This window comes from Gillisia lutea, assembly GCF_021568705.1.
GTDB lineage: Bacteria > Bacteroidota > Bacteroidia > Flavobacteriales > Flavobacteriaceae > Gillisia > Gillisia lutea.
In genome coordinates this window covers 461,373-519,043 of sequence record NZ_JAKGTH010000007.1, presented here as the reverse complement: position 1 = coordinate 519,043, position 57,671 = coordinate 461,373, and the positions used below count along the sequence as shown (strand labels likewise).

At 35.8% G+C, this 57,671-nt stretch carries 54 protein-coding genes (2 of these 54 cut by a window edge); 33 read left to right on the top strand and 21 right to left on the bottom strand.

Translation table 11 applies throughout. The features are described 5' to 3' along the window. On the top strand, nucleotides 1-1,395 hold the 3' portion of the coding sequence (locus tag L1I30_RS06670; RefSeq protein WP_236133489.1) for a DUF349 domain-containing protein. 732 nt of this gene lie to the left of the window's left edge; the window shows 1,395 of its 2,127 coding nt (coding positions 733-2,127); its start codon lies off the left edge, out of view; its stop codon occupies nucleotides 1,393-1,395. A 55-nt stretch (nucleotides 1,396-1,450) separates the two neighbouring features. Here the strand turns inward: L1I30_RS06670 and mazG are convergent, their stop codons facing one another. The 4 genes from mazG to ruvX all read right to left on the bottom strand — a co-directional run bounded on the left by mazG (nucleotide 1,451) and on the right by ruvX (nucleotide 3,901). Next, nucleotides 1,451-2,227 (bottom strand): nucleoside triphosphate pyrophosphohydrolase, encoded by a 777-nt coding sequence (mazG, locus tag L1I30_RS06665; RefSeq protein WP_236133488.1) that lies wholly within the window; start codon nucleotides 2,225-2,227, stop codon nucleotides 1,451-1,453. A 113-nt stretch (nucleotides 2,228-2,340) separates the two neighbouring features. After that, the gene (locus tag L1I30_RS06660) at nucleotides 2,341-2,766 is read right to left on the bottom strand and encodes a DUF5606 family protein (protein WP_236133487.1); all 426 of its coding nucleotides are present in this window, start codon (nucleotides 2,764-2,766) and stop codon (nucleotides 2,341-2,343) included. Between the two features lie 59 nt (nucleotides 2,767-2,825). Beyond that, a complete protein-coding gene (def, locus tag L1I30_RS06655) occupies nucleotides 2,826-3,416 on the bottom strand; it encodes a peptide deformylase (RefSeq protein ID WP_236133486.1) in 591 nt (196 codons plus the stop codon). A gap of 77 nt (nucleotides 3,417-3,493) precedes the next feature. Then, complete coding sequence (gene ruvX, locus L1I30_RS06650; protein WP_236133485.1) at nucleotides 3,494-3,901, bottom strand: Holliday junction resolvase RuvX; 408 nt, start codon at nucleotides 3,899-3,901, stop codon at nucleotides 3,494-3,496. Between the two features lie 85 nt (nucleotides 3,902-3,986). Between ruvX and L1I30_RS06645 the strand changes: the two genes are divergently transcribed. From L1I30_RS06645 to L1I30_RS06635, 3 genes are read left to right on the top strand one after another with little or no spacing between them, the layout of a single operon-like run. Beyond that, complete coding sequence (locus L1I30_RS06645) at nucleotides 3,987-4,802, top strand: 2,3,4,5-tetrahydropyridine-2,6-dicarboxylate N-succinyltransferase (RefSeq protein ID WP_236133484.1); 816 nt, start codon at nucleotides 3,987-3,989, stop codon at nucleotides 4,800-4,802. A gap of 50 nt (nucleotides 4,803-4,852) precedes the next feature. Continuing rightward, the gene (locus tag L1I30_RS06640) at nucleotides 4,853-5,914 is read left to right on the top strand and encodes a glycosyltransferase family 9 protein (protein ID WP_236133483.1); all 1,062 of its coding nucleotides are present in this window, start codon (nucleotides 4,853-4,855) and stop codon (nucleotides 5,912-5,914) included. Beyond that, entirely contained in the window at nucleotides 5,914-6,981 is a 1,068-nt protein-coding gene (locus L1I30_RS06635; protein ID WP_236133482.1) for a CDP-glycerol glycerophosphotransferase family protein, read from the top strand. Before L1I30_RS06640 ends, L1I30_RS06635 begins: the two co-directional genes overlap by 1 nt. Before the next feature lie 5 nt (nucleotides 6,982-6,986). Here L1I30_RS06635 and L1I30_RS06630 read toward each other — a convergent pair whose 3' ends face one another. Continuing rightward, a complete protein-coding gene (locus tag L1I30_RS06630; protein ID WP_236133481.1) occupies nucleotides 6,987-7,745 on the bottom strand; it encodes a lipopolysaccharide kinase InaA family protein in 759 nt (252 codons plus the stop codon). Between the two features lie 145 nt (nucleotides 7,746-7,890). Between L1I30_RS06630 and L1I30_RS06625 the strand changes: the two genes are divergently transcribed. From L1I30_RS06625 to L1I30_RS06595, 7 genes are all read left to right on the top strand, one after another. Beyond that, complete coding sequence (locus tag L1I30_RS06625) at nucleotides 7,891-8,976, top strand: glycosyltransferase family 4 protein (RefSeq protein WP_236133480.1); 1,086 nt, start codon at nucleotides 7,891-7,893, stop codon at nucleotides 8,974-8,976. 18 nt (nucleotides 8,977-8,994) lie between these two features. Next, nucleotides 8,995-10,107, top strand: coding sequence for a glycosyltransferase family 4 protein (locus L1I30_RS06620; protein WP_236133479.1), 1,113 nt, complete (start codon nucleotides 8,995-8,997; stop codon nucleotides 10,105-10,107). Beyond that, nucleotides 10,094-10,663 carry an L-threonylcarbamoyladenylate synthase gene (locus L1I30_RS06615; RefSeq protein ID WP_236133478.1) on the top strand — a complete coding sequence of 190 codons (570 nt, stop codon included), beginning with the start codon at nucleotides 10,094-10,096 and terminating at the stop codon, nucleotides 10,661-10,663. The genes L1I30_RS06620 and L1I30_RS06615 overlap by 14 nt, the downstream gene beginning before the upstream one ends. 3 nt (nucleotides 10,664-10,666) lie before the next feature. After that, complete coding sequence (locus tag L1I30_RS06610) at nucleotides 10,667-12,103, top strand: CCA tRNA nucleotidyltransferase (RefSeq protein ID WP_236133477.1); 1,437 nt, start codon at nucleotides 10,667-10,669, stop codon at nucleotides 12,101-12,103. A gap of 3 nt (nucleotides 12,104-12,106) precedes the next feature. After that, the gene (locus L1I30_RS06605; protein ID WP_236133476.1) at nucleotides 12,107-13,132 is read left to right on the top strand and encodes a COX15/CtaA family protein; all 1,026 of its coding nucleotides are present in this window, start codon (nucleotides 12,107-12,109) and stop codon (nucleotides 13,130-13,132) included. Nucleotides 13,133-13,156: 24 nt separating this feature from the next. Beyond that, on the top strand, nucleotides 13,157-13,666 hold the full coding sequence (locus L1I30_RS06600) for an IS1096 element passenger TnpR family protein (RefSeq protein WP_236133475.1): 510 nt from the start codon (nucleotides 13,157-13,159) through the stop codon (nucleotides 13,664-13,666). 87 nt (nucleotides 13,667-13,753) lie between these two features. Continuing rightward, entirely contained in the window at nucleotides 13,754-14,812 is a 1,059-nt protein-coding gene (locus L1I30_RS06595) for a nucleoid-associated protein (RefSeq protein WP_236133474.1), read from the top strand. 1 nt (nucleotide 14,813) lies between these two features. On the opposite strand, the gene L1I30_RS06590 is transcribed toward L1I30_RS06595, so the two are convergent. Continuing rightward, nucleotides 14,814-15,875: a hypothetical protein gene (locus L1I30_RS06590; protein WP_236133473.1), complete on the bottom strand. Its 1,062-nt coding sequence runs from the start codon at nucleotides 15,873-15,875 to the stop codon at nucleotides 14,814-14,816. Between the two features lie 92 nt (nucleotides 15,876-15,967). Here L1I30_RS06590 and L1I30_RS06585 point away from each other — a divergent pair, with 92 nt between their 5' ends. From L1I30_RS06585 to L1I30_RS06565, 5 genes are all read left to right on the top strand, one after another. After that, complete coding sequence (locus L1I30_RS06585) at nucleotides 15,968-16,870, top strand: ABC transporter ATP-binding protein (RefSeq protein WP_236133472.1); 903 nt, start codon at nucleotides 15,968-15,970, stop codon at nucleotides 16,868-16,870. Next, nucleotides 16,871-17,707: an ABC transporter permease gene (locus L1I30_RS06580; RefSeq protein ID WP_236133471.1), complete on the top strand. Its 837-nt coding sequence runs from the start codon at nucleotides 16,871-16,873 to the stop codon at nucleotides 17,705-17,707. A gap of 22 nt (nucleotides 17,708-17,729) precedes the next feature. After that, entirely contained in the window at nucleotides 17,730-20,498 is a 2,769-nt protein-coding gene (locus L1I30_RS06575) for a T9SS type B sorting domain-containing protein (RefSeq protein WP_236133470.1), read from the top strand. Between the two features lie 70 nt (nucleotides 20,499-20,568). Next, on the top strand, nucleotides 20,569-22,572 hold the full coding sequence (gene uvrB, locus L1I30_RS06570; protein ID WP_236133469.1) for an excinuclease ABC subunit UvrB: 2,004 nt from the start codon (nucleotides 20,569-20,571) through the stop codon (nucleotides 22,570-22,572). Between the two features lie 144 nt (nucleotides 22,573-22,716). Next, nucleotides 22,717-23,931 carry a phage tail-like protein gene (locus tag L1I30_RS06565; protein ID WP_236133468.1) on the top strand — a complete coding sequence of 405 codons (1,215 nt, stop codon included), beginning with the start codon at nucleotides 22,717-22,719 and terminating at the stop codon, nucleotides 23,929-23,931. A 47-nt stretch (nucleotides 23,932-23,978) separates the two neighbouring features. Here L1I30_RS06565 and L1I30_RS06560 read toward each other — a convergent pair whose 3' ends face one another. Beyond that, nucleotides 23,979-24,422 carry an Hsp20/alpha crystallin family protein gene (locus L1I30_RS06560; RefSeq protein ID WP_236133467.1) on the bottom strand — a complete coding sequence of 148 codons (444 nt, stop codon included), beginning with the start codon at nucleotides 24,420-24,422 and terminating at the stop codon, nucleotides 23,979-23,981. A 200-nt stretch (nucleotides 24,423-24,622) separates the two neighbouring features. Here L1I30_RS06560 and L1I30_RS06555 point away from each other — a divergent pair, with 200 nt between their 5' ends. Both L1I30_RS06555 and L1I30_RS06550 read left to right on the top strand, forming a co-directional pair. Then, nucleotides 24,623-25,927 carry a DUF2254 domain-containing protein gene (locus tag L1I30_RS06555; protein ID WP_236133466.1) on the top strand — a complete coding sequence of 435 codons (1,305 nt, stop codon included), beginning with the start codon at nucleotides 24,623-24,625 and terminating at the stop codon, nucleotides 25,925-25,927. A gap of 21 nt (nucleotides 25,928-25,948) precedes the next feature. Further along, nucleotides 25,949-26,755 carry an alpha/beta hydrolase gene (locus L1I30_RS06550; RefSeq protein WP_236133465.1) on the top strand — a complete coding sequence of 269 codons (807 nt, stop codon included), beginning with the start codon at nucleotides 25,949-25,951 and terminating at the stop codon, nucleotides 26,753-26,755. Between the two features lie 17 nt (nucleotides 26,756-26,772). Here L1I30_RS06550 and L1I30_RS06545 read toward each other — a convergent pair whose 3' ends face one another. The 6 genes from L1I30_RS06545 to L1I30_RS06520 all read right to left on the bottom strand — a co-directional run bounded on the left by L1I30_RS06545 (nucleotide 26,773) and on the right by L1I30_RS06520 (nucleotide 35,748). Beyond that, entirely contained in the window at nucleotides 26,773-28,599 is a 1,827-nt protein-coding gene (locus L1I30_RS06545; RefSeq protein ID WP_236133464.1) for a DUF885 domain-containing protein, read from the bottom strand. A 5-nt stretch (nucleotides 28,600-28,604) separates the two neighbouring features. Further along, entirely contained in the window at nucleotides 28,605-30,458 is a 1,854-nt protein-coding gene (locus tag L1I30_RS06540) for a CocE/NonD family hydrolase (protein WP_236133463.1), read from the bottom strand. Nucleotides 30,459-30,532: 74 nt separating this feature from the next. Further along, nucleotides 30,533-32,530: a protein-disulfide reductase DsbD family protein gene (locus L1I30_RS06535; RefSeq protein WP_236133462.1), complete on the bottom strand. Its 1,998-nt coding sequence runs from the start codon at nucleotides 32,528-32,530 to the stop codon at nucleotides 30,533-30,535. Beyond that, complete coding sequence (gene tilS, locus L1I30_RS06530; protein ID WP_236133461.1) at nucleotides 32,527-33,840, bottom strand: tRNA lysidine(34) synthetase TilS; 1,314 nt, start codon at nucleotides 33,838-33,840, stop codon at nucleotides 32,527-32,529. Before tilS ends, L1I30_RS06535 begins: the two co-directional genes overlap by 4 nt. Nucleotides 33,841-33,896: 56 nt before the next feature. Further along, the gene (gene pabB, locus L1I30_RS06525) at nucleotides 33,897-35,207 is read right to left on the bottom strand and encodes an aminodeoxychorismate synthase component I (protein ID WP_236133460.1); all 1,311 of its coding nucleotides are present in this window, start codon (nucleotides 35,205-35,207) and stop codon (nucleotides 33,897-33,899) included. Between the two features lie 4 nt (nucleotides 35,208-35,211). Continuing rightward, entirely contained in the window at nucleotides 35,212-35,748 is a 537-nt protein-coding gene (locus tag L1I30_RS06520) for an NADPH-dependent FMN reductase (protein WP_236133459.1), read from the bottom strand. 207 nt (nucleotides 35,749-35,955) lie between these two features. Here L1I30_RS06520 and L1I30_RS06515 point away from each other — a divergent pair, with 207 nt between their 5' ends. Next, complete coding sequence (locus tag L1I30_RS06515; RefSeq protein ID WP_236133458.1) at nucleotides 35,956-37,308, top strand: DEAD/DEAH box helicase; 1,353 nt, start codon at nucleotides 35,956-35,958, stop codon at nucleotides 37,306-37,308. 25 nt (nucleotides 37,309-37,333) lie between these two features. Beyond that, nucleotides 37,334-38,212: an aldose 1-epimerase family protein gene (locus L1I30_RS06510; RefSeq protein ID WP_236133457.1), complete on the top strand. Its 879-nt coding sequence runs from the start codon at nucleotides 37,334-37,336 to the stop codon at nucleotides 38,210-38,212. Nucleotides 38,213-38,486: 274 nt separating this feature from the next. Here L1I30_RS06510 and lpdA read toward each other — a convergent pair whose 3' ends face one another. Together lpdA and L1I30_RS06500 are read right to left on the bottom strand one after the other, a co-directional pair. Beyond that, nucleotides 38,487-39,890 carry a dihydrolipoyl dehydrogenase gene (lpdA, locus tag L1I30_RS06505; protein ID WP_236133456.1) on the bottom strand — a complete coding sequence of 468 codons (1,404 nt, stop codon included), beginning with the start codon at nucleotides 39,888-39,890 and terminating at the stop codon, nucleotides 38,487-38,489. 97 nt (nucleotides 39,891-39,987) lie between these two features. Continuing rightward, nucleotides 39,988-40,446: an Lrp/AsnC family transcriptional regulator gene (locus tag L1I30_RS06500; RefSeq protein WP_236133455.1), complete on the bottom strand. Its 459-nt coding sequence runs from the start codon at nucleotides 40,444-40,446 to the stop codon at nucleotides 39,988-39,990. A gap of 162 nt (nucleotides 40,447-40,608) precedes the next feature. Between L1I30_RS06500 and L1I30_RS06495 the strand changes: the two genes are divergently transcribed. From L1I30_RS06495 to L1I30_RS06465, 7 genes are all read left to right on the top strand, one after another. Beyond that, nucleotides 40,609-41,811: an aminotransferase class I/II-fold pyridoxal phosphate-dependent enzyme gene (locus L1I30_RS06495; RefSeq protein WP_236133454.1), complete on the top strand. Its 1,203-nt coding sequence runs from the start codon at nucleotides 40,609-40,611 to the stop codon at nucleotides 41,809-41,811. Between the two features lie 262 nt (nucleotides 41,812-42,073). Then, nucleotides 42,074-43,552 (top strand): Na+/H+ antiporter NhaC, encoded by a 1,479-nt coding sequence (gene nhaC, locus L1I30_RS06490; protein ID WP_236133453.1) that lies wholly within the window; start codon nucleotides 42,074-42,076, stop codon nucleotides 43,550-43,552. Nucleotides 43,553-43,731: 179 nt separating this feature from the next. Next, entirely contained in the window at nucleotides 43,732-44,370 is a 639-nt protein-coding gene (locus L1I30_RS06485; RefSeq protein WP_236133452.1) for a peroxiredoxin, read from the top strand. Between the two features lie 13 nt (nucleotides 44,371-44,383). Next, entirely contained in the window at nucleotides 44,384-44,698 is a 315-nt protein-coding gene (locus L1I30_RS06480; RefSeq protein WP_236133451.1) for a thioredoxin family protein, read from the top strand. Next, on the top strand, nucleotides 44,679-44,927 hold the full coding sequence (locus L1I30_RS06475; protein WP_236133450.1) for a DUF6952 family protein: 249 nt from the start codon (nucleotides 44,679-44,681) through the stop codon (nucleotides 44,925-44,927). The genes L1I30_RS06480 and L1I30_RS06475 overlap by 20 nt, the downstream gene beginning before the upstream one ends. A gap of 133 nt (nucleotides 44,928-45,060) precedes the next feature. Continuing rightward, nucleotides 45,061-45,561: a thiol peroxidase gene (gene tpx / locus L1I30_RS06470; RefSeq protein WP_236133449.1), complete on the top strand. Its 501-nt coding sequence runs from the start codon at nucleotides 45,061-45,063 to the stop codon at nucleotides 45,559-45,561. Further along, entirely contained in the window at nucleotides 45,561-45,938 is a 378-nt protein-coding gene (locus L1I30_RS06465) for a diacylglycerol kinase (RefSeq protein ID WP_236133448.1), read from the top strand. Before tpx ends, L1I30_RS06465 begins: the two co-directional genes overlap by 1 nt. Before the next feature lie 66 nt (nucleotides 45,939-46,004). Here L1I30_RS06465 and gloA2 read toward each other — a convergent pair whose 3' ends face one another. Genes gloA2 through L1I30_RS06450 form a run of 3 tightly spaced genes read right to left on the bottom strand, consistent with a single transcriptional unit; the run spans nucleotide 46,005 to nucleotide 47,286 of the window. Next, nucleotides 46,005-46,394, bottom strand: coding sequence for an SMU1112c/YaeR family gloxylase I-like metalloprotein (gene gloA2 / locus L1I30_RS06460; RefSeq protein WP_236133588.1), 390 nt, complete (start codon nucleotides 46,392-46,394; stop codon nucleotides 46,005-46,007). 13 nt (nucleotides 46,395-46,407) lie between these two features. Further along, nucleotides 46,408-46,860: a GNAT family N-acetyltransferase gene (locus L1I30_RS06455; RefSeq protein WP_236133447.1), complete on the bottom strand. Its 453-nt coding sequence runs from the start codon at nucleotides 46,858-46,860 to the stop codon at nucleotides 46,408-46,410. A gap of 15 nt (nucleotides 46,861-46,875) precedes the next feature. Beyond that, nucleotides 46,876-47,286 carry a hypothetical protein gene (locus L1I30_RS06450; RefSeq protein ID WP_236133446.1) on the bottom strand — a complete coding sequence of 137 codons (411 nt, stop codon included), beginning with the start codon at nucleotides 47,284-47,286 and terminating at the stop codon, nucleotides 46,876-46,878. Between the two features lie 490 nt (nucleotides 47,287-47,776). On the opposite strand from L1I30_RS06450, the gene L1I30_RS06445 reads away from it, so the two are divergent. Genes L1I30_RS06445 through ribB form a run of 4 tightly spaced genes read left to right on the top strand, consistent with a single transcriptional unit; the run spans nucleotide 47,777 to nucleotide 53,452 of the window. Beyond that, nucleotides 47,777-50,155 carry a DNA translocase FtsK gene (locus L1I30_RS06445; protein ID WP_236133445.1) on the top strand — a complete coding sequence of 793 codons (2,379 nt, stop codon included), beginning with the start codon at nucleotides 47,777-47,779 and terminating at the stop codon, nucleotides 50,153-50,155. Between the two features lie 21 nt (nucleotides 50,156-50,176). Continuing rightward, a complete protein-coding gene (lolA1, locus tag L1I30_RS06440; protein WP_236133444.1) occupies nucleotides 50,177-50,821 on the top strand; it encodes an outer membrane lipoprotein periplasmic chaperone LolA1 in 645 nt (214 codons plus the stop codon). Nucleotide 50,822: 1 nt separating this feature from the next. Continuing rightward, entirely contained in the window at nucleotides 50,823-52,265 is a 1,443-nt protein-coding gene (locus L1I30_RS06435) for an LptF/LptG family permease (protein WP_236133443.1), read from the top strand. Between the two features lie 38 nt (nucleotides 52,266-52,303). Then, nucleotides 52,304-53,452: a 3,4-dihydroxy-2-butanone-4-phosphate synthase gene (ribB, locus tag L1I30_RS06430; protein ID WP_236133442.1), complete on the top strand. Its 1,149-nt coding sequence runs from the start codon at nucleotides 52,304-52,306 to the stop codon at nucleotides 53,450-53,452. An 81-nt stretch (nucleotides 53,453-53,533) separates the two neighbouring features. Here the strand turns inward: ribB and L1I30_RS06425 are convergent, their stop codons facing one another. Then, nucleotides 53,534-54,169 carry an NAD(P)H-dependent oxidoreductase gene (locus L1I30_RS06425; RefSeq protein ID WP_236133441.1) on the bottom strand — a complete coding sequence of 212 codons (636 nt, stop codon included), beginning with the start codon at nucleotides 54,167-54,169 and terminating at the stop codon, nucleotides 53,534-53,536. 177 nt (nucleotides 54,170-54,346) lie between these two features. On the opposite strand from L1I30_RS06425, the gene L1I30_RS06420 reads away from it, so the two are divergent. Further along, nucleotides 54,347-54,946, top strand: a complete 600-nt coding sequence (locus L1I30_RS06420) for a SanA/YdcF family protein (RefSeq protein ID WP_236133440.1) — start codon at nucleotides 54,347-54,349, stop codon at nucleotides 54,944-54,946. 119 nt (nucleotides 54,947-55,065) lie between these two features. After that, nucleotides 55,066-55,425 carry a phage holin family protein gene (locus tag L1I30_RS06415; protein ID WP_236133439.1) on the top strand — a complete coding sequence of 120 codons (360 nt, stop codon included), beginning with the start codon at nucleotides 55,066-55,068 and terminating at the stop codon, nucleotides 55,423-55,425. 78 nt (nucleotides 55,426-55,503) lie between these two features. Here L1I30_RS06415 and L1I30_RS06410 read toward each other — a convergent pair whose 3' ends face one another. Then, a complete protein-coding gene (locus L1I30_RS06410; RefSeq protein ID WP_236133438.1) occupies nucleotides 55,504-56,628 on the bottom strand; it encodes a PepSY-associated TM helix domain-containing protein in 1,125 nt (374 codons plus the stop codon). 63 nt (nucleotides 56,629-56,691) lie between these two features. Next, nucleotides 56,692-57,671: the final stretch of a TonB-dependent receptor gene (locus L1I30_RS06405; protein ID WP_236133437.1), read on the bottom strand. Its footprint extends 1,501 nt past the window's final position; only the last 980 of its 2,481 coding nucleotides appear in the window; the start codon falls outside the window, past its right edge; its stop codon occupies nucleotides 56,692-56,694.

Genomic DNA, 57,671 nt, shown 5'->3' with positions numbered 1-57,671 from the left:
ATTGAAGAGTTAAAAGGTTTATTAGATGTTGAAGAGAATATCAATACTACCTATAAACATTTCAAGGACCTTCAAGATAGATGGAGAACGGCCGGGCCTATTCCTAGAGATAAATACAACACTGTTTGGAATACCTACCATCACCATGTTGAAAATTTCTATGATTTCTTACACTTAAATCGCGAGTTTAGAGATCTTGATTTTAAACACAACTTAGAGCAAAAACTGAAAGTGATTGATCGTGCTGAAGAACTTACTTTAGAGACCGATACCAACCGTGCTTTCCGTGAGTTGCAAATGCTGCATAAAATGTGGAAAGAAGAGCTGGGACCGGTAGCTAAAGAGTATAGAGATGATATTTGGGACCGATTTAGTGAGGCAACCAAGAAGATTCACGATATGCGTCAGGCATATTATGATGACCTAGATAAGCAGCATGAAGTAAATCTTGTTGTAAAACAGGAAATTATTGCTAAAATAAAGGCAATTGCTGACGGATCGTATAAATCTCACAGTCAGTGGCAACAAAAGATCAAAGAATTAGAAGCGCTGCGTGAACAATTCTTTAAAGCCGGAAAAGTACCAAGAGAGAAAAATGAAGCTACATGGAGTGAGTTCAAGCAACATGTAAGACAATTCAATCGAAATAAGAATGCCTATTATAAATCTCTTAAAAAAGAGCAGTATGATAATCTAGAGAAAAAACGAGAACTCATACAAATTGCTGAAGATAACAAAGAGAACGAAGATTTTAAAGCCACTACTCCATTAATGAAAAAGATACAGGCCGACTGGAAAAAGGTTGGACACGTACCAAGAAAAGATAGTGACAAGGTTTGGAAATTATTCAAAGCGGCGTGTAACCATTATTTCGACAGGTTGCATAAAGCAAGTAATCAGGAAAACGCTGAAGAAACCAAAGCGTTCGATCAGAAAAAAGAAATTCTTGATAGGCTAAAATCTATGGAATTGAGCGGTGAGAAAAAAACCGATCTTCCTAAGATCAAAGCGGTTATTGAAGAATGGAAGAATATTGGAAAAGTACCTTATAATAAACGTTTTATTGAAGGCAAATTCAACAAAGTATTGGATCAATTATTCTCCAAACTGGATGTAGACCATACTAAAGCTGAAATGATGAAGTATGAGAACAAGATCCAGGCTTTAAATGATGCCGATGATGACAAAAAGTTGAGGAATGAGCATTACTTTCTAACCAAAAAAGTGGAAGAAACTAAAAACGAGATCAGGCAGCTTGAAAACAACCTTCAATTCTTTTCTAATGTTGATGAGGATAATCCATTAGTAAAAGAAGTGCATAAGAATATTCAAGATCATAAAGATCAATTAGAGGTTTGGAAAGAAAAACTGGAGAAGATAAAATCTATTTATTAGAGCTAGTTCTTCAAAAAATAAAAAGAGGCGATACAATTGTATCGCCTCTTTTTATTTATCTAAGTAATTTGGCTTCTTCCCAGAACACATCGAGTTCAGCTAAGGTCATTTCGCTTAATGGTTTATTTTTCTCCTTTGCCTTTCCTTCTATATATTTAAAACGCTTTATAAACTTTTTATTGGTGCGTTCTAATGCATTCTCCGGGTTAATCTTCAAGAATCTGGCGTAGTTGATCATTGAGAATAAAACATCGCCAAATTCAGCTTCCATTTTATCTATATCATTTGCGTCTACTTCATATTGAAATTCTTCTAACTCCTCTTTCAGCTTTTCAAAAACCTGTTGCGGTTCTTCCCAGTCGAAGCCAACGCCCGCCACTTTCTCCTGAATTCTACTAGCCTTTACTAGTGCCGGTAAAGATTTAGGCACCCCTTCAAGAACGCTTTCTTTACCTTCTTTCAATTTTAACTTCTCCCAATTCTTTTTAACTTCTTCCTCATCAGCCACCTCAATATCTCCATAAATATGAGGATGTCTTTCAATGAGTTTATCACTAATACCATTGGCCACATCGGCTATATCAAAATCATTGGTCTCACTACCTATCTTAGCATAGAATAATATATGCAAAAGAACATCTCCAAGCTCTTTTTTTACTTCATTCATATCCTTATCTAAAATAGCATCTCCCATTTCATAAACTTCCTCGATGGTTAATGGACGTAGGCTTTCCATGGTTTGCTTTTTATCCCAAGGGCAACCTTCCCTTAACTCATCCATAATAGTAAGTAACCTATCTAAGGCGGCTAATTGTTTTTCTCTTGAATTCATGTTGAAGTTATTTACTGGAGGAGTTTTTTATATTCCAATAATGTAAAAATAGGAAAATAAAAAAGCAGTTTTAATAAGATTAAAACTGCTTTTCAAAATATTGTAATTGATTACTATTCCTCTTCGTCGGAAGCATCTTTAGAAGCCTCTGCCTTAGAAAAATCTGTAATTCCATTATTCACTAAAAGATTATACCATTGAATGATCTTTTTGATATCACTTTGGTAAACTCTATCTACATCGTATTCTGGCAATACCTCTGCAAAGTAAGATTCTAATTCTTTTTTAGATACTTTATGATCTATGGCAGGTTTTCCATCTTCTTTTTCAAACATTGTTTGAAAAATAGTTCCTAAAGGTACTTCCTCAGTATAAGTATAAATAGCTATTTCACTTAGTAAACTTACATTATGACGAACATTTACTGCAATCTTTTTATCCTCGGTAATCGACTTTGCTATAAAACCACCACGAGTTTGTGCTGTTAGTTCATATAGTCCCGGTTTTCCGGCAATCGATAAAATTTTTTCTAAACCCATACTTATATTATAAATTTTCGGTGGCAAATATCATATGTCCTCCTTTAATATCAAAAGAATCATCGTCCTTTTTTCATCATTGGAAAACGCATTCTATAATCGGCAGTAATTTTTCCTTTAGAAATATTACTCAACTTTCCTTTGATTAATCTTTTCTTTAAACTTGATAGTTTATCGGTAAATAAAACACCCTCAATATGATCGTACTCATGCTGAATAACCCTTGCAGCTAAGCCATCATAAGTTTCAGTATATGTTTTGAAGTCTTCATCCTGATATTCAATAGTTATTTGTGGTTTTCTGAAAACATCTTCTCTAACATCAGGAATACTTAAACAGCCTTCATTAAACGCCCATTCTTCCCCTTCTTCAGAAATAATTTTGGGATTAATGAACACTTTTTTCAAGTTATTCAATACTTCTTTGTCTGCTTCAGACACCTCATCATCTTCAGCAAAAGGAGAGGGATCAATCATAAACATTCTAATAGGATAACCCACTTGCGGGGCTGCTAATCCAACTCCATAAGCATTATACATGGTGTCCCACATGTTTTCAATCAACTCCTTTAATTTTGGATAATCTTCATCTATATCCTTGCCTTTTATCCTTAAAACAGGATCTCCATAGGCTACAATTGGTAAAATCATATCAGATTTATAATTTTTATTTTAATTAGATGAAGTAAGCCTTCATCCATTTATTCTTAATTAAACTGAATGTGCAATTATTTATACAAATAACTTTGTAAAATTATAGTGGCACTTATTTCATCTAAAAGAGACTTATCTTGTCGTTTTTTCTTTTTCAAACCACTATCTACCATAGTTCTCACCGCCATTTTTGAGGTAAAACGCTCATCTACTCGCTCTAACAACATCAATGGAAACTTTTCTTTGAATTTATTTAAAAATTCTTGAATAGCCGCTTCACTTTGAGAAGCAGTATTATCCATTTGTTTTGGCTCGCCAACTAAAACCAATTCTACATTTTCCTTTTCAAAATAATCGGCTAAATAAGTCAATAATTCTGTGGTAGGAACGGTAGCCAAACCAGAAGCAATTATTTGAAATTCATCTGTAACGGCAATTCCCGTGCGCTTCACACCATAATCTAATGCCAAAATCCTTGCCATATTTAATTTTAGGCAAAGGTAAGGTTTATATCCCTATGCTCCCAAAAATTGAAGTGAAGCTATTATATTTGCTAAAAAATTGATAATGGAAGATTTAAAAGATATTATAATTAAAGCTTGGGATAACAGAGACCTTTTAACTAATGAAGAAACCACTACTGCAATACGCAAAGTAATCGCTCTTCTAGATGAAGGTGAGTTGCGAGTAGCAGAACCTACAGAAAATGGTTGGCAGGTAAATGAATGGGTGAAAAAAGCGGTAGTTCTGTATTTCCCAATTCAGAAAATGGAAACGCTGGAAGCTGGTATTTTTGAATACCATGATAAAATTCCTTTAAAAACAGGTTATAAAGAAAAGGGAATTCGTGTGGTTCCTAACGCGGTAGCTAGACATGGAGCCTATATTTCAAAGGGTGTAATCCTAATGCCTAGTTATGTTAACATAGGTGCTTATGTTGATGAAGGAACTATGGTAGATACTTGGGCTACTGTAGGAAGTTGCGCTCAAATTGGGAAGAACGTACACCTAAGCGGTGGTGTAGGTATTGGAGGTGTCTTAGAACCTTTACAAGCAGCACCGGTAGTAATAGAAGACAATGCTTTCATTGGATCTCGATGTATTGTAGTTGAAGGGATACGAGTAGAAAAAGAAGCTGTTCTTGGTGCGAATGTAGTGCTAACCGCTTCTACTAAAATTATTGATGTTACCGGCGATGAGCCAAAGGAATATAAAGGCTATGTGCCTTCAAGATCTGTGGTAATTCCCGGAAGTTATACTAAAAAATTCCCCGCGGGAGATTTTCAAGTGCCGTGTGCACTAATTATTGGAAAACGTAAAGAAAGCACCAATAAGAAAACTTCTTTGAATGATGCCTTAAGAGAATATAATGTTGCTGTATAAATAGATTATTACTGTACCATTAAAAACATCCTTCGGGAGATACCTACAAGATGAAGATACTTGTAATTCAACAAAAAATGATTGGGGATGTGCTTACATCCTCAATCTTATTTGAAGCATTGCGTCACCAGTACCCCGAAGCTGAACTGCACTATTTGATCTATCCCCATACCCGGGCGGTACTTGAGAACAATCCATTTATCGATAAACTTATCCTATTTAAAGACGCTTATAAAAGGCCTATCAATTTTTTTAGGTTTATAAATGAAATTAAAGATGAAAATTATAATGTGGTTATTGATGTATATTCTAAAATAGCAACCGCTGTTATTTCTCGTTATTCCTGTGCTCCTCTTCGTATTTCCTATAATAAATGGTACACCTCGCTATTTTACACCAATACTTTTGATAGAAAATTTGTGGCAAAAACAAAAGCAGGACAGGCAATAGAAAAGAGATTGCACTTACTATCCCCACTTAGTGAATCTTTTCCTCTTCAAATAAAGCCAAAGATATACCTAAGCAGTACTGAAATGGAATCGGCTAAGGCATTGCTTCTGGCTAATAAAATTAATAAGCAGCAACCTCTATACATGATAGCTGTTTTGGGAAGCTCTAAATCCAAAACCTATCCACCGGAGTATCTTGCAGAAATACTCAATTTAATAGTAATGGAAACCAATGCCCAATTACTGTTCAATTATATCCCTTCCCAGAGAAAGGATGCCGAGCTAATTTTTAATCTTTGTAATACCAACACCCAAAAAAATATTTTTTTAGATATTTTCGGAAAGAGCCTTAGAGAGTTCATGGCGCTTACATCTCAATGTGATGCGCTAATTGGAAATGAAGGCGGAGCAGTAAATATGGCGAAAGCCTTAAATACTCCAACATTTGCTATCTTTTCTCCATCTATTAGTAAAGAGAACTGGAACACCTATGAAGATGGTGCGAAGCATATTTCTGTGCACCTAAAAGATTTCCAACCTGAAAAATTTCAGGATATCACCAAAAAACAATTGAAACAGCTAACAAATGCTTATTATGCCGATTTTAAACCAACCATGATCACTCCACAGCTAAAGCATTTTCTTACTGTAAATTCTATTTAATGAAGTATCGATTTCTAATTAATATAAGTCATACCTACGCTTTACCCATTGGCGCTCCTCTTCAAAAAGAGATTCTGCAACGAGGATATGAAGTTAAATGGTTCAGTGATCTAGAGTACACCAAAAAATCTTTCCCTGAACATGGAGAATTACTGCCAACTATTCAAGATGCTGTTCTTTACAATCCTCATGTAGTATTATGCATAACAAATGATGTTGCCGACTTTATTCCCGGCATTAAAGTTCAAATCTTTCATGGTTTTTCAGCAGATAAACGAAGTAAGGCGAAAGGACATTTTAGAATTAGAGGATTTTTCGATCTGTATTGTACCCAAGGCCCCTCCACTACCACCCCCTTCTTAGAGCTTCAAAATAAGTACAAACATTTTGAAGTAAAAGAAACAGGATGGTCGAAAGTAGATCCTTTATTTCCTATCAAATATATAAATACAGTCCATCCGACTATCCTGGTATCTTCAACCTTCACTCCTAGACTAAGTTTGGCACATCGAGAAGAAGTACTTCTTGAAATTGAAAATCTATCCAAAGTAGAAGGATGGAAATTCATTATTGTGCTGCATCCAAAAATGGAAAAAAAGATAGTAGACAGGGTAAAAGCTATGGAAAATGATTCTATAAACTTCTATAACACTACTAACCTGATTCCCTTAATGCAAAAGGCTGATGTAATGTTCTCTGACACTACCTCCGCCATTACAGAATTCATATTACAGAAAAGACCTGTTGTAACTTTCAGAAACAATAAACCCGGAAATTACTTATTAGATATTCAGGAGACATCAGAGATTAGATCTGCAATTAAAGAGGCTCTATCCAAACCTAAACAACTAATGAATGCTATAGATGCGAATGTAGCCAAAATGCATCCTTATAGCGATGGGAATTCCAGTAAAAGAGTGATTGATGCCTGTATTGATTTTCTCCATGAAGACAAATCCCATCTAAAGGCTAAACCTTTAAATCTTATAAGAAAATATAAGATTAGAAAGAGATTAAAGTATTTTACTTTCAAAACATATCCAAAAGCACCCACTTTAAAAAAGTAGGACTCTTATTTTTTCCAGAATTTAAGCTGTTTCTTCAATTTCTTTTTACGTTGAAATTTCTCCTGAAATTCAACGGTATATCCCCACATTTTCTTAAAGACCTCTGCTTCAGGCATATCTATTAACTGCGAATATTCGCTAGCCATAATTTGAACCATCTCCTTATACGGCGTTAAACGTGAAAAGTTCTTCATTCGCTCTTCAAAAGTGAGCTCCTTGAAGTTCATTCTATTAAGATCTACTAGGAAGAACTGATAATCCCCATTATTTAATAAAATAAGGGTGTTGCCTGGGGAATGGTCCAGAAACTCTATTCCTTCTTCATGCAAATTATAAGTAAATCGAGTAAATGCTCTTAATAACTCTTCTCGCTGTGGGAAAGAGGGGTCATGCACCAGTTCTCTATACGTAAGATCGCATTCCAGATGTTCGCTTATATAGTAGCTTTTTTTAAATGCTAAAGCAGTATCTTTTTCTATATAAGCTATTGGATAGGGCGTACCAATATTTTTAGATATGAGAATTTCGGCGTAATTGAAGGAACGCTCAGCTTTAGATTTTCTTAAAAACCTGTATGCAAATTTATTGACGGCATTCGGGATCTTAAAAGATTTAATATTGATTTTTTTAGTACCAAGATCAAAAATCTTAATACTATTTCTATCCCCTTTATTCAAATAAGCTCCGCTACTTTCAAAATTTTGAATAAAGCCAAGTATTGCTTCCCTCTTATCGAGATATGCCTCCGAAAAAACTGTTTTCATTTGGCAAAATTACAATAAAGGATGGATTTTAAAGGATACCACCGGTTTTTAGCAGACACAAATTTTAAAAAAACTAAATTTTAGAGATGCGAAGCGTACGCATCCTATTATATTTACAGAATATTTTCTTTAAAAGCTGGGATCTATGCCTAATGAAAAAAATGTGTTGTTAGAGTCACATAATATCAATAATATGTTCACGGGATTTGGACAATTCAATTACTGGTTAATCAAAAATATTGTGCAGAATACTCCGGAATTTAAAATCACTGTAACAGCTTCTCATAAATCTTCTATAAAGGATTTTCAAGAGAAAGTTATTTTTAAAAAATATCATCCCTATCACCGAAAGAAATTGTTTCGCATCAGAAAAAAATATGATCTATGGCATTCCATGAATCAGAATATCAGTGTAGAACCTTATTTTTCAATCCCTTATATCCTAACAATTCATGATGTTATTTTCATGGAGGAAAATACTTTAAGCAAGGAAAAAAAAGATAAAAAGTTTCAAAGATTACAGGGGAAGATAGACCGTTCCACCGCTATAGTTTATATTTCAGAATACGCCAAACAAGAGACCAACCGCTATTTTAATATTTCTGATAAAATTATACAGAGAGTTATTTACAATGGAAATCCTATTACTCCTGTCCCACCTGTAACTCCAGCGCCCACAACTTTAGTTCCTAAAAAGCCTTTTCTTTTTACCATTGGCCAGTTCATGCAAAAGAAGAATTTTCACACTTTAATAGGAATGCTTTCTTTCATGGAAAACCATCACTTAGTGATTGCCGGTAACTATAATCGCCCTTATAGAGAGGTTATAGAAAAGGAAATTGAAAAATATAATTTAACAGATAATGTATTTCTGGTGGGGAAAATATCAGATGAAGAAAAACATTTTTATCTTCAAAATTGTGAATCTTTAGTCTTCCCTTCATTGCATGAAGGATTTGGAATGCCTCCTATCGAAGCTATGGCCTATGGTAAACCTGTATTTTTAGCCAATAGGTCTTCTTTACCCGAAATTGGTGGACAATTTGCCTTTTTCTGGGATCGATTTGAGGCAGAATATATGCATAAAGTATACGAGGAAAAAATGAAGATTTATAATGAGAATATAAAAGTTTATACGGAGAAGCTGAAAGAGCGTGCAGCTTCCTTTAATTGGGATACTACAGCAAAACAGTATTTAAAGCTCTATTCAGAGATATTACATCGTAATTAATTTACAGTCTTCAAATTTATGAATATCCTTCATGTTTCTGCAGTTAAAAGTTGGGGCGGTGGTGAAAACCACATTGAGCAACTATGCAAGGAGCTGAAATTGCAGGATATAGGTATTACTAACACCGTTTTATGCATTAAAGGTGGGATTTTTGAAAAAAAACTTAAAACCACTAATATAGATCATGTTTCGGTGAGACTGGGTTTTAAAATGGATCCACGTTTTTTCTTAAAACTGATAAGTCTTTGTAAAAAAAGGAAAATTGACCTGCTTCATATCCACGACAGCACAGCTCTTACCTTGTGTATAATGGGCGATCACCTTTATGATCTTCCTCCTTTTATTTTTAGCAAAAAAACTACCTTCCCCATTAGGGAAAGAAAACAAACGCTTTACAAATACAATTATCCTAAAATAAAAAAGATTCTCTGTGTCTCACTTGCAACCAAGTTTATTACAGAAGGAAGTATAGACCATCCCGAAAAGCTGGAATGCATTTATCATGGTACTAGCCTTAATGACAAGAAGATAAAATCAACAAGAGACCTAAGAGAAGAATTGGAGCTTGAAGAGGATGTAAAAATCATAGGAAATATAGCTAATCATATATGGCCCAAAGACCTGCAAACCTTTATTCTAACTGCTAATGAGTTAATAAAGAATAGAGGGCATAAAGATTTTCATTTTATACAAATCGGATGTTTTACCAGCCTCACCCCTCAACTTGTGGCATTGGTTAAAAAACTTGACTTAGAAAAATATGTGAGCTTCTTGAATACCATTCCTCATGCTTCACAGCTCATCCCACAATTTGATATTTCTCTAATGACTTCTGAAAGTGAAGGGATTCCTCAATTTATTTATGAATCTTTTTACTATAATACTCCCGTTGTAAGCACCGATGTTGGTGGGATCTCTGAAATTATTAAACATAATAAAAATGGTTTGCTTTCTAAGGCACACGATTATCAGGATTTAGCCACTCAAATATTATCTTTGCAGAATAACGTAGAGAGACAAAAAGACTTCACCTGTCTTTCTAAACAAAAATTACACGAAAATTATACAACCAAAATAATGGCGGCCAAAACGCTAGCCATCTATAAAGATATTTCAAATGGAAGATTTTAAGGAAGAAACCGAAAAAACACTGGAGGTATTAAAAAAAGGGGGAATTATACTTTACCCTACCGACACAGTTTGGGGAATTGGCTGCGATGCTACCAATGCTGCTGCTGTAGCAAAGGTCTATGCGTTAAAGAAAAGAGCCGATAAAAAGGCCTTAATATGTTTAGTGAACAGCATTAAAATGCTAGAAAAACACGTAGATCTAGTACCGGAGCCTGCATATCTTATTATAGAACATGCCGATAAACCTACCACTATCATTTACGACAACCCACTTAGGGTAGCAAATAATCTTGTGGCCGAAGATGAAACTTTAGCAATTCGTGTTACCAAAGATAAATTTTGTGAACAGCTTATTTATAAATTCAGAAAACCAATTGTATCTACTTCAGCAAATATAAGCGGCCAACCAACTCCGCAATCTTTTGCTCAAATAAGCCCTGAAATTTTAAAAGGTGTAGACTATGTAGTAAATTTGCACCGATCTAAAGTTTCAGGAAAACCTTCGTCCATTATTAAAATTGGTAACGATAGGAGTGTGAAAGTGATACGAAAATAAGTTATGCCCAAAGATAAGAATTACAGCAAAGCCCTTGTCAACCCCATTTTTAAAACAATTGCTCTTGCTGCTAAAGAACTGAATTTAGAAAGTTACGTAATAGGAGGTTTTGTAAGAGATCTTATTCTGGAACGTGGAAACTCTAAAGATATAGATGTAGTTGCCATTGGAAGCGGAATTGAATTAGCTAAAAAAGTCTCCGAACTACTCCCCTATCATCCAAAAGTACAGATTTTTAAAAATTATGGGACTGCCATGTTGCGAGCAGATTCTATTGAAGTTGAATTCGTAGGTGCTCGTAAAGAAAGTTATACTACCAACAGTAGAAATCCTGTGGTAGAAAATGGAACTTTGGAAGACGACCAAAAACGGAGAGATTTTACCATTAATGCACTTGCATTAAGCTTAAATGAAGAAAATTTCGGAGAGCTGTTAGATCCGTTTAACGGTTTAGAAGATCTTAAAACCGAGCTTATAAAAACTCCGTTGGATGCCGACATCACTTATTCAGATGATCCGTTGCGAATGTTACGTGCAATTCGATTTGCTACACAGCTAGGTTTTAAGATCGAAACAGAATCGTTAAATGCTATTACACGCAATAAAGATCGTATAAAAATTATCTCTTCTGAAAGGGTGGTAGACGAGATCAATAAGATCTTACTTTCAGAAAAACCTTCTGTAGGTTTCAGCCTTTTACACAAAACAAAATTACTTCCGCTTATCCTTCCTCAGCTTACAGCATTAGAGGGAATTGAAGAAGTAGAAGGACAAAAACACAAAGATAATTTTTGGCATACCTTGGAGGTTGTAGATAACATCTCTGAAAATACAGATGATCTGTGGCTTAGATGGGCTGCTTTATTACATGATATTGGGAAAGCACCCACTAAAAAATTTCACAAAAAGATTGGATGGACTTTTCACGGACATGAATTTGTTGGTGCTAAAATGGTTTTTAAACTCTTTAAACAACTTCGTCTTCCTTTAAATGAAAAGATGAAGTATGTTCAAAAATTAGTTTTAATGAGCTCCCGCCCTATAGTGATCGCCGATGAGAACGTAACCGATTCGGCTGTACGTCGCTTAGTATTTGATGCTGGTGATGATATTGAGGATTTAATGACGCTTTGTGAGGCAGATATCACGACCAAAAACCCAAAACGCTTCAAGAAATATCATAATAATTTCAAGAAAGTTCGAGAGAAGATCAAGGAAGTGGAAGAAAGAGATCATGTTCGTAATTTTCAACCGCCTGTTAGTGGAGAAGAGATCATGGAGTTCTTCAACTTAAAACCATCCAGAGAGATAGGCATGATAAAAGATGCTATAAAAGAAGCTATTTTAGAAGGTGAAATCCCTAATGAATATGAAGCTGCAAAGGAATTCATGTTTAAAAAAGCTTCTGAACTTGGTTTAAAACCCGCTGTAAGCAAATAAGGTATGTATAGAAATTTCGTGAAGATTTCACTAATTCTCGTTTATTTAGTGATTATAGCCGGAGCGGTAGTAAGAATGACAGGATCAGGAATGGGGTGTCCGGACTGGCCTAAATGTTTCGGATATTATATCCCGCCTCACGAGATTTCAGAACTACAATTTTCTCCTAATCATGAGTTCAAGAAAGGGCAAGTAATAATTGAAGACGAACAATTATTAGTGGCTACCTCAACCTTTACTACTAAAAATACTCTCGACCCGACTAATTGGGAAGTATACACGAAACATGATTATGCCATCTTCAACCCATGGCATACCTGGATAGAATATATTAACAGGCTAGCCGGCGCTTTGGCTGGAATTGCTGTATTAATCATGGCCATACTTAGTTTAAAGTTCTGGAAACGACAAAAGAGAATTACCATTTTATCCTGGCTTTCTGTATTTTTGATGGGTTTCCAAGGCTGGTTGGGCGCCACGGTGGTGTATTCCGTTTTATCGCCGGTAAGAATCACCATTCATATGGTTGTTGCACTGGTAATCGTTGCGTTGCTGTTATATTTACTTCAACTTATCTCAAGCTCGAACAAGACGCGGGTTATTACAACTAATTTTAGAAATTTGCTGGTAGTATCTATACTTTTAACTTTAGTTCAAATTGTTATGGGTACGCAGGTTCGCCAACTCGTAGATGACCAGGTAAAAATTCTTGGTGAAAATTCAGAACAACTCTGGCTCGCAAATCCTTCGGTTACATTTTATGTACATCGCTCCTTTTCAATATTAATCCTATTAATAAATGCTTTCCTATGGTGGCAAAACAGAAAACTAACATTAGGGTTTTCTAAAATAAACTGGGTTATGGGGTTCATATTTATAGAAATCATAACTGGAGTGGCCATGTATAATTTCCACTTTCCCTTTCTTTCTCAGCCCCTTCATCTTGTTATCGCCAGCATTCTTTTCGGAATTCAATTTTATATATTATTGGAAGCAATCAGTACCCCTATTAAATCGAAAAGTTTGTAACTTTGAACCCAAAAATTTACACTCATGGTTTATCGATTTAGGATTATTTTAGAAGCTGAAGACGATGTTTTTAGAGATATTGAACTTCTAGAAGAAAGCACACTGGAAGACTTCCATAACAGTATTATTAATGCTTTTGGATTTGACGGGAATGAAATGGCTTCTTTTTACATTAGCGACGATGAATGGAACCAAGGGGAAGAGATCTCACAATTTGACCTTAGTGAAGGAATGGATTCTGTTAGGTTAATGAATGAAACCACTTTAGATAGTGTAGTTTCAAAATCTCAAACCAAACTTATCTATGTTTACGACTTTTTAAGTATGTGGACCTTCCTTATAGAATTGGCTGAAATTGCTGAAATTGAAGAAGGACGCGATTATCCTAATCTTATGTTTGTACACGGACAAATACCTACAGAAGCTCCCGATAAAGAGTTTGTGGCTGAAAAAGATGAATTTGGAGACGGATATGATGAGGACTTAGATATTGACGATTACGATGACCTTTCGTTCGATGAAAACTGGAATTAATTCGTTTCAAGATTTTATATCTTTTTAGTTCACCTCTTTAGCCTTGCACAATTCACCAAGTAAAACTTACTTAAATCAAACTATTTAATGATCAACTTATATAACGCCCAAATTGAATCGCTTTCAATTCATAGGGTTGGAAATAAAAGCAGAAACGAGAACATCTTTCTTTCTGCCGCTCCTTTTGAACTGAATGATGAGATTACCCCTTTGGTGAAAGAATTTTTCTTGAAACCTTTTCGTGAAAAAGAAGAGAATTATTACAAATTTCATCACGAAACTGATCTGGAATTCAACGAGTTGTACAATTTCACCAATCAAATCTTCGATAACCCTGAGTCGGTACACGATGTTTCTAAGAAAATAAATACCTTATTGTTTGAGCAGTCCACGCACCCACACATCAAAAGTGGAGAAGTATATGTAGTATATTTTGAAAATATGCTGTTGAACAATGAAAAAACCTCCGCTATTGGGATCTTTAAATCTGAATTGAAGCATGATTTTCTTCAATTCCAGGAAAAAGGGACTATTCTCGAAATGATCGTACAACAAGGGATTAGCCTTAGTAAATTAGATAAAGGCGCGCTTATCTTCAATAAAGAACGAGTTGAAGGCTATAAAGTACTTTCTGTAGATTCAAATAAATACGACACGAAATACTGGTTAGAGAATTTCTTAGGAGTAGATGTACTTGCCGATGAGAATTTTTACACAAAGAAGTATTTAAAATTCTGCCAGAATTTCGCTAAAGATGTAGTATTACCTGCGGAAGACAAAAAGGAAGAAGTGATGTTTATGAACCGAAGTGTAGATTACTTTGCAAAGAATGATGCTTTTGATGAGTCTAATTTCTTGAATTCTGTAATAGACAACCCAGATCTAATTCCTGAATTTAACAATTATAAAACAGAGAAAGCACCAAAATATAATATAGAAGATCTTACAGAATTTCCAATTGCAAACAGTGCGGTTACGGCTGCTAGAAAATCTATTAAAAACGTGATTAATTTGGACACAAATGTTCAAATTAAAATGAATTTCATCAACCCGGAATCTGCAGAGAAGTTCGTAGAAAAAGGTTGGGACGAGGAAAAACAGATGTATTATTACCTAGTTTATTTCAATAAAGAGGAAAAAAGCTAAACTAGCCTAACACCTTGGTATTTACGTCTTCGTAATTACGTTTTACAAACTCAAGGGCTGTACGCAGGATTTGTCCCATCGTACGAGCCCTTTTAAATTTCATATCGTTTGTAAGTATATATAAGTCTTTTCTAAGCTCTCGTACATTTTCTGGAGAAGATACATGGTCGTTTATCATACATCTTACCAATTCTTTAAATCGGCTTTGAGCATTTATCATTCTCTTTGCTAATAGAGACCGTTCTTCTTTTCTGTACTGTTCTATAGAATTTTCCTGCAGTTTATTGGTAACCAATTCTACCATCTTAAAATTCTCTTTAAAAAATTGCGGTTTGTATACCTTTAAATTCCCTTCATAACTCTGTTGATCGAAGTCGATTGCTCGAATGGTGTATTCTACATGATCAAAATCGTGCGTAGGAATTACCACATAATTATAGGAGCGCATATCTCCTAAAAGCCGCACCATACAGCGCTCATTAAATTTTACAAATTGCTTGGCTATTTGAGTTTTTGCACGTTCATCACAATTGGGAAGTTCTTCAGAAATAAAAACATCTCCAGGAATTCCGGCAATATGCTCTTCAATTAAGGTATCCTTATACACTAAAAAATTAATTCTATGTGGAGACAAAATATGTTCAATCTCCAAACCATAAACCCTTGAAGCATCGGCCATTTTTACATAGAAATAAGTAAAACTATCGTTCAAAACATTTCTGACTCTAATTCTGAAGGGCTTGGAATTTCCGAAAGTACAATAATCTATCGCATCGATATTCAAGAATTCTAACGATTCATCACTTCCGTCAGAATGTAAAATGGTATATACATGTTTTAAAGAAATATCTATCTCGTTTCTTTCATGATCTGAATAATAACAGCGTACCCACAAGGTATCCTCTTCATTTCTATCATAAACGGTCACACAACCTGCAAAACGCAACAAATCATCATAAAACACCGGGATCTTAGTATTCCGGTTGTACTTTGCCAGATATGTATGAAAACGGTCGTTTATAGGAAAAGAAGGTTTTTTCTTAGACATTAAATTGTCTTGCATTATAGGTGGGTTTTTTCAAAAATACATATTCTCCTTGATAAGTCTTGTAACAAAATGTTAACTTCATCGTCAGATTAAGAAACATATATAATTTGGAGACAATTCTCACCTTAAATAATCTCACTAAGAAATACGGACCACTAACCGCTGTCGACAACCTCTCTTTTGAAATCAAAAAAGGGAACGTTTACGGTATTCTGGGTCCTAACGGAAGTGGAAAATCTACCACCTTAGGGATGGTTTTAAATGTTGTAAATAAAACCAGTGGCGATTTTCACTGGTTTGACGGAAAAGATTCTACCCATGAGGCTTTGAAGATGGTTGGTGCAATTATAGAGCATCCTAATTTTTATCCTTATATGACTGCCGTTCAAAATCTGGCTTTGGTATGTAAGATAAAAGGAGTTAACAGCTCTAAAATTGAAGAAAAATTAGAAGTGGTTGGGCTTTTAGATAGAAAGAACAGTAAGTTCCGTACATTTTCCTTAGGAATGAAACAGCGTCTTGCAATTGCCTCTGCCCTCTTAAATGATCCCGAAATACTAATTTTGGATGAGCCTACAAATGGACTGGACCCTCAGGGAATTCATCAAATTAGAGAGATTATTAGAAATATAGCTGCTACAGGAACAACCATATTATTAGCTTCCCATTTACTGGATGAAGTTGAAAAGGTTTGTTCTCATGTAGTAATTATTAGGAAAGGTGTGAAATTGTATAGTGGGCGGGTAGATGAAATGAATGCTAGTCACGGCTTCTTTGAATTAAAATCCAACGACATCTCAAAGTTAAAAGAAGTACTTACCCATCATCCGCTAATCGGAAAAATAACAGAGCACGATGGCTTGGTGACCGCTATTTTAGAAGAACCTATGAATGCCGAGGTCATCAATTCTTACCTTTTTGAAAAAGGTGTTGCTTTATCATATTTAGTAAAAAGAAAAGAAAGTCTCGAGGAGCAATTCTTACAATTAACCAACCAAACCACCAATTAAATGCTACGATTACTAGATATAGAACTTCATAAATTAAGATATAGTCGGTCTGCCAAGATATTGATATTCACATATTTTATACTTATAACTTTTATTGCTCTAATTGCCTCTATCGAATTTGATCTGGGTAATATACATTTTAGGTTGGCCGATCAGGGGATTTTCAATTTTCCTTTTATCTGGCATTTCAACAGTTATATTGCAGCTTTGCTAAAACTATTTCTTGCCATAGTGATTGTATCTATGATGAGTAATGAGTATAGTAACAGGACGTTAAAACAAAACCTAATAGATGGGCTTAGCAAGAAAGAATTCGTGCTGTCCAAGTTTATTACGGTATTACTTTTTTCGGTTATTTCCACCCTATTCCTTTTTGTAGTGACCTTGATCTTAGGTTATTCCTTTTCCGATTTTACCGAGTTTTCAATTGTTTTCTCTGACATGGAATATTTACTTGGGTATTTTATAAAACTTGCGGGATTCTTCGCTTTCTGTATGTTTATTGGAATACTGATCAAACGTTCTGCCTTCGCTCTTGGCTTTTTATTTATATGGTGGATTTTTGAAAGTATCTTATACGGAGTCCTAGAATGGAAAATTTTCAGGGATAGTGATATTGCCGAGAATATCATGCAATTCTTCCCGCTTCAGGCTATGAGCAATATTGTTATTGAGCCTTTTTCACGTCTAAACGTTATAAAAACGGCTGCTACCCAAATTGGAAGCGAATTAGATAAGGACTACGGGGTTCATTGGTATCAGCTATTAATTGTTATTGTATGGACAGTTTTATTTGTATATCTTTCTTACGCTTTGTTAAAAAGAAGAGATTTATAAAAAATTGTACTGATATTTAATTATGAAAACCCGGAATTTCCTTTTACTGTTTGTTTTAGTTCTAATAGGAAATATTACGTTCGCTCAAAAGGAAACATCTAATTGGTATTTTGGAGATGGAGCCGGTTTATCATTTAATTCTGGCAACCCCGTTGCCCTTAATGGCGGCAGAGTATCTACTATAGAAGGTTCTGCCTCGATATCAGACAGAAATGGTAATCTATTATTTTATACTGATGGAATTACAGTATTTGATAGATCCCATAACAGTATGTTAAATGGTAGTGGATTAAAAGGAAATGTTTCCTCTACGCAATCAGCTATAATAATTCCTAAACCAGCCTACCCGGGGATTTACTACATTTTTACGGTAGACAAACCCGATTATTTTAATACGAGTAATGATCCTATTGAAGGAATCAATTATTCTGAGGTTGATATGTCTTTGAACGGTGGTCTTGGTGGTGTCGTACCAGATAAGAAGAATATCCCTTTAATAACATACAATCCTTCTAATTCTTTAGAAAACGAGTTTAAAAGTTCAGAAAAAATTTCAGCAGTAATAAGTGGAGACTGCGTTTCCTATTGGGTCGTTACTCAGTTTACGAATAAATTTTATGCTTTTAATGTGAGCTCGAGCGGAGTAAATACTTCTCCCGTTATTTCTACTATAAGCAACAATTTTTCCCCCTTACTAAATGAACAAAACGTTAATGTTACGGCAGGAGGATATTTAAAAATTTCTCCAGATGGTAAGAAAATGGCAGCGGCATATACAGGCACAAGTTTAGGAAGTCCAAGAACTGGTGGAGCTAAAAGTACAGGTAAATTATTTTTATACGACTTTAACGATGTAACCGGAAGAGTGTCGAATGAACAGTTACTTCTAACTTCAATATACCCTTATGGGGTAGAATTTTCACCAAAGACTTCCAAATTATATTTAACTGCCAATATTTATAATTCTGAAGATAGATTTCAAAATAGTGAATTGTATCAATTTGATCTTAAAAGTTCTAATATCCCAGCTTCTGTAAAAACAATACACACTTCTCGTAATGTAGCTGGAGCACTACAACTTGCTATTGATGGTAAGATATATCGTGCGGGTTACCCTACAGATGATGGAGGATATATAGAATACAAATTCCTATCGGTAATTAAAGATCCTGAAGAAATAGCTGCTAATATTAATTACTCTCACAATTCGGTTAGTGTAGAACCTAATGATGTAAAATTAGGACTTCCTCCTTTTATTCAATCTCTCTTTAATAGTGATTTTGATATAGAAAATCTTTGCTTTGGTGATACTACCAAATTTATAATAAGTGGACAAAAAGATTATGATACTGTAATGTGGGATTTTGGTGATGGAAGTACCTCTATTTCCGAAAACCCTACTCATGTATACTCAAGCTCTGGAGTATTTACAGTGGTTCTGACTAAAACTCTTAATGGAATCCCTCTAGACCCTGTATGTAAGGAAATTATAATTGTAGAGATACCAGCAGTACCAAATAATTATGAATTGAGCCAATGCGACACTCAGGATTCAGACCCTACTGATGGTTTTGCAGAATTTAACCTACAGTTAGCAAGGGATTATTTTACAAATGCCAGCAGTAATTTGCAAATATTCTTCTATAAAACTCGTCAAAACGCTATTGATGATGAATTAAATCAGAATGCTTTAAATAATTTCTATCGTAATACTAGTTTAAATGAGGTCATCTATGCCAAGGTTACTGGTTTTGGTTCTTCTTGCTATAATATTAGTGAGTTAACATTAAAGACTACTAAAAGTGAGATACTTAAACCATCTCCTGCAACTGGCTGTGATCTTGGGGACGGTACTGCCGAATATAATTTATATACTATTGAAAATAATATAAAAGAGGAGTTGAATTTAGGTGCATCCATCGAGCTTACTTTTTTTGAAAGTGAAGATGATGCCATTCGCGGGGTGAACCCAGTTCCTGAAATTTTTACAACTGCTCCGGAAACTATTTACATAAGAGCAACCGATAATGGTAAATGTTATGGATTTGGAGAAATGACCCTAACACTAATCCCTTTTCCAGATATATCACCGTTTGTGGAAGTCAGTATTTGTTCTAGCGAGCTGCCCGTGGTTCTAGGTACAAATATTTCCTTACCTAATGAAAGTGATTATGATTTTAAATGGAGTACAGGGGAAACCTCTAAAACTATTACTGTAACAAATGATGGTTCTTATTCTCTAAAAATTACAAAAAGCTCTTTGGGTTGTGGAAAATTAATCGAGTATAATGTAAATATACTGGCTATTCCAGAAATAACAGATATTAAAGTAGAAAGTGTTAGCGGTTCGAATATCGTGGAGATATTTACGAACTCAGTATCTTCAGAATCGCTTTTTGCTTTAGACCGCTCAGATGGCCATTATCAAACTTCGTCGATATTTAGTGGGGTTACCCCTGGTATACATACTGTATTTGCCAAAAACAGTAGTGAATGTGGTCTTGTGCAGGAAGAAATTATAGTATTTGGTTTTCCAATATTTTTCACTCCCAATAATGACGGATATAACGATTTGTGGAAACCTATAACCGATGCTGAATATGGTATTACAATCCAAGCACTTTATATTTATGATCGTTATGGTAAATTGATTAAACAATTAGATCCTGATGGTCCAGGATGGAATGGAACATATAATGGAAAAGATATGCCATCAGATGATTACTGGTTTAAAGCAACTATTCAGGAATCAAATCAAATCTTTAATGGACACTTTACATTAAAAAGATAAGCATATTGACAGACTGGTTTGAATAGGCAGGATAATTGCTTAATTTCGTGAGGCTAAGAAAAAGAAACTCATGAAATTTAATATAAAATCAGAATTTAAACCTACTGGAGATCAGCCGCAAGCTATCAAAAAGCTTGTGGAAGGTCTTGATAAGAATGAGCAATATCAGACCTTACTTGGAGTAACCGGATCGGGTAAAACATTTACCGCTGCCAATGTTATTACCGAAGTTCAAAGGCCTACCCTAGTTCTTGCTCACAACAAAACACTTGCCGCCCAGCTTTATTCAGAATTTAAGCAATTCTTTCCAGAAAATGCGGTGGAGTATTTTGTAAGTTATTATGATTATTATCAACCGGAAGCATTTATTCCCTCTTCCGGTACTTATATAGAAAAAGATCTTTCCATAAATGAAGAGATCGAAAAATTACGGCTGAGTACTACGTCTTCCCTTTTAAGCGGAAGACGGGATGTAATTGTAGTAGCTTCCGTTTCCTGTTTATATGGTATCGGAAACCCGGTAGAATTCAAAAAGAATGTGATTTCTATTGAGCGGGATATGCAGATTTCCAGAACCAAATTGCTACATAAATTAGTGCAAAGTCTTTACTCAAGAACAGAAGCAGATTTTAACCACGGAAATTTTAGAATTAAAGGCGATACGGTAGATATCTTTCCAAGTTATGCCGATAATGCGTTTAGAGTACACTTTTTTGGAGATGAGATCGAAGAAATAGAAGCTTTCAATCCTTTAAATAATGAAATATTAGAGAAATACGAAAAACTGAACATCTACCCTGCCAACATGTTTGTTACTTCTCCAGATGTCTTACAAGGGGCAATTAGAGAAATCCAGGATGACCTTGTTAAGCAGATAGATTATTTTCAGAATATAGGAAAACATTTAGAAGCAAAACGATTAGAGGAACGTACAAATTTCGATTTGGAGATGATTAGGGAGTTGGGGTATTGCTCAGGGATAGAGAATTATTCAAGATATTTAGATGGGAGGCTGCCTGGCACAAGACCATTCTGTTTATTAGATTATTTCCCTGATGATTATTTGATGATCGTGGATGAAAGTCACGTAACCATTCCTCAGGTGCATGCCATGTATGGCGGTGACCGCTCAAGAAAGGAGAATCTGGTGGATTACGGGTTTAGATTACCCGCTGCTATGGACAACCGTCCGTTGAAATTTGAAGAATTTGAAGCCTTACAAAACCAGGTGATCTATGTGAGTGCAACTCCTGCAGATTATGAACTTCAAAAATCGGAAGGTATCTATGTGGAACAGGTGATACGACCTACGGGATTACTGGATCCAATTATTGAAGTTAGACCTAGTTTAAATCAGATTGATGATCTTATAGAGGAAATTCATCTGCGTACGGAAAAAGACCAGCGAGTACTCGTAACTACGCTTACCAAGAGAATGGCAGAGGAACTCACCAAATACCTGACCCGAATAAATGTTAGATGTAGATATATTCATTCCGATGTTGATACTCTGGAAAGAGTTGAAATTATGCAGGATCTTAGAAAGGGAATTTTCGATGTATTGATTGGAGTTAATTTATTAAGAGAAGGATTGGATCTTCCGGAGGTATCTCTTGTGGCAATATTGGACGCCGATAAGGAAGGTTTCCTTAGAAGTAATAGATCGCTCACCCAGACAATTGGTAGGGCTGCTAGACATCTCGAAGGAAAAGCTATTATGTACGCTGATAAGATCACAGACAGTATGCAGATGACTATAGATCAAACCACCTATAGAAGAGAAAAGCAAATGAATTACAACACCAAACATAATATAAACCCGAAAGCTTTAGTGAAAAGTATTGAAAGTGCTTTTGCTAAAAAACCCGATCCGTATGTAATTGAAACCGCTCCTACCCTCAAAGCTGCTGAGAAAGAAACCGCTTATTTCAGCAAAGCTCAATTAGAAAAACGCATTAGAGAGAAAAGGAAAGAAATGGAGGCCGCGGCAAAAGACCTCGATTTTATGACTGCTGCCAGATTAAGAGATGAAATAAATATGCTACAGGAAAAGACCAAGGCCTTGGCCGAATAGCTTTTTAACTAAATGGAGTAATTAATTATCTTGTTGAGATAATTTTAAGCTACAACCAACTAAGGGTCAATTAAATAATTCATTATTTTTAATTGACCCTTTACATTTTAGTTTTCGCTTTAATAGTCCTTAAACCGAGCGCATATGAGAATTTTTATTTGCCTTATAGGCATACTTATGACCTTTTCCGTCTATAGTCAGGTTGGAATTGGAACTTCCAGTCCAAAGGCACAATTAGACATTGTTGCCAATTCTTCAGAAAACCCTTCATCTATTGATGGTATTTTGATTCCCAGAATTGATAAGTTGCCAACTACTAACCCAGGAGAACAGCAACATGGAATGCTCGTATTTCTGAATACTTCCAGCCCTCAATACCCAAGTGGGTTTTATTTTTGGAATTTTAAAACTTTAAAATGGGAAACCATAAGTGGTAATGCTTTTGGAAATTTCTATAAACCCGGAACCAGTAGCAATCCTAATAATATTACCGATTACATATACCGAACCGGTAGTGTGGGAATTGGAACACAGGAGATATCTTCTAAATTACAAATAGCATTAAACTCTCCCACAGAAACCTCTATAAAAAAGGCACTGGAAATTGATAACAATAATCCTGCAACAGATAATTTCACCACGTATGGTATAATTAACGATAATCGTAGCGCCACCAATGGTAATAAATATGGAATAAAGAATAATGTAGGAGGTATTGGAAATGGTATTCACTATGGTATTTTTAATGAAACCTATCAAAATGCCGGTACTAATGATATCTATGGAATCTATAATCGAGTAGGAAAAACCTTTGGAGCAAATAGCGATAATTACGGAATTTATTCAGAGATAGGTCAGAGTACAGGATTAGGCAAGATTTACGGAATTTATAGTGCAGCATATGGAAACAATGCCGATAAAGTTTATGCCGGATATTTTGCTGGAAGATTGGGAATAGGAAATACATTCGAAGAACAATATATTTTCCCTTCAGCTAAGGGAAGTACGGGTCAATCTCTTTATTTAGAAAGCACCGGTAATATGGTATGGACCTTTGGAAATGTAAAGAATTACAGTACCACCGGTTCAGCGACCGGAGATTTTATTATAACTGATGATGTTTATACACTTCGGATAAACAATGAGGTGTCCAGGCTGGTTCTTCCCGCTGCCAATACAAATAGAGGTCGGATGTTGATTCTCATTGGCTGGGATGGTATTGGAAGCAAACAATTGGTTTTTACAAATTCTGATAATCTATATGATATAAAGAACAATACAACTATCGCATCCATATCAGGAAATCAGGTCTTTACAATTCAAAGTGCGGGAAATAGATGGATATTATTAGATAAATAAAAGGCACCCCGAAAGGTGCCTCTTCAACTAACCAATTAACCTAATTCTTATGAAATCTCTATCTGGCGTTTTGCCTGAACTTTAGCTTCCTCCCTCTTGGGTAATGTAATTTCTAACACGCCGTTGATATAGGTTGCCGAAATATTTTGACTATTTACCGTATCAGGTAAACTAAAAGCTCTTTTGAAATTGCTGTAACTAAATTCTTTTCTGGTAAATTTCCCGGATGCTTCTTTAGTTTCCAACTCATCCTTTATTTCCGAGGAAATCGTTAAAATATCATTATCCAATTCAATATTAAAATCCTCTTTAGTTTTTCCCGGAGCAGCCACAGCTACTAGAAAATTATCATCGCTTTCGTGAATATTAACTGCCGGAATACTTGTTCCTATACTATTCACATTTGTAGTCCCGCCTAGCCAATCAGTTTTAAACATATCATCAAAAATGGATGGTAACCAATTAGCATCATTTCTAATAATTGTGTTCATAACGTATATATTTTGAATTAGTATTTATTTTCGAAATGATAAGCAAATTGAATTCCATATCAATAATTCAGTCATTTTGTCCGCTTTCACTATTTAATTAATGTCATTTTGTCGTATTTAATAAACTTATGTTATTTAAAATTCTTTCTAATCCAGTCTATTCAGGAATTGATTATTTTTAAGACCTATATTAGATCTCCATGAAGCAACTATACAACAGAACATTATCCTTTTTCAATATTGTACAAAGTAAGATTGCCTTCTATCCCACAGTCTTTGCCTTTTTTGGAATGTTCTTCGCATTTTTCATGATGTATCTTGAAAGTTTAGGCGTATCAAAATATCTTGTCGAAAACCTACCTTTACTAGTAGTTGATAATGGTGATACAGCGCTTACTATATTAAGTGCTTTGATTTCGGGCCTTATCTCAATGGTCGTTTTCAGCTTCTCGATGGTAATGCTTCTTTTAAGTCAGGCTTCAAGCAATTATTCCCCGAGATTACTTCCAGGGCTTATTTCCGATAAAACACACCAAATTATCTTAGGAGTATATTTAGCAACTATTCTCTACTGCATTTTCGTCCTATTCTCAATTCAACCCACCGGAGATAAATACCAGATTCCGGGTTTTTCAGTTTTATTGGGAATTATTTTCACCGTAATTTGTTTGGGTGCCTTTATTTATTTTATCCATAATATTTCCCAAAGCATTCAGATCAATAATATTTTAGACAAGATTTTTGTTTTAGCTAAAGAGCGGATAAACGAACTTATTGAAGTTGAGAATGATCAATCTCCTGAATTCCCCAATACAACTGACTGGTTCAAATACCATACGGAAAGCAGCGGATATCTTCAAAACATCTCCTATACCAACTTGCTGGACATTTGTAAAAAAGAGGAAACCAAGCTGCACATCCTTCCCGTTAAAGGGATTTTTGTCCTTAATGGAATACCTTTATTCCGGTCGGAAAAAGAATTAGAGAAAACAACCATTAAGCGCATCCTCTCTAATTTCAATTTTGCTCGTGCCGAACTTGTTGCCGACAATTATACCTTGGCCTTTAAGCAAATCACAGAAATAATCGTTAAAGCGATGTCCCCGGGAATAAATGATCCCGGTACAGCTTTAAACGGGATAGATTATCTTACCGAATTGTTCTCGGTAAGAATGAAGAAAAAGGATGCTAACATTGTTAGCAGGGATGGTACTTCTTATATTAAACTAAACACCATAAGTTTTGAGGAGCTAACTTATAACGTTATGGCTTCTATTCGAACCTATTGCAAGCATGATATTATTCTTGTTCAAAAATTATTGCTGATGTTTCAGTATCTGAAAAAGCAACCTGCAGGTAATAAAGAGTATTTTGATTGTCTTGATAAAGAAGCTATTAACCTACTTAACGATGCTAAATCATCTATTTCTAATAAAGCTGATATAGAACAGGCTATGAAAATGGCCGAAATATTAAATCTTAAAATAGACCCTTCAAATTTTTAATATTTTTAAAATCCATAGCAAATGAAGATATGTCTTCTACTTTTAATCTCCCTATCGCTATCACTGTCTGCAGTCGCTCAGAGTACAGCTTCCAAGAACATTTCCATATTCAATATAGAAGCACCTCAACTGGACACTATTAAGAAAATATGGGTATATCTGCCAGCAGCTTATTCTAACAAACAACAAACTTTTCCCGTATTATATTTACAAGATGCCCAAAATCTATTTGATAATTCAACTTCATATGCCGGAGAATGGCGAGTAGATGAAATTTTAGACAGTTTACAACTGGAGCTTATCGTTATTGGGATAGAACACGGAAATGAAAAAAGGATCGACGAGCTAACCCCTTTTCCTCATCCTGAATACAAAGGCGGTAATGCAGATAATTACCTTGATTTTATTACCTCAACGCTACAGCCGGAAATAAAGGAACGCTTTCAGGTTAAAGAAGGAGCAGAGAACACATTTATTGGCGGCAGTTCTCTTGGTGGATTATTCGCTTACTATGCTCTATTGAAATACCCTCATATCTTCGGAAAAGCAGTGATATTCTCTCCCAGTTTCTGGTTCTCTGATGAGATTTACACTTTCACCAAAACGAGACACAATTCAGATTTATTGAAAAGCAAATTCTTCTTCAGAGCCGGAGAAAAAGAGAGTGAAAGGATGCTCCCTCTCATGAATAAAACAGTAGAAGAGCTTCATAAGCTCGGGTTAGCTGAAGACCAGATAGATATGAAATTACTAACGGAAGGCCAACACAATGAAGCTTTTTGGTCAAGCTTATTTCCCCAAGCAGCGCTTTGGCTACTTGAGGAATAGCTTTTACAAAATACTGCTTAAGCTGTTTTAGACTCCACCCATTCCTGTACCATATCTTCCAGAACATTTAACGGCACAGCTCCATTTAACAGCACTACATCATGAAATTCTCTAATATCGAAAGCATTTCCAAGTTGATCTTTTGCCTCTTCTCTTAACTCAACGATTTTATTCATACCTATTTTATAAGCAGTTGCCTGGCCCGGCATCACAATGTGCCGTTCCACCATTTTCACGCAATCACTTTCGGCATTGGGAGTATTTTGTTTGTAATATTCAATCCCTTCTTCCCTTGTCCATTTTTTAGCATGAATTCCTGTGTCGACCACTAATCGACAGGATCTCCACAATTCCATTGCTAACCTACCAAAATCGGAATATGGGTCTTTATAAAAACCTATTTCCTTCGGAACAAGTTCACTATATAATCCCCATCCTTCCACGTAGGCCGTGTAAAAAGTAAATTTTCTAAACATGGGCAAACTATCCAATTCCTGAGCAATAGCAATTTGCATATGGTGGCCCGGTATACCTTCATGATACGCCAAAGCCTCCATTTGATAAGTTGGCATAGCGCTCATATCATATAAATTTGCATAATAAGTTCCCGGTCTTGAACCATCAATTGCAGGTTGCTGATAAAATGCTTTTCCTGCACTTTTCTCTCTGAAAGGTTCTACTGCCTTTACAACTATATCTGCTTTCGGTACTGTTAAGAAAAGTTCATTTAACCTTCCCTTCATCGTGTTTATTATGCTGGTAGCTTTTTTAAGATATGCCTTTTTTCCCGCCGCCGTATTGTCATAATAAAACTGCTCATCTGTTCTCATGAAATCAAAGAAATCCTGAAGAGTGCCTTTAAAACCGACCTTTTTCATGATCTCTTCCATTTCTCCGTGAATTCGGGCAACTTCACTCAGTCCAATCTCATGTATTTCATTAGCATTAAGACTAGTAGTTGTTATTCTCTTTAACTGATTATTATAGAACTCTTCTCCTTTTGGGAATTTCCAGGCACCATGATCGGTGGTTGCCCGTTGAAGTTGATCTTCAAGTGTAGCTATCAATTTTTCATAAGCTGGCTGAACTGAAGTTATCAATGCTTTTTCAGCTTCAGAGACCAATTCAAGTTCTTGATCCTTAGGAAGTTTTAATTTCTCTAACTTCGATTTAAAATCATTTAAAAGTGTACTTGCTTCCTTAGAATTGCTAAAAGGCTTGCCTTTTATTACATTTTTGGAATCATCAATTACCTTTTCATAAACAAATTTAGGAAGTAAGATCCCATTTTGTTCTCTTACCTGTAAACCTTCAATAATATCGTCAAAAACCTTGTTTAAACCATTTAATCGGGAAATGTAGGCTTTTGCATCGGCTACAGAATCTATCCTGTGCATGTTGATCAAAAATGCCGGAATCTCTGCATGATACCCATGCATTTGATTGATGGGATAGTTATAAAACCTGTATTTATAATCGGCTATCTCATTCTTTAGCACCTGTCTGTAAAGCTTATAACTAAGCTCAGTTTCCTTATTCAATAACAGTTCATCTACATTCTTATCAAGATAATCAAGACGTTCTTTTGCCTTTTCAAGATCTTTAGAATATTTCAAGTTTGAAAAATCATCCCATTTTCCATAATCTGTTTTTCTTCCAAGCCTTGTTTGCATCATGGGCGACTCTGCCACATCCTTTTCAAACTCGGCATCAAAATAATTGTTCAGTTCGGCAGAAGCCTCTTTAATTTCTGCATCTGTAATAGAGCCATTGGTATCTTCCTTACATGAAATAATGGTTAAACCTATTAAAATTCCGACGGCTATTTTAAACCTGTTCTTCATAAAATTTATTTTTTCAGTGTAGAGAATTTAATAAATGAATCTCCATAAACAGTATGTGTTTGCTTTTTAAAATCCTCTTTTTTCGCTTTGAATATATTTGGGACAAATGTCTGCGGATTCAAATCTATCAAAGGAAACCATGTACTTTGTACCTGTATTTGCAGCTTATGACCCTTTTTAAAAGTATGGTTCACGTCCTGCAGATCAAAATTAACTTCGGTTTTCTCACTCGGCACAAAAGCTTCCGGATTTTCAAAACTATTTCTGAACCTTCCTCTCATCACCTCACTTCTAACCATCATGTGATAGTTGCTCATCTTCAAATATTCCTGAGTTTCTTCGGTATCCTCCGCATCCGGAGGATAAACATCGATCACCTTTACCACCCAATCGGCATCTGTTCCTGTAGTAGCTACTTTTAAATGCGCTTCAATAGCCCCTACCAAGCTCATGTCCTCCTCTAGAACGGGAGTTTCAAAAACCAATACATCAGGTCTGCGTGCAGCAAACCGCTGATCGTCTGTCATATATTTCCGTGGTGTAAAAACCATTTTAATGTCCTCTGAATAAGGTACCGGCTTTTTTGGGTCGCTTATAAAAGTTAATTCCACATTTGATGCCGAATCGCTCAATTTCTGATCTTCCCCTAAAAACAAAGTTTTACTTTCTGCATTCTTAGGAGGCCATTCAGTGTAATTATTCCACTCGTGTTTCCCTGTATCATACACATAAGCTTCCGGCAATCCGGAATCTTTAGAACCACTACCTTTTAAGAAATGATTGAAGAACTTTGTTTCAATATCCTTTTGGTAATTTCTGGAAATATTATCTCCAAAATATACATTTCCAATAGCTTGTCGTTCTTTCGTTCTTGCCCAATCTCCATGACTCCAAGGTCCAAATACCATGGTGTTATAGTTATTACTGCGTTTTTCGATGTTCTTATATGATTCAAAAGGACCATACAGGTCTTCCGCATCAAACAACCCACCAACGATCATCACCGCAGGTTTAATGTTTTCTAAATGCTGAATAAGTCCTCTAGGCTTCCAGAATTCATCGTAACTGGAATGGTCTTTAAGCTGTTGCCAGAACACGTTGTCTTCTTTATAATACTTATCTAAATTGGTAAGAGGACCGTTGTCAAGGAAAAATTGATACTGATCTTGTGTTCCAAGTTCCGGGAATTCATACCAAGGCTCGGTGGTAGGCTTATCTTTCTCATAACCAAAAACAGCTGTAGCTCTCCAGTAACTCAATAAATAGGCACCATTATGGTGAAAATCGTCAAAAAAGAAATCACCAATTCCAGCTTGTGGGGATGCTGCTTTTAATGCAGGATGTGCGTCTAATAAAGAATATAGTGCGTAATACCCGGGATATGAGATTCCCCATGTACCTACCCGCCCATTGTTATTTTTAAGGTTTTTAACTAACCAGTCTATACTGTCGTAAGTATCGCTGGCCTCATCAATTTGTTTTCCTTTTTTCTTCGGAATATAGGCTCTCATGTTATCATAAGTACCTTCGCTCATCCATCTCCCACGAACATCTTGATATACAATAATATTTCCCTCTTGCATTAAGAACTCATTCGGACCAATTTTAGATCGGAACTGCCCTTCTCCATAAGGAGCAGAACTATACGGAGTACGTTGCAAAAGAATTGGATACTTCTTTGAAGTGTCCTTTGGACTATAGATAGTTGTGTGAAGCTTGATACCATCACGCATTGTGATGTCTACTTCTTGTTTATTGTAATGCTCTTCTACCTTATACTCGGCATCCGGCTGTGCAAGAACCGGAAATGATAATAATACAGATAGAAATAAAATAAGATGATAACGTGCTAATTTCATGCTTTAGGGTTTTTTTCAAGTCCTAAATATAGAAATTAACCCTTTAAGGCTAAAGATTATTTAGTTAATACAGCTTACTTCTCGAATTTAGACAATCCTTCATTTAACCATGACAAGTATTCCTTTTTGTTAGGTGTATATCCAACTGGAGGGTTCAATAGATTTTTATCTGTATCTAAAAGAACATAGAAAGGTTGAGAATTATTTTTGAAGTTCACCGTTTGAAAAGTCGCCCACTTATCTCCTACGGTTTTAATTTTCTTAATACTTCCATTCGCTCTTAAAAAATTGAATTGCTGATATTCGGGCAAGTCCATTCTATCATCTACATATAAAGAGATAAGGATATATTCGTTTTTTATTACGCTATACACTTCAGGGTCGCTCCAAACTTGTTCTTCCATCTTACGACAGTTAACACAGGCCCACCCCGTAAAATCCAACATAATAGGCTTATTCTGTTCTTTAGCTGCTTCTAAGCCTTTATCCCAATCTTTGTATGCCTTAAGACCTAACGGACCTTCAGTTTCCTTCTCGTAAACGCTATAAAAAAGCGGTGGCGGAAAACCACTTACCAACTCTAAGTTAGCAAAACTTGAATTTGTAAGGCCGGGAAATAAGTATAACACAAATAGAAAAGTCAATCCACCAAAGGCAAAGCGCATTTTAGTAAGTTTCTTTTTAGGGCCATCGTGTGGAAAACGTATCAATCCGAATAGGTATAACATTAAACCTAATCCTACTAAGATCCAAATCCCGATAAAGATCTCTCTTTTCAAAATCCCCCAGTGTTGCACAAGATCGGCATTAGATAAGAATTTAAAGGCCAAGCCCAATTCTATAAATCCTAAAACCACTTTTACAGTATTAAGCCATCCTCCACTCTTAGGAAGAGAATTTAACCAGTTAGGGAAAAGTGCAAAAAGCGCAAATGGCAATGCTAACGCCAGTCCGAATCCACCCATTCCAAAAGATAGCTGAGTCGCTCCCCCATCACTGCTTAATGAACCGCCTAATAAGGAACCTAAAATTGGCCCTGTACATGAAAAGGATACCAACGCCAACGTGAGCGCCATAAAGAATATCCCTACAACCCCACCAATACTAGAGGCTTTATCATCCATTTTACTACTCCACGAACTTGGAAGTGTTATTTCATAATATCCGAAAAATGATAGTGCGAAAACGATAAAAATTACAAAGAATATGATGTTAAGGGTAACATTAGTAGATATATTATTCAATATTTCAGGTGCCAGACTATCTAAAAGATGGAAAGGTAAACTCAATAATAAATAAATAGCAAAAATGAACAGGCCATATAAGATGGCATTCATCAATCCCTTTTTACGGGTTTTTGCACCTTTGGTAAAAAATGATACCGTTAATGGGATCATTGGAAATACACAGGGAGTAAGCAGCGCGATTAAACCTCCAATAAATCCAAGAAAAAATATAGTTAGATAACCTTTTTCTTCAGTTTCTTCCTGCTGGTAATCTCCCCAACCCTGCACTCCAATATCCAGTGCTTTGGTCTTTTCGATATCCAGTTCATCTACATCGGCATTTGCATACGCAGTAATGGCTTTTTTATCTCCAATGGAAATTTGAAAGGGAACTACTTCGGGCGGTAAGCACCGACTGTCATCACAAGCCATGAACTCCACTTCAGCCTCAATTATAGAAGTAGCATCAATAACTTTTATAAGTTGAGTAAAAACTGCTTCATCTTCAAAATATTTGATATCCATTCCAAAGACATCATCAAAGACAGCTTCAATATTCGGCTCTTTCGTTTCTTGAATTAACTCATAGGTTTCAGGGGAAGACGTATAGGTAAATGTAGTAGGAATTGGGCCATCCTCGCCAACTTCCTGAGAATACATATGCCACCCCTTTTCGATGGTTGCAGTGAAAATTATTTTATAGATACTATCGTTCTGCTTTTCAAGTTTTGCATCCCATTTAACAGGATCAGAAATTTCAGGTTCTTTATCTTCATGTGAAAAAACTTGCGCCTGTGAAGTAAATAAGGCCGTAAAAAAGATGACCAGAGTCAATAGATATTTCATAAAGAATAGGTAATTTTCATTATTTCCTGAGAAGGGTCGGTAATTGCAAAACGCGCATCAGCTCGATGATTTACTACCCAAATAATTTTATTATTCGAGCATAACAACCAACAATCTTCCTTCTCGGGCAAAGATAATTTTTTGTCCTTAAAAAAGTCGCTTAACTTTTTCTTTCCTTTCATACCAAAAGGATAAAAGAAATCTCCTTCCTGCCATTTTCTTAAAATAAGTGGAAAATCTAGGGTTTCTTTGGCTACATAAATAGTATGATTTGATATATCTGTAATCTTATCAACCTCCTGAAACGTAAATTTACCAACAGGAAGCATCACAATATCTTCTCCTTCAGCAATACTATAAATCAGATTTTTACGCACTGATGGTTTTTCCGTTAGAATTAGAACCTCCCTGTCTTTAATAAGGCGATGTGTTTCTGAAAACACCATTTTTCCGGCTTGCGCATCTAAAAGATCATTTACATCGTCCCATTCACTAAAACCGAAAGATTTCAACAATTGAAAAAGAACAGCTTTTGTATTAGGGATCTTTTTAAGCACCTCAATCTTTAGTTCATAACCATGAGATGTTTTGCTGACTATCTCTGAATACAACAAGCCTATATAATCATCTATTAAACTCAAACTCTCGTTAAGATGGGATTGTGTGTGTGCAAAACCTTCCAATAACTGAGGATTGATCTCTTCCATCACCGGAATAATTTGATGCCTTATTTTATTTCGTACATATTTGGTAGAAACATTACTACTATCCTCGCGCCATGCAAGTTTATTCTTTAAAGCATAGGCTTCAATCTCCTTTCTTGAAAAAGTTAGTAACGGACGAATTATCTTATCATTTTCAGATTTGATTCCTGTGAAGCCCTCCAATCCTGTCCCACGTATTAAATTTATAAGAAAAGTTTCTAAATTATCATTGGCATGGTGAGCAGAAAGAACATAGTCAAAACTTAAAGCAGTGCTCAGTTCTTCAAACCATTTATAGCGCAAATCCCTTGCTGCCATTTGAATGGAAATTTTAGCATCTTTCGCATAAGCTTCAGTATCAAAACTTTCGGTAAATACCTCGACTTCCAGATCGTCTGCTAATTGTAACACAAAATCTTCATCGGTATCACTTTCTTCACCCCGCAAATTAAAATTGCAATGCGCCATGGAGAACTGAAGTTTGGCTGCTTTGCATAAATATGCCAGCACTACACTGTCTACCCCGCCACTAATTGCTAGAAGTACTTTAGACTCACATAAATAAGGAAACTGAGTTTTAATAAGGTTTTTGAATGCTTTCTCCATAGTGTTTCAAAGATATGAAAAGGCATTTCTAAATCCTTGTTACAGGAAAGGAGTTTTTAAATTGAGGTAAGTACTTTGCGCATAGCTTTAGCTTTCAAAAGACATTCTTCATATTCCATCTCAGGAATGGAGCGAGCCGTAATTGCCCCTCCTACCGAAAATGATGTATATTTTCTATCGGCGTTATAAAGTATGCTACGTATTACCACATTAAAATCGAAATCTCCTTCAGGCATAAAATATCCCACCGCCCCACTATAAAGTCCGCGTTTGGTTTCTTCCAGTTCTTCAATAATCTTCATTGCTGATATTTTTGGAGCTCCGGTCATACTTCCCATAGGAAAAGTAGCTCTTAGAACTTCCACTGGAGGGATTCCAACTTCCAGCTGTGCTGAAACTGTGGAGATCATTTGATGCACCTGCTGAAAAGAGTATATCTCACACAACTCCTCCACTTTTACACTGCCCTTTTTAGCTATTTTAGAAAGATCGTTCCGCACTAAATCTACAATCATCACATTCTCCGAACGTTCCTTTAAATCATTCTGTAAGGCTTGTGCAATGGCTTGATCTTCAAGTTCATCTGCCGATCTTCTTGCCGTTCCTTTAATAGGTTGTGAGATAAGCTTAGTACCGGTCTTCCTTATATAACGTTCAGGAGAGGCACTCAAAAGGTAATTCTTTTCTAATTTCATGAAGCAGGAAAAGGGCGGAGATGAAATTTCATTTAGATTTTTGAAAACCTGGAATGGTTGAATTTCATGATCTTCGGAATAAAATTCCTGACAAAAATTCGCCTCATAAATATTACCTCTATGAATATGATGAAGCATTTCCTGAACCTTATGCAAATAGCTTTGTTTTGAAATACGCGCTTTAATCTCCCGTGGCTTCGAATCCTTAAGCGGCTTATCAACATTATTTTGCTCTGTAGAAAAATGAAGGATTTCTTCCATATCAGCGTCCATTTCATCATCTACCATTTTTAAATACCTCAACTCCACTTTCTGTCCTATTACAAGAAAGATCTTTTGTGGCTGAAAAAAATAGAGATCAGGAAAATGAAGTCCGTCAAAATTTTTAGAGCTAAGTGCTTCCACATCATTTTTTAGATCGTAAGACAGATATCCAAAAAGCCAATCTTTATTTCGCTCCTGGTACTCCAATAGTTTGTTAAACGCTTCTGTATAATCGGTTTTAATTGCCGTGAAAGCTTCCACCGCTAGAACAGCATCAAAATTTGATTCTTTTTGAGGGTAGTTATTACTATCTAACCAAGCTATTTCATAGAACTGCTGACTCCAGGAAAGCAACTTCTCCTTAAAAACAGCAACATCCTGGATAGGGTATTCTTTATGGGTACGCACTTATTTAATTCTCAATTTCGTGCGCAAAGGTAGTTAACACATCTTCAATCCCCATATTAAGCACCTCGTTTTGTACCGTATCATCTTTAAAATTATCATTGAAAGAAGGAAAACTGAAACTTTCCACAACCTTACCTCCAAATCTCGGAATAATACCTTTTGCATATTCCAGAGCCGATGCTGCCCCACGTGCCCCTGGAGAAGTACTTACCAATAAGATCTTTTTATCTAATAAAAAATTTCTGTCTATTCGAGACAACCAGTCTATAATATTTTTAAAAAATGCCGAAACCATCCCATTATGTTCGTTAACTGAAATAATGAGCGCATCGCTTTCGGCGATAAGATTTTTCAGCACACTTATATCTACAGGAAATCCTTTTTCATTTTGATGATCCACGCTAAACATAGGAAATTCAAAATCGGTTAATTTGATAAGTTTGATATCATGACCATTAATACGATTCGTAACATGAGTAACAAATTTATGATTTATGGAAGTACTGCTATTTGAACCGGCAAAGGCCAAGATCTTTTTCATATTTTATATTTAAGACTTCCAAAAATACCTAAAATTACATGGCAAATCATTTTTAAAAATTATAAAAATGAGCCAAAAAAGGCATCCACCATTAAAAATGAGTGTGAAATTTCTCAATAAAAGCTATCTTTTTATTATTTCTATCCCCTTTCTACCAGTTTCTTAAAGATCAAGACTTACCTTTGCAGCTAATAAAAATAGCACGTAGTGACTTTTCAGGATTTAAATTTAAATACGCCCTTATTAAACGCTTTGGAAGACTTACAATTCCAAACTCCAACTCCTATTCAGGAACAAGCATTTTCAGCAATTATGTCTGGAAAAGATGTGGTAGGGATCGCGCAAACAGGAACCGGTAAAACCTTCGCTTATATGCTTCCTATTTTAAGGATGCTTAAATATTCGGAACAAAAGAATCCGCGTGTGCTAGTACTTGTGCCTACCAGAGAACTTGTAGTACAGGTTGTTGAGGAGATTGAAAAATTAACAGCTTACATGAATACCAGAGTTGTTGGAATTTATGGAGGCACCAACATAAACACTCAGCATCAGGAAGTAATGCAAGGGTTAGATATAATAGTTGCCACCCCAGGTAGATTGTATGATCTTATTTTGCGTCGCGCCATCCAGATGAAATCCATTCAGAAGCTGGTTATAGATGAAGTTGATGTGATGCTGGATCTTGGATTTAGATTTCAGATCAACAATATTTTGGAACTCTTGCCGGTAAACAGGCAGAATATCATGTTCTCAGCAACAATGACAGAGGCGGTGGAAGAATTGATAGATATCAATTTCAAGCAACCTCAAAAAATATCGGTAGCTATTAGTGGTACTCCCTTAGATAACATTGAACAACGCGGTTACAAAATCCAGAATTTCCATACTAAAGCTAATTTCTTACGAGAGCTCTTAAAGGATAAAGAAACCTATTCAAAAGTGTTGATCTTCGTAGGTTACAAAAGAATGGCCGACAGGTTATTTGAATTGCTGAATGAAGAATTTGTGGATGAATGCACCGTAATTCACTCCAATAAAACGCAAAATTATAGACTCAGAAGTATTCGCCAGTTTGGGGATGGTTTTTGCCGTGTTCTGGTAGCGACCGATGTAATGGCCCGTGGCTTGGACATAGAAAATGTATCTCATGTTATCAATTTCGATACTCCTGAATACCCCGAAAATTATATGCACCGAATTGGTAGAACAGGACGTGCTGAAAAACAGGGTATTTCCTTACTTCTTACTACTGAAAAGGAGGAAGAGAATCTTGAAAAGATCGAGTACCTAATGAATATGACCGTGCCTCAATATGATCTACCTGAAAATGTTGAGATCTCTACCGTTCTAATCCCTGAAGAACAGCCCAAGGTGTTTGAAATAAATAATCCTGGAAAACAAAATGATGAAGATGCTCCGGGACCTGCGTTTCATGAAAAGAGTCTTAAAAATCAGAAAGTGAATTTAGGAGGATCTTACAGACGGGAGATCGCAAAGAAATACAAAAAACCTAAAACAAGGGGAGACAAGAATTACAATAGAAGAAATAAGAAAAAATAACACTCTTATAGAAACCACTCTTTGTATGCAGGTACATAAAATTGAGAATGATAAGTTAAGTATTGAAGTAAAGACTGCCGGAGCCGAACTTTGCAGCATCAAGAATAAAGAAACAGGTTTAGAGTATATCTGGCAGGGAGATCCTGAGGTTTGGAACAGTCATGCCCCGGTCTTGTTCCCCATTGTTGGTGGTTTGAAAGAGGATCGTTTTCAATTTGAAGGAAACTGGTTCGAAATGCCGCGACACGGAATTTTTAGAAGGAATCCGGAAGTTTCTTTAAAAAGTAGTGATGACAGTACCTTATGTTTTTCCTTGCGCTCTTCAGAAGCAAGCTTAAAGAAATATCCCTTTAAGTTTGAATTTGAAGTGACGTTCGAATTGGAAGAATCTCAACTTAAAATAAGTCACGAGGTTACTAATTTAGATGTAAACCCCTTATATTTCTCTGTAGGTGGTCATCCCGCATTTAATGCCCCGCTATATGACGGTGAAGAATATTCCGAATATTATCTTGAATTTGATCGACCTATAACTGTTAATACTCATGTACTGGATAAAGATGGATTGGTAACAAATAAAACTCTTCCTGTTCTAAAAAATGAATCTCAATTAAAACTGCATAAAAACCTATTTGATAAAGATGCGCTCATCTTTAAAAATATCACATCCAAACAGGTTGCATTAAAGAGTAAGCAACATGGTCTAATTTTAAATGTTAGTTATGAAGATTTTCAACATTTAGGAATATGGGCGAAACCTAAGGCACCTTATGTGTGTATAGAACCATGGTTAGGAATTGCAGATAGCAGCAACACCAATCAGGACCTAAAAACAAAAGAAGGCATTAATAAATTAATGCCTTCTCACAAATTTACAGCCGCTTATACTATTACAATAGCCTAAGCGCGTTTTATAAATTAACTTCTGGTTTTCTTTTTAGCAGCTTTAGCAGCACGCTTTTCTTTCAAGCTCAGCACAGCTTCTTTCTTTGCTGAATTCTTCGAAGGGGATTTCTCTTTTGCCATGGTTTCTGTTTATTACAGTTTAATGAATAAATGTACATAAACTTATGATACCAAATTTGAGTTTTTACCACAGCCTTAAATAAAAATACAAGGCATAAAAAATCCCGATAAAAATTATTCATCGGGACCTTATACCAGTATTATATAAATCTTTATATGTGCATTGCTCTATCGTTAGCTGCCATTGCAGCTTCTTTTACAGCTTCAGCATAAGTTGGATGCGCATGACTCATTCTTGCAATATCTTCAGCAGAAGCTCTAAATTCCATTGCGGTAACGGCTTCAGCAATAAGATCGGCAACACGAGCTCCAATCATATGTACACCTAATACCTCATCGGTTTTAGCATCTGTCAATATTTTCACCAATCCGTCAGTATCTCCACTTGCTCTAGATCTTCCTAATGCACGCATTGGAAATTTCCCTTCTTTATAATCCACTCCTGCTTCTTTCAATTCCTCTTCAGTTTTTCCAACTGCAGCAACTTCAGGCCATGTGTAAACAACTCCCGGGATTAGGTTATAATCGATATGAGGCTTTTGTCCGGCAATGATTTCAGCAACAAAAGTTCCTTCTTCTTCAGCTTTGTGAGCTAACATTGCACCACGAACCACATCTCCAATCGCGTAGATGTTCTTTACATTAGTTTGTAAATGTTCGTTCACCGTGATCATTCCACGCTCACCTACTTCTACTCCGGCAGCATCAGCTTTTAAACCATCGGTAAAGGGCCTTCTTCCAACAGAAACCAAGCAGTAATCTGCTTTAAATTCTACTTCATTTCCTTTCTTATCATCTGCCTTTACTACAACTTCATCTCCATTACGCTCTACAGATTTTACTTTATGACTTACATGGAATTTGATTCCTTGTTTTTTAAGCACTTTGGTAAGCTCTTTAGACAAGGCGGAATCCATAGTTGGAATAATTCTATCTAAATATTCTACTACCGTAACTTCAGCTCCAAGTCTTTTATAAACCTGTCCTAATTCCAAACCAATCACTCCTCCTCCAATAACAACTAAATGCTTCGGGATTTCTTTTAATTTTAAAGCCTCTGTAGAAGTGATCACTCTTTCTTTATCTAGAGTGATAAAGGGTAGATTGGATGGTTTTGATCCGGTTGCGATAATGATATTCTTAGCTTCCAGCGTTATTGATTCTCCATCATTTTTATCGACCACTACATGAGTATCATCTTTAAAGGAACCAACACCTTCGTAAACATCAATCTTATTTTTATCCATTAAAAACTTAACGCCATCACAGGTTTGAGAAACTACTGCAGCCTTACGTTTCATCATTTGTTCCAAATTCACTTTTACCTCACCAGGAATTTCGATTCCATGTTCTTCAAAATGCCTTACAGCATCATCAAAATGATGAGAAGAATCTAATAAGGCTTTACTTGGAATACAGCCTACATTTAGACAGGTTCCTCCTAAAGTTGAATATTTTTCAATGATTGCAGTTTTCAATCCTAGTTGTGCGCAGCGAATGGCAGCCACGTATCCACCGGGACCTGATCCAATTACTACTACATCATATGTGCTCATAAGTAAGTTTTTAATATTTTTTTTCAGTTGAAAGCAAAAGTACGACTATTCTCCACAATGACCAATCCTTGAAATTGAGCATATTTCATTTTTAACCTTATAGTGATATTGCTGTGGTACTCTTTATAGGGCTAATTATAAAGGTGCTTTGCGTGCTGCCAATGTGTTCCAGATTTGTGAGTTTAGTCACCATAAATTCGCGATATGCTTCCATATCTTTTACAAGTATCTTTAAGATGTAATCATACTCTCCGCTTACATGATAACACTCTAACACCTCCTGAAGTTTCGCCACTTCATTTTCAAATTTTATTACATAGCTCTTCGAGTGCTGAACCAATTTGATCTGGCAAAACACCATAAAACCTTTCTCTATTAGTTCTGGTTTAACCAATGCGACGTAGTTAGAAATAACTTTGTTTCGCTCTAATCGCTTTATACGTTCAAAAATTGCTGTAACGGATAAATTGAGTCCAAGTGATAATTCCTTATTGGTGATCTTACTATCTTTTTGCAATTGATGCAGGATCTTTTTATCGATATCATCTAATTTCATATGCTGAAAAAAAATCGGTTATTACGCAGCAATCTATAAAATTTAAGATTCATATTCACATATAAACTCATTTAACAGATTAAAATTCTAAATAAAATCTCCCTTATTGACTTTTATTCCGATTTTATCTTTCTTTGGTAGAATCATAAAATAATTCTTACCATGAAATACAAACCGGCAAACCATATTCAGGATCTTCAATATTTTGGAGAATTTGGAGGCGTGAACCCTTCAATTTCCGATTCTTCCACTTACACTTTCCTATCAGCAAAGACCATGTTCGATACTTTTGAAGGAAATGCTGATGGATGTTATTTATACTCTCGTCACTCTACCCCATCAAATCTTTATTTAGGAGAAGCCTTGGCTGCAATGGAGGGAACAGAAACCGCCAATGTTGCCGCTTCAGGTATGGGAGCTATTACTGCTGCCCTGCTACAAGTATGTAAAGCAGGTGACCATATTGTTTCAAGTCGCACTATTTACGGAGGGACTTATGCTTTTCTAAAGAATTTCGCACCAAGATTTAATATTGAAACCTCGTTTGTGGATATTACCAAACTGGAAGCAGTGGAGGCAGCGATTACCAAAGACACTAAAGTGCTTTATTGCGAATCGGTAAGTAATCCACTTTTAGAAGTGGCAGATATTAAAGGACTTTCGGATATCGCCAAAAAACACGGTTTAGTATTAATGGTAGATAACACATTTTCACCTTTATCAATCACTCCTACCGAACTTGGTGCCGATGTAGTTTTACACAGTTTAACCAAATTCATTAACGGTTCCAGCGATACTGTTGGAGGAGTTACCTGTGGTTCTCAGGAATTCATCAATTCTTTAAGAAGTGTAATTGACGGAGCCAACATGTTATTGGGGCCAACCATGGACAGCTTACGTTCAGCTTCTATTCTAAAGAACATGCGTACACTTCATATTAGAATGAAGCAACACAGCAAAAACGCGATGTTCCTCGCTCAAAAATTTGAAGCCGATGGTTTTAAAACCGTATATCCAGGACTTCCTTCTCACCCAAGTCATGAGATCTACAAATCTATGATGAATGAAGATTATGGTTTTGGAGGAATGTTAACCATTGATATTGGAAGCTTGGACAAGGCTAATGAATTGATGGAATTAATGCAAGAACGAAATCTAGGGTATCTGGCCGTAAGCTTAGGTTTCTATAAAACTTTATTCAGTGCCCCGGGAACTTCTACATCTTCAGAAATTCCGGAGGAAGAACAAAAAGAAATGGGACTTACCGACGGACTTATCCGTTTTTCTATTGGGCTGGATAATGATATTGAACGCACTTATGAGATGATGAAAAAATGTATGAAAGATGTAGGTGTATTAAAATAACATATAAACCCATCTTAACTTCAAACCTGTTTTAAAAGACAAGCAACTTTTAAAACAGGTTTTTTTTATGTCTTATCCCTTAATAACCTGATTCATATTACAAGAATTAAACACATTCAATATTTTGAAACAAAGCATATTAAACCCACTCATTTAACTCAATAAAACAAGTAATATTCAGCCTTTACTTACACCCTTATTTACTTAGACTTGCAGAATATACCTTAAAATCGTAACATTACGTTCCAAAAAATATAACTGAATGGAAGGCCAAACACACCACCCTGAGAATGATCCTATTGTTGAAAATAAAGAATTAAATATTTGGGAAGCACTTATTCCTGTTATTGTTCTGGTGGCAATGTTAGCTTTTAATGTTTTTGTGTTTGGAGACGATGCATTAAGCGGTTCCAATCAATTCATATTGCTTTTAGGAGGTGCTGTAGCTGCAATTGTGGGTTACTTCAATAAAGTGGATTATAACAAAATGATCGATGAAGTAGCTAACAATGTACAAAGCACCACGGGAGCGCTTCTAATACTGCTGATGGTCGGTGCATTAGCAGGGACCTGGATGGTAAGCGGAATTATACCAACCATGATCTATTACGGTCTTCAAATTCTTAATCCTACTATCTTCTTAGCTGCCTGTGTGGTAATATGTTCTGTGATATCTGTAGCAACAGGAAGTAGCTGGACAACCTCTGCTACCGTAGGTATTGCTTTAATTGGAATTGCAGAAGCTTTAGGGATATCTGTAGGGATGACAGCAGGCGCAATATTGTCTGGAGCCTACTTCGGAGACAAACTATCTCCTTTAAGCGACACTACAAATCTAGCACCCGCAATGGCTGGAACTGACTTATTTACACATATTAGATATATGCTTTTAACCACGGTTCCTACAATTACAATCACCATATTACTTTTTGTTATAATAGGATTTAACCTGGATGTTTCCGGTAGTACAGATACTACTGAAATACTTAATTCCATCGAAAAAGCATTTACCATCACCCCATGGCTATTCCTGGTTCCCTTAATTGTTATTTTCTTGATAGTTAAGAAAACCTCCCCCTTAATAGCGCTATTAATTGGAACCTTATTAGGTGCAGTAGCAGCATTAGTTTTTCAACCTAATATTATTGCTGAAATAGCGGGAACTGAAACTTTAGATTTTATAAGTGGCTATAAAGGAATCATGAATGCCATAACGGTAGATACATCTATAACCACCGATAATGCTAATTTAAATGAACTTTTCTCGTCAGGAGGAATGGCTGGAATGCTAGGCACAATCTGGCTTATTATTTGCGCAATGGTTTTTGGAGGGATTATGGAAGCTATTGGGGCGTTAGCAAGAATAAGCAAGGCCCTTCTAAATTTATTCCATACCACTTTCGGGTTATTTGCAAGTACCGTATTTAGTTGCCTTGCACTTAATGTTACGGCCTCCGATCAGTATCTTGCCATCGTGGTACCAGGAAAGATGTTTGCTAAAGCCTATAGAGAAAAAGGACTGGCTCCCGAAAATTTAAGTAGAACCTTAGAAGATTCAGGAACGGTAACATCGGTATTAGTTCCCTGGAATACATGCGGAGCATATCATAGTAGCGTACTTGGAGTGCCGGTGGTTTCATACGTGGGCTATGCTTTCTTTAATTATTTAAGTCCTTTCGTAACCTTAATATTTGCCGCATTCAGCATTAAGATAAAGCAGCTATCTACGCAACGCACTTAAAATCAAAAACATAAAAGGCAATATATCAGTCTTAAATAGAGCATTTCTATTTAAGACTGATTTAATTATAATCAAATCCTATTTCAGCATAAGAAATAAGCATGCAACTTTGGCTTCTGCATAGGCATAATTTTTACTTTTGCACCCGGAAAATAATTAGTAATTAAAAGATAAATTATATGGCTTTAGTAGGAAGAAAATTCCCTAATTTAAGTGTAAACGCAATGAACGAAATGGGTGATACTTTCAAGATCAACATTCTTGAAGAGGCTCAGAAAAATAACAAAAAAGTATTGTTATTCTGGTACCCTAAAGATTTCACTTTTGTATGCCCTACAGAATTACACGCTTTTCAAGCTGCAATGGAAGAGTTTGAAAAAAGAAATGTAATGGTTGTTGGTGCATCTTGTGATACTCCAGAAGTTCACTTTGCATGGTTAAATACTCCAAAAGACAACGGTGGTATTGAAGGAGTTACTTACCCAATTCTTGCAGATTCTAACAGAAACTTAAGCGCGCAACTTGGGATTTTAGATGTAACAAACGAACAGTACGACGAAGAAACCGGTGCAGTAACCGTAGAAGGCGACAACGTAACATATCGTGCAACTTACCTTATTGATGAAGAAGGTACCATTTTCCACGAGAGTGTAAACCATATGCCACTTGGAAGAAACGTAAAAGAATTCATCCGTTTGATTGATGCATATACACACGTACAGGAAAAAGGTGAGGTTTGTCCAGCAAACTGGGAAGAAGGAAAGGAAGCAATGAACGCTAACCGCGAAGGAGTTGCATCTTACCTAAGCTTAAACTAAAAAAAATAAGACTATGGTTAAGGAATTAGAATTAGATAATTTAAGTGAGATTGTTGCAGGTAACAACACTGTAGTGGTTCAGTATATGGCCGGATGGTGTGGTAATTGCCGAGTGATGAAGCCTAAGTTCAAGAAACTAGCAGGTGAAAACGAAGCTGCTACTTTCCTTATGGTGGATGCTGAAAAGTATCCTGAATCACGTAAACTGGCTAATGTAAATAACCTGCCAACTTTCGCATCTTTCAAAAATGGAAAATTAGTGAACCAAGTTCAAACAAATAAATTTGAACTATTAAAAGATCTAGTAGATGAAGTTGCCAGTAATTAGACATTTACAACGTAATAACGACACTCAAAAATTACAAAATACCATTGATGTATTGGAAAGTTTTACAGAGCATCGCTCTGTAACTGATGAAGAAATGGATGTAATTGGAGAATTGATCACTAATCTATGTGGCGCTGTGGAAGTGCACAAATTGATTGAAGAGGGAGACTCTGAAATTGACGCTGCCAACAACTTCGTCAAAAAAGTAATGGGGTCTATAGACCGTTAAAACCTTAGTTATAATGCATTACAAGGGCTGTTTTAAAATATAAAACAGCCCTTGTTGTTTTATGATAATTTTAGTAAATCCCTACAACTTATACATTAAATTTAGCTTCTGAATAACAAAAAGCCAACACATCATGTCGCAAATAACTTTAAGAGATAAAAAGATCAATACTTACGGAAGCCTTCCTGAAATGGGTGAAAAAGCTCCTCATTTTGAGCTTGTTACATCCGACTTATCTACAGTAAGCCTTAAGGATTTTCAAGGTAAACGCGTAATATTGAATATTTTCCCAAGCATAGATACCAATGTATGTGCAACTTCTGTAAGAAACTTCAACGAGCGTGCAACCAAACTAAATAACACCGAGGTGTTATGTATTTCACGTGACCTTCCCTTCGCTCAAAAAAGATTTGTGAATGATGAAGGACTAAAAAATGTAACCAATCTATCCGATTTCCGTCAGGGTGATTTTGGGAAAGATTATGGGGTAGAAATGATGGACGGGCCTTTGGCAGGCTTGCTTTCCCGCGTTGTAATTGTTTTAGATGAAGAAGGAAAAGTGATTCATAGTCAACAAGTACCCGATATTTCCGAAGAACCTGATTATCTTGCAGCTTTAAAATCACTTTTATAATGCGAGACAGTTATATTGGAAAGCGAATTAAAGGCGGAGGTTATGCCATTAAAGGAGCTTTCTTATTAATTAAACATGAACACAGTATACAGGTACAAATAGGAGTTTCTATAATAGTCACCATCGCAGGATTTTATTTTGACATCTCCAAAATAGAGTGGATCTTTCAGATAATAGCCATGGGAATGGTGCTTTGTGCAGAAGGGATTAATTCTGCTATAGAAGAAATTGCAGATTTTGTGCATCCCGATTTTCATTCCAAAATAGGCTATATTAAAGATGTGGCAGCAGGAGCAGTTTTATTCGCAGCATTAACAGCTGTTATTATTGCAGGATTTATCTATCTCCCCTACATTTTCCCCAATTATGAGTGGTAGCTAATGCTTATAAAACAATAAATATCATCCTAAAGAGCAGTAAAAACCTATTAATTTTACTGCTCTTTATTTTTGATAGAATTCTATAGGTAAGCCATCAGGATCGGCTATAAAAGTGAATTTTTTATCGGTAATCTCATCAACACGGATTGGCTCTGCTAAAATATTCATTGCTTTTAATTGATTTATAACCTCTTCTACACTATCTACTTCAAAAGCTAAATGCCTAAGGCCGGCAGCTTCCGGTCTTGAAGTGCGCTCGGGTGGCTTAGGAAAAGAGAATAATTCTATGGTATAACTACCATTAAGCGAAAGGTCTAATTTATAGGATTCCCTATCCTCTCTATATATTTCCCTAATTATATCAAACCCCAAAATATCAGTATAAAAATTCTTTGATCGCTTATAATTAGAACAAATAATCGCAATATGGTGCACCTTATTTATCTTGATCATCATCTTCTTCTAATTAAGAATTCAAATCCTTCCTGAAACAGATACTTGTATTCACCTCTTTATATTGTCCGTAATTGGGAATAACACGATAATTATTCTTTTTATATAAATGAACCGCCTCTTTAAAATGAATCCCAGTCTCCAATATGCAGGTTTTACAACCTAATTCTCCTGCCCAATCTTCCAGTTCTTTTAAAACCAAAGTCGCAATTCCCTTGCCCCTATTTTCTGGTGAAACGAACATTCTTTTTATTTCTCCGGTTTCTTCTTCATGTAATTTGATGGCACCACAACCCATTGCCAGATTACCGGAGTAAGCAATTACCACATATTTTATATTATCAATCTTGTTGAATTGAGAAAAGAACTCGTGATCTTCCCCATCCCGGATAAGCAAGTCTTCATCTAATGACTTCACCAATGAAACAAAATCCGGGTTTAGAGAAGTAGTTCTAACTAAATGCATTTTTAACAAACAGGTTTAGAATGGTAATAGATCGGGTTCAAGAAACTCTTTCTTAGCTTTTTCAGAATTAAAAATATCTATTTTATAATGAACGGACATCAACTCCTTAAAATTATATTTCAGTCTGGGGAATTCCAGTATAAAAGCTTTAAAATTAGTCGCCTGAGACTTTCGCATGAAGTGACTTACAGCTTTCACCGCTGCGGTGGTCAGGGTATGGTTATATTTTTCTTCAGCTCCCAAAAAACACACATAACTATATAATTGATAATTCACATTTTTTACCGCCTTGTCTAATCCATATTTCTTGATATGAATATATGCTAGTCTTAAATGCGCTTCATGACAACATAAAGCTGGATCTAATTGCGCTTTTTTAAACTGAAGTTCAAAATCGATATCCGTCAGTTCTAAGTGTTTTTCCATTCTTAATAAAAATTTATACTACATTAAAATTAAGTAATATCTATGGATTATGTTTAATTATAAGCCTTACCTGTTTTTAGGCAGCTTCTAAAAAAAACCTTTTCAACTTATTAAATTACACAAACATACTAATTTCTCATGTTGAGATTATAAGTAAACGGAAAACGTTTCAACCCCTAAAAATCAATTTTTATTAAAATTGATATAAGCTTTTCAGAAAGAAACATAATGAGCAAAACAAATCTATACTGTTAAAAGCGAAAAAAAAATTACTCAACTAAAAATCAATCCTTTAAAAACATTTGTGAGAAAAACACAGAACAAATAAGAAACTTAGTATAAATCATCCTCTTTGCTAGAATATTTAAAAAATCAGGCCGTTAACTTGAGGTGTTCCCCACAAAAATTGTGGATTGTTAATATTGAATACATTTTCCTTATTTTAGACACGCGCTAATTTGTATTTTTGCAAAAATTCCCCTTTAAATATATGGCCAAAAAGAAAGCCTCAACAAAAAAGACCAAGACATCCAAACTTAAAAAGCCGAGTTTAAAATTAACAAGGCAACAAAAAGTTGTTTTTGGAACCTTCTTATTTTTTATGGGATTGGCCTTGATAATTGCCTTTGCCTCCTTCCTGTTTAATTGGCAGGAAGATCAAAGCATACTAAACGAGTTGGGGAATCGTGAAGTGGTGGCTAAAAACTGGCTTAGCAAATTTGGAGCGAGTATCAGCAACTTTTTCATCTATAATGGCTTTGGTCTTGCAGCATTTATTCCCGCTGTTCTTATAAGTCTTTCCGGAATCTATCTGTTTTTCGGATATCAGCTTAACAAACTATTCAAATATTGGTTCTGGGGAATTCTAATGATGCTGTGGTGGGCCATCTTCTTTGGTTTCTTTGCACATAAAAATTCACTTTTAGGAGGACGTGTGGGATATGAGATCAACGACTATCTTCAAGATTACATTGGCTTCATAGGGACAGTACTATTATTAACCTTCCTTCTTATAGCCTATGTGGTGATACGATTAAAAGTAACTCCTGAGATGATTGGGAGCTATGTTAAAAATAAGAAAGGAGAATTAAAAGCTGATTTCAAAACGGCATCCGAGTCGGCACCTTCAGAAATTACCGAAGAGGAAGAAGACTGGGTTTCGGAATATGCGCCACCAGTTGAAAGTCCGATCATAAAAGAGACACCTAAGCCTGCGACACCAACAAATGAAATAAATTTTGATACTCCTCAAAAAACTCCGTCTAAACCATCAGCTCCCATTGAAGAGGTGAAAATGGAAGTTGAAACGGCAGAAGAAGAGGAAGTAGAAGATACCTTGAGTCAGAAGCTGGTAAAAGACTTTGGAGAATTCGATCCTACTTTGGAGCTTAGTAATTACAAATTTCCTACTATAGATCTTTTAAAAGATTACAATATCAATAGCGGTGGGATCACTGTAGATCAACAGGAATTAGAGGAAAACAAGAATAACATTGTAAATACACTTAAGAACTACAAAATAGAGATCGCCCAAATAAAAGCGACTGTAGGACCAACTGTTACTCTATATGAAATTGTACCGGAAGCAGGAATAAGGATTTCAAAGATCAAAAACTTAGAAGATGATATTGCATTATCACTTTCAGCGCTTGGTATACGTATAATTGCTCCAATTCCAGGGAAAGGAACCATCGGTATTGAAGTTCCAAACAAGAATGCCACAATCGTTTCTATGAGATCGGTGATAGCTTCACCAAAATTTCAAAATGCTGAAATGGAACTTCCTTTAGCTTTAGGGAAATCCATTTCTAATGAGACCTTTGTAGTAGACCTTGCTAAAATGCCTCACTTATTAATGGCAGGAGCAACAGGACAGGGAAAATCGGTGGGATTAAATGCTATCCTTACCTCCCTACTCTATTGCAAACATCCTGCAGAAGTGAAATTTGTATTGGTAGATCCTAAGAAAGTAGAATTAACACTTTTCAATAAAATTGAACGTCATTATCTGGCAAAATTACCCGATGATGGGGATGCTATTATAACCGACAATACCAAGGTGATTAACACCTTGAATTCACTTTGTATCGAAATGGACGACCGTTATAATCTCTTGAAGGATGCAATGGTTAGAAATATTAAAGAGTACAATGTTAAGTTTAAAGCCCGAAAACTAAACCCAGAAGATGGGCATAAATTTCTACCATACATCGTTTTGGTAATAGATGAATTTGCCGATCTAATTATGACTGCCGGGAAAGAAGTGGAAACTCCAATTGCCCGACTTGCACAGTTGGCAAGGGCTATAGGTATACACTTAATTATCGCCACACAACGTCCTTCGGTAAATGTAATTACCGGTATCATTAAAGCTAACTTCCCAGCGCGAGTAGCCTTTAGAGTAACTTCAAAGATAGACTCCAGAACAATTTTGGACAATCAGGGAGCCGACCAGCTTATAGGTCGCGGAGATATGCTTTTTACACAAGGAAACGATCTTATTAGATTACAATGTGCATTTGTAGATACACCTGAAGTTGATAAAATAACTGAATTTATTGGTTCACAAAAAGCTTATCCTGATGCCCACCTTCTTCCGGAATATCAAGGAGAGGAAAGTGGCATGGGACTTGATATTGATGTGAGCGAGCGAGACAAATTGTTTCGTGAAGCTGCTGAAGTTATTGTAATAGCACAACAAGGTTCGGCCTCCTTACTGCAAAGAAAGTTGAAATTAGGATATAATCGGGCCGGCCGAATTATCGATCAACTGGAAGCTGCAGGTGTGGTGGGTCCTTTTGAAGGAAGCAAAGCTCGACAGGTTCTTGTAACAGATATGGCATCGCTCGACGAACTACTTAATGACTAAAAAATAATTAAAGAAACAAAAATGAAACGTATATCTATTTTATTAATCGCCGTATTAAGCATTTTTTCTGCAAATGCCCAAGATTCTGCAAAAGCTAAAAAGTTACTGAACGAAGTATCTTCAAAAGTAAAATCTTATGACAATATGGTGATAGATTTTAAATATTCCCTTGAGAATAAAGCTGAAGATGTAAATCAGGAAACTCGCGGAGATGTGAGCATCAATGGAGATAAATATGTATTGAATTTAATGGGGACCACCCAATTATTTGATGGAAAGAAGATCTACACCATTATCCCGGAAGATCAGGAGATAAACATCTCTAATTATGTAGAAGAAGATGATAATAACATCACCCCTTCAAAAATGTTCACCTTCTATCAAGACGGATATACGTATAAATGGGATATCACTCAAGATATTAAAGGACGTAAGATCCAGTATATTAAACTTACTCCAATGGATAGCAATGCCGATGTAAAGAATATTTTATTAGGTATAGACAACCAAACAAAGCATATCTACAATCTTATTCAAACACAAGATAACGGAACGAAGATCACAATTACCGTGAGAAGTTTTAAAACCAATCAGCCGCTATCAAAGAGCCTTTTCTCTTTCAGCGAAGACAGATACAAAGATTTCTACATCAATAGATTAGATTAAATTGAAGATTTTAGATAGGTATATACTGGTAAGTTATTTAAAAACATTTTTTGCTGTTTTTATCATCCTCATGTTCATTTTTGTGCTGCAAACTATTTGGCTGTACATTGGGGAGCTGGCAGGTAAAGATTTGGATGTGGGAATTATCTTGAAATTCTTACTCTATTTCTCTCCTAAACTTGTACCATTAGTACTTCCTCTAACTATACTTCTAACCTCTATAATGACCTTTGGTAGTTTTGCTGAAAAATACGAATTTGCCGCTATGAAATCTGCAGGGATCTCCCTGCAGAGGGCAATGCGCAGTCTTACCGTATTTATTGTATTTATTAGCCTGGTAGCTTTCTTTTTTGCAAACAATGTAATACCTGCCGCCGAATTCAAATCTATCAATTTACGTAAGAACATTGCTCAGCTAAAGCCTGCTATGGCCATAAGTGAAGGCATTTTTAACGATGTAGGAGAATTCAATATTAAAGTTGACAAAAAGTCTGGCGATAACGATCAGTTTCTAGACAATGTAATTATCCATCAAAAATCGGCCAGAGGCGGAAACTTAACTGTTATAAAAGCCAAGAAAGGAGAGCTGATGGGAAGCACCGAATCGGACATGCTTTCGCTAATTTTAAGAGATGGAAATTATTACGACGAAATAAAGCAGAGTGATCCGCGCAAACGTGCGAATAAACCTTTCGCTAAAAGTTATTTTAAGGAATATGTAATTAATATAGACCTTTCCACTTTTAACGATGTCGATCTGGACGATGAGAATTACCGTAACTCCCAGAACATGCTTAAGATTTCCGAGCTTTCGCAAAGTATCGATTCCTTCTCTACTTCCTATAATACCGAAATGAAGAATTTTTCGGAGGTCATGTATAAACGTACCGGGGCTACTACTTTCAACACCTATTTTAAACCAAACGATTCTATTAAAAATTTTGAAAACTCTATCTTAGAGTTGTACGATCCGAGCATGGGTCTTCAAATAATAAATCAGTCGTTAGGTACTGTTAATGCGAGCATTTCCAATCTTACCATCAAAAAGCAGGAATTTAAGAACAGTAGGAAGCAACTCAATAAATTTGAAATTGCCTTACATGAGAAATACGTACTCGGTTTTGCCTGTATTATCTTATTTTTTGTAGGAGCCCCTTTAGGTGCTATTATAAGAAAAGGTGGAATGGGATTACCCATGGTTATTGCAATTTTAATGTTCTTAACTTATCATTTTATTGGAATATTTGCCAAAAACAGCTCTGAAGATGGCACTTTAAGCCCCTTCATTGCCAGTTGGCTCTCAACACTTATTATGCTGCCCTTAGGAATTTTCTTTACCTATCGTGCTACAACAGATCAAGGCCTGCTAGCATTCGGGAATTTCATTGCTCCATTTACCAAGCTTATTAAAAAACTGGGATGGATCAAGAAGGAAACGAAATAGATTAAATATCTTTGCAGCCTGAAAAAGAAACTTTTGCTATGGCTGAAAACACCCAAGTTCAAAATACTATAAAATTACACACTATTAAGGAGGCCATCGATGATATTCGCGATGGTAAGATTATTATTGTAGTTGATGATGTGGATAGAGAAAATGAAGGAGATTTTCTTGCAGCTGCAGAAAAGGTAACTCCAGAGATGATCAACTTTATGGCTACTCACGGCCGCGGATTGATCTGTGCTCCTATTACCGAAGAACATTGTGAAGATTTAAAGCTTAACATGATGGTGGGTAACAATACCGACCCTTTAGAAACGGCTTTTACGATCTCGGTAGACCTGAAAGGTCATGGTGTTACTACAGGTATTTCTGCATCAGACAGAGCAAAAACCATTAAGGCACTGCTTGATCCTAATACGAAACCTTCAGACTTAAGCCGACCTGGACATGTTTTTCCTTTGAAAGCTAAAGAAGGAGGGGTATTAAGAAGAACCGGGCATACTGAAGCTGCTATCGATTTTGCCAGATTAGCTGGATTTCAACCCGCCGGAGTGATCGTAGAGATCATGAATGAAGATGGGACGATGGCTAGGCTACCTCAGTTGATAGAAGTTGCTGAAAAATTCGATCTTAAACTTGTATCTATAGAAGATCTTGTGGCCTACCGCATGCAACATGATTCTTTAATAGAAAAGAAAGAAGATTTTAATATTGAAACTAGGTTTGGAAGTTTCAGACTTAGGGCTTATAAACAAACAACCAACAATCAGGTGCATATTGCCCTTACAAAAGGGAGCTGGAAACCTAACGAGGAAATCCTTGTTAGAGTAAATTCTACTCTTATTAATAATGACATTTTAGGAACGCTTACCAATAATGCCGATAAAAAATTAGACGATATGTTCAAAGCCATAAATGACGAAGGTCGTGGCGCTATTGTCTTTATAAATCCTGCCAATCAATCACTTAATTTATTGAACCGCTTAGGCGAACTGAAACAGCGCCAGAAAGAAGGCGAAATTAAAGCTCCTCCGGTTATTATGGACAATAAGGATTTTGGTATTGGTGCACAAATTCTGCATGACCTTGAGATTCATAAAATAAAATTGCTTTCCAATTCTCAACAAACCAAACGTGTTGGAATGATTGGATATGGACTAGAAATTATGAGTTACGTGAATTACTAATTAGGTAAAAACCAAATAAAAAAACCGGCTAAGAATCAAATTGATTGTTAGCCGGTTTTATTTTAGAAAAGAGCGTTAATATTAATTATTAATTTCAATTATTACATCTTCCAAAGGGCGTCTCACTTTTTTAAATTCTGAAAATATATCATCTTCTGCTCGATAACCCACCGGCAAAACAAGAACAGATCTTAGGTTATGATGCTCTAAATTCAATAGCTCATCATATTTCTCGGGTACAAATCCTTCCATGGGGCAGGCATCTATTTCCTCTATAGCACAAACCGTCAGTAACGTCCCTAATGCTAGATAAGCCTGTTTGATAGCCCAGTTTGCTATTTCCTGGGAAGGCTTCTTATTAAAATCATCTATCAGAAACTCTTTGAACGGTGTCAAAATTTCTGTGGGAGTTTCTCTAATATTCTGTACCATCTCAAAATAAGCTTCAATAAAATTTTGATCTACTTCTCTCTCAATACAAAGTACCAACACATTGGAAGCGGTTGCTACTTGTTGTTGATTCATAGAGTGTTCAACAAGTCTTTCCTGTAAATCTTTACTCTGTACAACCACCATTTTAATGGGTTGTAGGCCATAGGATGTTGCCGTTAAATTAAAGGCTTTCTTTAATATCTCAATTTTCTGAAGAGGTAAGACTCGGGTTGCATCAAATTTCTTAGTTGCATAACGCCACTCCAGGGCTTCAATATTATCCATTTCAATTTCTTTACTTTTTCTGAATTGCAAATTTAAGCAATACTTTAAGGGTGAAGCCATGACATCGCTAAAAACATATTAACCTGAGCATTTTCTAATAGAAACCATAGATGCATTAACATTAAAATACTACTTTTAGAATCTGTCCGTTATCACCAGATAAAACAAGGATTCTTGATGCGTATTTTAAAGAGAATAGCTGTATTTACCCTACTACTTATTAGCTTAGGTGTGGCCTTTTTATATGGTCTTTCACGCTTTATAGCACAAGAGACTTCTCCCAGAATTTATTCGGATATTGATTCCCTGCCAGCTGCCTCTACAGCTATTGTGTTAGGGGCAAGTGTGCATGCCGACGGCCAGCTCTCTCCTATCCTTCAGGATCGAATGGACTCCGCTTTAAACCTCTATAGAAAAGGTAAAGTGAAGAATTTCCTTTTAAGTGGAGATCACCGTACCGATGATTATGATGAAGTAAATGCTATGCGTAACTATCTCTTAGATCGCAGTGTACCATCGTATCATATCACTACCGATCCTTCCGGGATAGATACCTATGACAGTATGTTCAGATCTAGCCGAGTATACAATATTACCGATGCTATTGTAGTAACTCAAAAGTTTCATTTACCGCGTGCACTTTTCATTGCGAAAAATATGGGACTGAACCATGTGGGCTATCCCGCAAATGCCAGAGAATATGAAACCGAAGGAAGTTTAATTAGAAGAGAGAAACTTGCAAATGTAAAAGCAGTATTTGAGCTTTTAACAAAATAAACTAAAGCCGAAATAAATTCATTTACAAATTAGAAGTTGCAGGTTACTTACAAATATTACTTTTTTTTAATTAGAGATATTTGATATCTTTAGTTCAACTAACTTCAAACCACCCAACTATGTTACAATGGCTTTTCCACATTTTAATTGATGCTGTTATCTTATTAATTGCTGCGAAATACATGGCTAAAGTAGAACTTAAAGGTTTCAAAACAGCTGTAATAGTAGCACTTCTTATTGGCGTTCTCAGCTTTTTACTCAGCTGGATTCTTACCGCTGTATTAAACGTTGCTACTTTAGGCTTATTCTATTTTCTAGGTTTAGGCTTTATAACCCGAGTGGTAGCCTATGCAATTGTTATTGAAATAGCCGACAAGATGAGTAAAGATTTTAAAACTATAGGCTTTACAACTTCTTTATTACTTGCTGTTATTTTAGCAGCAGTGGGAGCAGTGGTAGATGCTGTACTGTATAATTAACATCATTTCAAAAGAAATAAAGGGCCTCAAACGTATGTTCGAGGCCCTTTATCATTCAATATTTACACTATCAAATCATCACTTCTTTTTGCTTTTTTTCTTTTTCCTTCCCCACCATATTAAAAAGCCGCTTACCGGGAGCGTAGTAACAAATAAACTGGCCAAGAATGCAAAAATTTTACCTGTTATTCCAAAATATTGCCCTGTATGTAACCCATAGTTCATTTCCTGTAAACGCAAACCCAAACTTTTTTCTGAATATCCATGCTCCTTCAGAAGTTTCCCGCTATTTGGATGAAAATAAAGGTTCGACTGATGATCGAAATTAAGAGCCGTAGGGTATGCCCCTGTAACTATAGGCAAAGAATCATTTTGTTCCCACACGAAGTACATTTCATCTCGAGGAAATTCCCTAAGAGTTTCCATAAAGGCTATATCAACACTAGACTTTTTAGTCTTTGTAATAAGGTTATTAGAAATTACAAGTCCTACCTCATCTTCGGGATAGTTTTTTCCTAGGTTAGCAGTTTCATATATAACCTGCTGAACCCAAGTATAAGCAAAATTTAAGCCTGTAATTGCAATGACCAAGGCCAAGATGGAGACATAGATACCCACAACATTGTGAATATCATAGTTCACTCGGCGCCATTTCGCATTCCATTTTATGCTGAATTTCTTCTTGAGACCCTTCTTCTTTTTTGGCCACCATAGCACAACACCACTAATAAGCATAAAAATGAAGACAAAGGTTGAAACACCCACAATATGCTTCCCTATTTTTTCGGGAAGTAATAAGTGCATATGCAAATCTTCAATAATTAGGAAGAAGTCCTTATTCAGATTTTCTATATGAAGAAACTCTCCGTTATAAGGATTAAAATAGATATTATAAGGAATCTCATTAATAACACTATACACGTAAGCCGATCGATTCCTCCCCTGATACATAACTACATTGGTACTTGCCTCTGGGAATCTAGTCTTAACTTTGTTTTGAAGAACACTGGGCAAGACTAAAGGAACATCCTGTTCATCGACTAACCTCCAATCTCTGGTAAGATCCTTTATTTCGTCATGAAACGCAAAAATGCAGCCGGTAAGAGCTACAATAAATACAATTAGGCCTGATGTTAGGCCTAACCACAAATGGAGTTTCCTCACCAGTTTCTTAAAGTTCTCCTTTTTCCTTTTCTTTTTCAATATTTATCAAAAATATATAAAATGAGCCGGTTAGCTTCATAACCAAACCGGCTCACTGGCTAATTAAAATTTGTAGCTTAAATTCGCTGCAACATTCCTTGGTGTCTGCGGATTAATAGTAGACCATCCAGAGTAATACTCTTTATTTGTTAAGTTATTCAACTTCAAATTAATTCCAAATTTATCAGAATTATAGAAAACAGCGGCATTTAAGATTGTATAAGACGGTAATTCAAATACTCCGCCTACTTCTCTATTAAATATCTTATTAACATCAGCATAATTACCACCAAAACCTAGTCCAAAGCCATTCAAGTGTCCTTCATGAAATTGGTAACTCGCCCATAGATTTGCTAAATTTTTAGGGCCGGCACTTTCAGGTCTTCTATTAAGAAAATCAGTTTGATCAGACTTTGTAAGTTTGCTATCATTGTAACTATAACCTGCAATAAAATTCAGTCCTCTTAAAGGGCTTGCAGTAATACTTGCCTCGAACCCTCGACTGTATCTTTCTCCATCTTGCACATAGTAAAATGGTCTTCCTGTTTCTTCCATAACGATATTAGAAACCTGAATATCATAATAGCTCAAGCTCGCAGATAACTTGTTATCTAACAAATTAAGCTTAGTACCAAATTCTATCTGGTTAGCATGTTCCGGATCAAAAGTACGCGTCGTAGTATTTCCCTGTGCAGGATCTCCTTCCTGAGAAGGCGAAACATTGGTAAATCCGTCCATATAATTTGCAAAAAGTGCAACTTTTCCTTCAACTGGCTGGTAAACAAGTCCAAATTTAGGAGAAAGAGCAGTCTGACTATTATTTGCACTTTCAAATTGATCGACCCTTAAACTTGCCATGGCTGAAAGTTTTGACGTAAAGTCGATAACATTAGAAACATATGCGCTATAAACCTCTTCTTTAGTTTCATTGTTATTTCTGGGACTGTTGGCAATAAGATTATCGACAGCAGCTGCCGAAAGGATACCATTGTCCCCGTTTGTAACATATTGCTCAGGATTAAATATGTTATATACACTTTCAT

Excerpts from the sequence above, each read along its gene's own strand:
- mazG (WP_236133488.1), bottom strand. The coding sequence starts at position 2,227 with ATGAATTCAAGAGAAAAACAATTAGCCGCCTTAGATAGGTTACTTACT.
- L1I30_RS06660 (WP_236133487.1), bottom strand. The coding sequence starts at position 2,766 with ATGGGTTTAGAAAAAATTTTATCGATTGCCGGAAAACCGGGACTATAT.
- def (WP_236133486.1), bottom strand. The coding sequence starts at position 3,416 with ATGATTTTACCAATTGTAGCCTATGGAGATCCTGTTTTAAGGATAAAA.
- ruvX (WP_236133485.1), bottom strand. The coding sequence starts at position 3,901 with ATGGCAAGGATTTTGGCATTAGATTATGGTGTGAAGCGCACGGGAATT.
- L1I30_RS06645 (WP_236133484.1), top strand. The coding sequence starts at position 3,987 with ATGGAAGATTTAAAAGATATTATAATTAAAGCTTGGGATAACAGAGAC.
- L1I30_RS06640 (WP_236133483.1), top strand. The coding sequence starts at position 4,853 with ATGAAGATACTTGTAATTCAACAAAAAATGATTGGGGATGTGCTTACA.
- L1I30_RS06635 (WP_236133482.1), top strand. The coding sequence starts at position 5,914 with ATGAAGTATCGATTTCTAATTAATATAAGTCATACCTACGCTTTACCC.
- L1I30_RS06630 (WP_236133481.1), bottom strand. The coding sequence starts at position 7,745 with ATGAAAACAGTTTTTTCGGAGGCATATCTCGATAAGAGGGAAGCAATA.
- L1I30_RS06625 (WP_236133480.1), top strand. The coding sequence starts at position 7,891 with ATGCCTAATGAAAAAAATGTGTTGTTAGAGTCACATAATATCAATAAT.
- L1I30_RS06620 (WP_236133479.1), top strand. The coding sequence starts at position 8,995 with ATGAATATCCTTCATGTTTCTGCAGTTAAAAGTTGGGGCGGTGGTGAA.
- L1I30_RS06615 (WP_236133478.1), top strand. The coding sequence starts at position 10,094 with ATGGAAGATTTTAAGGAAGAAACCGAAAAAACACTGGAGGTATTAAAA.
- L1I30_RS06610 (WP_236133477.1), top strand. The coding sequence starts at position 10,667 with ATGCCCAAAGATAAGAATTACAGCAAAGCCCTTGTCAACCCCATTTTT.
- L1I30_RS06605 (WP_236133476.1), top strand. The coding sequence starts at position 12,107 with ATGTATAGAAATTTCGTGAAGATTTCACTAATTCTCGTTTATTTAGTG.
- L1I30_RS06600 (WP_236133475.1), top strand. The coding sequence starts at position 13,157 with ATGGTTTATCGATTTAGGATTATTTTAGAAGCTGAAGACGATGTTTTT.
- L1I30_RS06595 (WP_236133474.1), top strand. The coding sequence starts at position 13,754 with ATGATCAACTTATATAACGCCCAAATTGAATCGCTTTCAATTCATAGG.
- L1I30_RS06590 (WP_236133473.1), bottom strand. The coding sequence starts at position 15,875 with ATGCAAGACAATTTAATGTCTAAGAAAAAACCTTCTTTTCCTATAAAC.
- L1I30_RS06580 (WP_236133471.1), top strand. The coding sequence starts at position 16,871 with ATGCTACGATTACTAGATATAGAACTTCATAAATTAAGATATAGTCGG.
- L1I30_RS06575 (WP_236133470.1), top strand. The coding sequence starts at position 17,730 with ATGAAAACCCGGAATTTCCTTTTACTGTTTGTTTTAGTTCTAATAGGA.
- uvrB (WP_236133469.1), top strand. The coding sequence starts at position 20,569 with ATGAAATTTAATATAAAATCAGAATTTAAACCTACTGGAGATCAGCCG.
- L1I30_RS06565 (WP_236133468.1), top strand. The coding sequence starts at position 22,717 with ATGAGAATTTTTATTTGCCTTATAGGCATACTTATGACCTTTTCCGTC.
- L1I30_RS06560 (WP_236133467.1), bottom strand. The coding sequence starts at position 24,422 with ATGAACACAATTATTAGAAATGATGCTAATTGGTTACCATCCATTTTT.
- L1I30_RS06555 (WP_236133466.1), top strand. The coding sequence starts at position 24,623 with ATGAAGCAACTATACAACAGAACATTATCCTTTTTCAATATTGTACAA.
- L1I30_RS06550 (WP_236133465.1), top strand. The coding sequence starts at position 25,949 with ATGAAGATATGTCTTCTACTTTTAATCTCCCTATCGCTATCACTGTCT.
- L1I30_RS06545 (WP_236133464.1), bottom strand. The coding sequence starts at position 28,599 with ATGAAGAACAGGTTTAAAATAGCCGTCGGAATTTTAATAGGTTTAACC.
- L1I30_RS06540 (WP_236133463.1), bottom strand. The coding sequence starts at position 30,458 with ATGAAATTAGCACGTTATCATCTTATTTTATTTCTATCTGTATTATTA.
- L1I30_RS06535 (WP_236133462.1), bottom strand. The coding sequence starts at position 32,530 with ATGAAATATCTATTGACTCTGGTCATCTTTTTTACGGCCTTATTTACT.
- tilS (WP_236133461.1), bottom strand. The coding sequence starts at position 33,840 with ATGGAGAAAGCATTCAAAAACCTTATTAAAACTCAGTTTCCTTATTTA.
- L1I30_RS06520 (WP_236133459.1), bottom strand. The coding sequence starts at position 35,748 with ATGAAAAAGATCTTGGCCTTTGCCGGTTCAAATAGCAGTACTTCCATA.
- L1I30_RS06510 (WP_236133457.1), top strand. The coding sequence starts at position 37,334 with ATGCAGGTACATAAAATTGAGAATGATAAGTTAAGTATTGAAGTAAAG.
- lpdA (WP_236133456.1), bottom strand. The coding sequence starts at position 39,890 with ATGAGCACATATGATGTAGTAGTAATTGGATCAGGTCCCGGTGGATAC.
- L1I30_RS06500 (WP_236133455.1), bottom strand. The coding sequence starts at position 40,446 with ATGAAATTAGATGATATCGATAAAAAGATCCTGCATCAATTGCAAAAA.
- L1I30_RS06495 (WP_236133454.1), top strand. The coding sequence starts at position 40,609 with ATGAAATACAAACCGGCAAACCATATTCAGGATCTTCAATATTTTGGA.
- nhaC (WP_236133453.1), top strand. The coding sequence starts at position 42,074 with ATGGAAGGCCAAACACACCACCCTGAGAATGATCCTATTGTTGAAAAT.
- L1I30_RS06485 (WP_236133452.1), top strand. The coding sequence starts at position 43,732 with ATGGCTTTAGTAGGAAGAAAATTCCCTAATTTAAGTGTAAACGCAATG.
- L1I30_RS06480 (WP_236133451.1), top strand. The coding sequence starts at position 44,384 with ATGGTTAAGGAATTAGAATTAGATAATTTAAGTGAGATTGTTGCAGGT.
- L1I30_RS06475 (WP_236133450.1), top strand. The coding sequence starts at position 44,679 with ATGAAGTTGCCAGTAATTAGACATTTACAACGTAATAACGACACTCAA.
- tpx (WP_236133449.1), top strand. The coding sequence starts at position 45,061 with ATGTCGCAAATAACTTTAAGAGATAAAAAGATCAATACTTACGGAAGC.
- L1I30_RS06465 (WP_236133448.1), top strand. The coding sequence starts at position 45,561 with ATGCGAGACAGTTATATTGGAAAGCGAATTAAAGGCGGAGGTTATGCC.
- gloA2 (WP_236133588.1), bottom strand. The coding sequence starts at position 46,394 with ATGATCAAGATAAATAAGGTGCACCATATTGCGATTATTTGTTCTAAT.
- L1I30_RS06455 (WP_236133447.1), bottom strand. The coding sequence starts at position 46,860 with ATGCATTTAGTTAGAACTACTTCTCTAAACCCGGATTTTGTTTCATTG.
- L1I30_RS06450 (WP_236133446.1), bottom strand. The coding sequence starts at position 47,286 with ATGGAAAAACACTTAGAACTGACGGATATCGATTTTGAACTTCAGTTT.
- L1I30_RS06445 (WP_236133445.1), top strand. The coding sequence starts at position 47,777 with ATGGCCAAAAAGAAAGCCTCAACAAAAAAGACCAAGACATCCAAACTT.
- lolA1 (WP_236133444.1), top strand. The coding sequence starts at position 50,177 with ATGAAACGTATATCTATTTTATTAATCGCCGTATTAAGCATTTTTTCT.
- ribB (WP_236133442.1), top strand. The coding sequence starts at position 52,304 with ATGGCTGAAAACACCCAAGTTCAAAATACTATAAAATTACACACTATT.
- L1I30_RS06425 (WP_236133441.1), bottom strand. The coding sequence starts at position 54,169 with ATGGATAATATTGAAGCCCTGGAGTGGCGTTATGCAACTAAGAAATTT.
- L1I30_RS06420 (WP_236133440.1), top strand. The coding sequence starts at position 54,347 with ATGCGTATTTTAAAGAGAATAGCTGTATTTACCCTACTACTTATTAGC.
- L1I30_RS06415 (WP_236133439.1), top strand. The coding sequence starts at position 55,066 with ATGTTACAATGGCTTTTCCACATTTTAATTGATGCTGTTATCTTATTA.